The organism is Clostridium celatum, assembly GCF_021412605.1.
GTDB classification, from domain to species: domain Bacteria; phylum Bacillota; class Clostridia; order Clostridiales; family Clostridiaceae; genus Clostridium; species Clostridium celatum.
This window is the reverse complement of the sequence record NZ_JAJKGM010000017.1, coordinates 1-57,671: the sequence shown is the minus strand read 5'-3', so window position 1 is coordinate 57,671 and position 57,671 is coordinate 1. Positions and strand designations below refer to the sequence as shown.

General features: G+C 28.1%; 56 protein-coding genes and 1 pseudogene. 9 read left to right on the top strand and 48 right to left on the bottom strand.

The genetic code is table 11. The annotated features are described in order from the left end of the window. Positions 1-17: 17 nt before the first annotated feature. Positions 18-509, bottom strand: coding sequence for a DUF4358 domain-containing protein (locus LPC13_RS08950; RefSeq protein WP_005210204.1), 492 nt, complete (start codon positions 507-509; stop codon positions 18-20). Positions 510-725: 216 nt separating this feature from the next. Between LPC13_RS08950 and LPC13_RS08945 the strand changes: the two genes are divergently transcribed. Continuing rightward, positions 726-1,538: an N-acetylmuramoyl-L-alanine amidase family protein gene (locus LPC13_RS08945; RefSeq protein ID WP_005210202.1), complete on the top strand. Its 813-nt coding sequence runs from the start codon at positions 726-728 to the stop codon at positions 1,536-1,538. 64 nt (positions 1,539-1,602) lie between these two features. On the opposite strand, the gene LPC13_RS08940 is transcribed toward LPC13_RS08945, so the two are convergent. Together LPC13_RS08940 and LPC13_RS08935 are read right to left on the bottom strand one after the other, a co-directional pair. Further along, positions 1,603-1,854 carry a phage holin family protein gene (locus LPC13_RS08940; RefSeq protein WP_005210194.1) on the bottom strand — a complete coding sequence of 84 codons (252 nt, stop codon included), beginning with the start codon at positions 1,852-1,854 and terminating at the stop codon, positions 1,603-1,605. A gap of 214 nt (positions 1,855-2,068) precedes the next feature. Further along, positions 2,069-2,944, bottom strand: a complete 876-nt coding sequence (locus LPC13_RS08935; protein WP_005210192.1) for an aldose 1-epimerase family protein — start codon at positions 2,942-2,944, stop codon at positions 2,069-2,071. Positions 2,945-3,287: 343 nt separating this feature from the next. Here LPC13_RS08935 and LPC13_RS08930 point away from each other — a divergent pair, with 343 nt between their 5' ends. Further along, complete coding sequence (locus LPC13_RS08930; RefSeq protein ID WP_005210190.1) at positions 3,288-3,590, top strand: hypothetical protein; 303 nt, start codon at positions 3,288-3,290, stop codon at positions 3,588-3,590. 112 nt (positions 3,591-3,702) lie between these two features. On the opposite strand, the gene LPC13_RS08925 is transcribed toward LPC13_RS08930, so the two are convergent. From LPC13_RS08925 to LPC13_RS08855, 15 genes are read right to left on the bottom strand one after another with little or no spacing between them, the layout of a single operon-like run. Continuing rightward, a complete protein-coding gene (locus LPC13_RS08925) occupies positions 3,703-4,179 on the bottom strand; it encodes a 4Fe-4S binding protein (protein WP_005210188.1) in 477 nt (158 codons plus the stop codon). After that, positions 4,166-4,609 carry an NADH-quinone oxidoreductase subunit B family protein gene (locus LPC13_RS08920; protein ID WP_005210187.1) on the bottom strand — a complete coding sequence of 148 codons (444 nt, stop codon included), beginning with the start codon at positions 4,607-4,609 and terminating at the stop codon, positions 4,166-4,168. Before LPC13_RS08920 ends, LPC13_RS08925 begins: the two co-directional genes overlap by 14 nt. A gap of 14 nt (positions 4,610-4,623) precedes the next feature. After that, on the bottom strand, positions 4,624-5,601 hold the full coding sequence (locus LPC13_RS08915) for a respiratory chain complex I subunit 1 family protein (RefSeq protein WP_005210185.1): 978 nt from the start codon (positions 5,599-5,601) through the stop codon (positions 4,624-4,626). Positions 5,602-5,613: 12 nt separating this feature from the next. Continuing rightward, positions 5,614-7,623: a proton-conducting transporter transmembrane domain-containing protein gene (locus LPC13_RS08910; protein WP_005210182.1), complete on the bottom strand. Its 2,010-nt coding sequence runs from the start codon at positions 7,621-7,623 to the stop codon at positions 5,614-5,616. After that, positions 7,620-7,955, bottom strand: coding sequence for a sodium:proton antiporter (locus tag LPC13_RS08905; protein ID WP_005210180.1), 336 nt, complete (start codon positions 7,953-7,955; stop codon positions 7,620-7,622). Before LPC13_RS08905 ends, LPC13_RS08910 begins: the two co-directional genes overlap by 4 nt. Next, complete coding sequence (locus LPC13_RS08900) at positions 7,956-8,396, bottom strand: MnhB domain-containing protein (RefSeq protein WP_005210178.1); 441 nt, start codon at positions 8,394-8,396, stop codon at positions 7,956-7,958. Between the two features lies 1 nt (position 8,397). After that, on the bottom strand, positions 8,398-8,676 hold the full coding sequence (gene mbhE, locus LPC13_RS08895) for a hydrogen gas-evolving membrane-bound hydrogenase subunit E (protein ID WP_005210175.1): 279 nt from the start codon (positions 8,674-8,676) through the stop codon (positions 8,398-8,400). Continuing rightward, positions 8,673-8,936, bottom strand: coding sequence for a hydrogenase subunit MbhD domain-containing protein (locus LPC13_RS08890; RefSeq protein ID WP_005210172.1), 264 nt, complete (start codon positions 8,934-8,936; stop codon positions 8,673-8,675). The genes mbhE and LPC13_RS08890 overlap by 4 nt, the downstream gene beginning before the upstream one ends. Beyond that, the gene (gene mnhG, locus LPC13_RS08885) at positions 8,929-9,273 is read right to left on the bottom strand and encodes a monovalent cation/H(+) antiporter subunit G (protein ID WP_005210170.1); all 345 of its coding nucleotides are present in this window, start codon (positions 9,271-9,273) and stop codon (positions 8,929-8,931) included. The genes LPC13_RS08890 and mnhG overlap by 8 nt, the downstream gene beginning before the upstream one ends. Beyond that, a complete protein-coding gene (locus LPC13_RS08880) occupies positions 9,273-9,536 on the bottom strand; it encodes a monovalent cation/H+ antiporter complex subunit F (protein WP_005210169.1) in 264 nt (87 codons plus the stop codon). Before LPC13_RS08880 ends, mnhG begins: the two co-directional genes overlap by 1 nt. Beyond that, a complete protein-coding gene (locus tag LPC13_RS08875; protein ID WP_195244891.1) occupies positions 9,536-10,066 on the bottom strand; it encodes a Na+/H+ antiporter subunit E in 531 nt (176 codons plus the stop codon). Before LPC13_RS08875 ends, LPC13_RS08880 begins: the two co-directional genes overlap by 1 nt. Positions 10,067-10,085: 19 nt before the next feature. After that, complete coding sequence (hypB, locus tag LPC13_RS08870) at positions 10,086-10,730, bottom strand: hydrogenase nickel incorporation protein HypB (RefSeq protein ID WP_234088756.1); 645 nt, start codon at positions 10,728-10,730, stop codon at positions 10,086-10,088. A 1-nt stretch (position 10,731) separates the two neighbouring features. Continuing rightward, positions 10,732-11,073 carry a hydrogenase maturation nickel metallochaperone HypA gene (hypA, locus tag LPC13_RS08865; protein WP_005210164.1) on the bottom strand — a complete coding sequence of 114 codons (342 nt, stop codon included), beginning with the start codon at positions 11,071-11,073 and terminating at the stop codon, positions 10,732-10,734. A 6-nt stretch (positions 11,074-11,079) separates the two neighbouring features. Further along, a complete protein-coding gene (locus LPC13_RS08860; RefSeq protein ID WP_005210163.1) occupies positions 11,080-12,162 on the bottom strand; it encodes a hydrogenase large subunit in 1,083 nt (360 codons plus the stop codon). 13 nt (positions 12,163-12,175) lie between these two features. Continuing rightward, positions 12,176-12,553: an NADH-quinone oxidoreductase subunit C gene (locus LPC13_RS08855; protein ID WP_005210161.1), complete on the bottom strand. Its 378-nt coding sequence runs from the start codon at positions 12,551-12,553 to the stop codon at positions 12,176-12,178. Between the two features lie 234 nt (positions 12,554-12,787). On the opposite strand from LPC13_RS08855, the gene LPC13_RS08850 reads away from it, so the two are divergent. Beyond that, positions 12,788-13,204 carry a hypothetical protein gene (locus LPC13_RS08850; protein WP_005210159.1) on the top strand — a complete coding sequence of 139 codons (417 nt, stop codon included), beginning with the start codon at positions 12,788-12,790 and terminating at the stop codon, positions 13,202-13,204. Positions 13,205-13,510: 306 nt separating this feature from the next. After that, entirely contained in the window at positions 13,511-15,553 is a 2,043-nt protein-coding gene (locus LPC13_RS08845) for a tetratricopeptide repeat protein (RefSeq protein ID WP_005210157.1), read from the top strand. 216 nt (positions 15,554-15,769) lie between these two features. Here the strand turns inward: LPC13_RS08845 and LPC13_RS08840 are convergent, their stop codons facing one another. The 8 genes from LPC13_RS08840 to LPC13_RS08805 form a co-directional block, all read right to left on the bottom strand. Next, a complete protein-coding gene (locus tag LPC13_RS08840) occupies positions 15,770-16,408 on the bottom strand; it encodes a hypothetical protein (protein ID WP_005210152.1) in 639 nt (212 codons plus the stop codon). A gap of 358 nt (positions 16,409-16,766) precedes the next feature. Further along, positions 16,767-17,924, bottom strand: a complete 1,158-nt coding sequence (thiI, locus tag LPC13_RS08835) for a tRNA uracil 4-sulfurtransferase ThiI (protein ID WP_005210150.1) — start codon at positions 17,922-17,924, stop codon at positions 16,767-16,769. After that, complete coding sequence (locus LPC13_RS08830; protein ID WP_005210148.1) at positions 17,921-19,063, bottom strand: cysteine desulfurase family protein; 1,143 nt, start codon at positions 19,061-19,063, stop codon at positions 17,921-17,923. Before LPC13_RS08830 ends, thiI begins: the two co-directional genes overlap by 4 nt. A gap of 179 nt (positions 19,064-19,242) precedes the next feature. Next, entirely contained in the window at positions 19,243-19,737 is a 495-nt protein-coding gene (locus LPC13_RS08825) for a hypothetical protein (RefSeq protein ID WP_234088755.1), read from the bottom strand. Positions 19,738-19,961: 224 nt separating this feature from the next. Beyond that, positions 19,962-20,399, bottom strand: a complete 438-nt coding sequence (locus LPC13_RS08820; protein WP_040418440.1) for an ACT domain-containing protein — start codon at positions 20,397-20,399, stop codon at positions 19,962-19,964. Position 20,400: 1 nt separating this feature from the next. Then, the gene (gene thrB, locus LPC13_RS08815) at positions 20,401-21,294 is read right to left on the bottom strand and encodes a homoserine kinase (protein WP_195244893.1); all 894 of its coding nucleotides are present in this window, start codon (positions 21,292-21,294) and stop codon (positions 20,401-20,403) included. Next, positions 21,287-22,756, bottom strand: a complete 1,470-nt coding sequence (gene thrC, locus LPC13_RS08810) for a threonine synthase (RefSeq protein ID WP_005210141.1) — start codon at positions 22,754-22,756, stop codon at positions 21,287-21,289. Before thrC ends, thrB begins: the two co-directional genes overlap by 8 nt. Positions 22,757-23,094: 338 nt before the next feature. Beyond that, positions 23,095-25,644, bottom strand: a complete 2,550-nt coding sequence (locus LPC13_RS08805) for a calcium-translocating P-type ATPase, PMCA-type (RefSeq protein ID WP_005210139.1) — start codon at positions 25,642-25,644, stop codon at positions 23,095-23,097. Between the two features lie 192 nt (positions 25,645-25,836). Between LPC13_RS08805 and LPC13_RS08800 the strand changes: the two genes are divergently transcribed. Further along, positions 25,837-27,474 (top strand): putative manganese-dependent inorganic diphosphatase, encoded by a 1,638-nt coding sequence (locus tag LPC13_RS08800; protein ID WP_005210137.1) that lies wholly within the window; start codon positions 25,837-25,839, stop codon positions 27,472-27,474. A gap of 197 nt (positions 27,475-27,671) precedes the next feature. Here the strand turns inward: LPC13_RS08800 and LPC13_RS08795 are convergent, their stop codons facing one another. The 4 genes from LPC13_RS08795 to LPC13_RS08780 all read right to left on the bottom strand — a co-directional run bounded on the left by LPC13_RS08795 (position 27,672) and on the right by LPC13_RS08780 (position 31,304). Then, positions 27,672-28,475, bottom strand: a complete 804-nt coding sequence (locus LPC13_RS08795) for an aminotransferase class IV (protein WP_005210132.1) — start codon at positions 28,473-28,475, stop codon at positions 27,672-27,674. 28 nt (positions 28,476-28,503) lie between these two features. Continuing rightward, positions 28,504-29,142, bottom strand: a complete 639-nt coding sequence (locus LPC13_RS08790) for an HAD-IB family hydrolase (protein WP_040418449.1) — start codon at positions 29,140-29,142, stop codon at positions 28,504-28,506. Positions 29,143-29,229: 87 nt separating this feature from the next. Further along, positions 29,230-30,423: a pyridoxal phosphate-dependent aminotransferase gene (locus LPC13_RS08785; protein WP_195244894.1), complete on the bottom strand. Its 1,194-nt coding sequence runs from the start codon at positions 30,421-30,423 to the stop codon at positions 29,230-29,232. 14 nt (positions 30,424-30,437) lie between these two features. Further along, positions 30,438-31,304 carry a PHP domain-containing protein gene (locus tag LPC13_RS08780; RefSeq protein WP_005210122.1) on the bottom strand — a complete coding sequence of 289 codons (867 nt, stop codon included), beginning with the start codon at positions 31,302-31,304 and terminating at the stop codon, positions 30,438-30,440. Between the two features lie 326 nt (positions 31,305-31,630). On the opposite strand from LPC13_RS08780, the pseudogene LPC13_RS08775 reads away from it, so the two are divergent. Both LPC13_RS08775 and LPC13_RS08770 read left to right on the top strand, forming a co-directional pair. Further along, positions 31,631-32,665, top strand: a pseudogene (locus LPC13_RS08775) (IS1595 family transposase). Between the two features lie 74 nt (positions 32,666-32,739). Beyond that, positions 32,740-33,153: a hypothetical protein gene (locus LPC13_RS08770; protein ID WP_005210118.1), complete on the top strand. Its 414-nt coding sequence runs from the start codon at positions 32,740-32,742 to the stop codon at positions 33,151-33,153. A gap of 114 nt (positions 33,154-33,267) precedes the next feature. On the opposite strand, the gene LPC13_RS08765 is transcribed toward LPC13_RS08770, so the two are convergent. The 4 genes from LPC13_RS08765 to LPC13_RS08750 all read right to left on the bottom strand — a co-directional run bounded on the left by LPC13_RS08765 (position 33,268) and on the right by LPC13_RS08750 (position 39,168). Next, the gene (locus LPC13_RS08765; protein ID WP_195245453.1) at positions 33,268-33,597 is read right to left on the bottom strand and encodes a DUF1292 domain-containing protein; all 330 of its coding nucleotides are present in this window, start codon (positions 33,595-33,597) and stop codon (positions 33,268-33,270) included. 281 nt (positions 33,598-33,878) lie between these two features. Continuing rightward, a complete protein-coding gene (nifJ, locus tag LPC13_RS08760) occupies positions 33,879-37,397 on the bottom strand; it encodes a pyruvate:ferredoxin (flavodoxin) oxidoreductase (RefSeq protein ID WP_234088754.1) in 3,519 nt (1,172 codons plus the stop codon). Positions 37,398-37,531: 134 nt separating this feature from the next. Beyond that, positions 37,532-37,960, bottom strand: coding sequence for a flavodoxin (locus LPC13_RS08755; RefSeq protein ID WP_005210105.1), 429 nt, complete (start codon positions 37,958-37,960; stop codon positions 37,532-37,534). 128 nt (positions 37,961-38,088) lie between these two features. Next, positions 38,089-39,168, bottom strand: a complete 1,080-nt coding sequence (locus LPC13_RS08750; RefSeq protein ID WP_005210104.1) for an undecaprenyldiphospho-muramoylpentapeptide beta-N-acetylglucosaminyltransferase — start codon at positions 39,166-39,168, stop codon at positions 38,089-38,091. 223 nt (positions 39,169-39,391) lie between these two features. On the opposite strand from LPC13_RS08750, the gene LPC13_RS08745 reads away from it, so the two are divergent. Further along, positions 39,392-39,571: an alpha/beta-type small acid-soluble spore protein gene (locus tag LPC13_RS08745; RefSeq protein WP_005210103.1), complete on the top strand. Its 180-nt coding sequence runs from the start codon at positions 39,392-39,394 to the stop codon at positions 39,569-39,571. A 125-nt stretch (positions 39,572-39,696) separates the two neighbouring features. Here LPC13_RS08745 and recJ read toward each other — a convergent pair whose 3' ends face one another. The 11 genes from recJ to LPC13_RS08690 all read right to left on the bottom strand — a co-directional run bounded on the left by recJ (position 39,697) and on the right by LPC13_RS08690 (position 55,004). Next, positions 39,697-41,445 (bottom strand): single-stranded-DNA-specific exonuclease RecJ, encoded by a 1,749-nt coding sequence (recJ, locus tag LPC13_RS08740; RefSeq protein ID WP_195245463.1) that lies wholly within the window; start codon positions 41,443-41,445, stop codon positions 39,697-39,699. A gap of 124 nt (positions 41,446-41,569) precedes the next feature. Further along, entirely contained in the window at positions 41,570-42,106 is a 537-nt protein-coding gene (locus LPC13_RS08735; protein ID WP_005210101.1) for a DJ-1 family glyoxalase III, read from the bottom strand. 42 nt (positions 42,107-42,148) lie between these two features. Beyond that, entirely contained in the window at positions 42,149-45,064 is a 2,916-nt protein-coding gene (locus LPC13_RS08730) for a DNA topoisomerase IV subunit A (protein WP_234088753.1), read from the bottom strand. 19 nt (positions 45,065-45,083) lie between these two features. After that, positions 45,084-47,033 (bottom strand): DNA gyrase/topoisomerase IV subunit B, encoded by a 1,950-nt coding sequence (locus LPC13_RS08725; protein ID WP_005210093.1) that lies wholly within the window; start codon positions 47,031-47,033, stop codon positions 45,084-45,086. Between the two features lie 553 nt (positions 47,034-47,586). Continuing rightward, positions 47,587-48,933, bottom strand: coding sequence for an NADP-specific glutamate dehydrogenase (gdhA, locus tag LPC13_RS08720; protein ID WP_005210092.1), 1,347 nt, complete (start codon positions 48,931-48,933; stop codon positions 47,587-47,589). Positions 48,934-49,285: 352 nt separating this feature from the next. Next, positions 49,286-50,401, bottom strand: a complete 1,116-nt coding sequence (locus tag LPC13_RS08715; protein ID WP_005210090.1) for an MGDG synthase family glycosyltransferase — start codon at positions 50,399-50,401, stop codon at positions 49,286-49,288. A 65-nt stretch (positions 50,402-50,466) separates the two neighbouring features. Further along, the gene (locus LPC13_RS08710) at positions 50,467-50,985 is read right to left on the bottom strand and encodes a phosphatase PAP2 family protein (RefSeq protein WP_005210089.1); all 519 of its coding nucleotides are present in this window, start codon (positions 50,983-50,985) and stop codon (positions 50,467-50,469) included. 180 nt (positions 50,986-51,165) lie between these two features. Next, a complete protein-coding gene (locus tag LPC13_RS08705; RefSeq protein WP_005210087.1) occupies positions 51,166-51,780 on the bottom strand; it encodes a hypothetical protein in 615 nt (204 codons plus the stop codon). Between the two features lie 12 nt (positions 51,781-51,792). Then, a complete protein-coding gene (locus tag LPC13_RS08700; RefSeq protein ID WP_005210085.1) occupies positions 51,793-52,767 on the bottom strand; it encodes a rhomboid family intramembrane serine protease in 975 nt (324 codons plus the stop codon). Positions 52,768-52,770: 3 nt separating this feature from the next. Beyond that, positions 52,771-54,567, bottom strand: coding sequence for an oligoendopeptidase F (gene pepF / locus LPC13_RS08695; protein ID WP_005210083.1), 1,797 nt, complete (start codon positions 54,565-54,567; stop codon positions 52,771-52,773). Positions 54,568-54,605: 38 nt separating this feature from the next. Beyond that, positions 54,606-55,004, bottom strand: coding sequence for a DUF6762 family protein (locus LPC13_RS08690; protein WP_040418433.1), 399 nt, complete (start codon positions 55,002-55,004; stop codon positions 54,606-54,608). Between the two features lie 198 nt (positions 55,005-55,202). Between LPC13_RS08690 and LPC13_RS08685 the strand changes: the two genes are divergently transcribed. Beyond that, complete coding sequence (locus LPC13_RS08685) at positions 55,203-55,589, top strand: hypothetical protein (RefSeq protein WP_005210077.1); 387 nt, start codon at positions 55,203-55,205, stop codon at positions 55,587-55,589. Positions 55,590-55,647: 58 nt separating this feature from the next. On the opposite strand, the gene LPC13_RS08680 is transcribed toward LPC13_RS08685, so the two are convergent. From LPC13_RS08680 to LPC13_RS08670, 3 genes are all read right to left on the bottom strand, one after another. Then, positions 55,648-56,496 (bottom strand): N-acetylmuramoyl-L-alanine amidase, encoded by an 849-nt coding sequence (locus tag LPC13_RS08680; protein ID WP_005210075.1) that lies wholly within the window; start codon positions 56,494-56,496, stop codon positions 55,648-55,650. Positions 56,497-56,662: 166 nt separating this feature from the next. Further along, positions 56,663-56,929: a hypothetical protein gene (locus tag LPC13_RS08675; protein WP_005210072.1), complete on the bottom strand. Its 267-nt coding sequence runs from the start codon at positions 56,927-56,929 to the stop codon at positions 56,663-56,665. Positions 56,930-57,050: 121 nt separating this feature from the next. Further along, positions 57,051-57,545, bottom strand: a complete 495-nt coding sequence (locus tag LPC13_RS08670; protein ID WP_005210070.1) for a DUF1648 domain-containing protein — start codon at positions 57,543-57,545, stop codon at positions 57,051-57,053. Between the last annotated feature and the right edge of the window lie 126 nt (positions 57,546-57,671).

Below are 57,671 nucleotides of genomic sequence, written 5' to 3'. Positions count from 1 at the left end.
AATTTTTTATTTTAGTATTATTTAATTAATTCTGCATATTTAGCTTCAGCATCAGAAGAAACTTGACTATTAACTATAAATAATGAAACTAAATTTCCATTTACTTCAACTTTAGCATTTTCAGCAACTTCCTGTTCCTCTGGATAGAACGCACTTCCTATTTTATCTTGTAAAACTTGTTCAACTGAAGCTTTTACAGCATCAACTTTTCCATCCTTTGCTTTAACAACCATAATAAATCCTGGCCCTGGTGAAATTTGAGTTTCTAATATTCCATAGTCTTCTACATCATCTAAATTTAAATGATAAATTTCATTTGCCATAGTATCATCTATTTCTGCTGGCATTCTTACGTATCCCTCTTCACCTAACTTTTCAACAACTTCTTTTGCTGATACTGAAGATGCTTGTTCAACTGAAGAACCATTTCCTACATTTTTATTTCCACAACCAGTTAATGTTGCACCTACCATTATTGCAATTAAAGCACTAACTAATAATTTCTTCATTTTTATAACCTCACTTTATATATTTTGCTTATGTTATTTTTTGTTTCATTCCATTAGACTATACTAAACATAAAAATGTTCCTTAAAAATAAAAAATTTTTTAAAAAAATTTTTATAATAATTCCACTTCGACAATTTCCATTTATTTACATTTACTCTTATTTTGTTTATACTTTATATAGATAGTATCTCAAAATAAATACTTAAGGAAATGGGGTGTTATTCATAGAAAAAAAAGGATTTGATTTAAATTACAAAAGACAATTGCTTTATAGAAAAAAAAGAAAACGTAAGTTTATTTTACTTATAAGTACAATATCTCTTACTTTATTTTTCTTTTCACTACTACCTATAATAACTATTATGTCTAACAGCAAAAAACCAACTGTAAATTTCAACTTAGCAATACCAAAAGCTGTAGAAGAACCACGTTATACTATTTGTATAGATCCTGGTCATGGTGATTGGGATTATGGTGCAATTGGTGTTAATGGAACTGCTGAGAAGGATATTGTTTTATCTGTTGCCTTAGAGCTTGGTAAATTATTAGAAAATGAGGGTAGTTTCAATGTAGTTTATACTCGTGTAACAGATTCTATTCCTTGGATTGACTCTGCCAACGATAGTCTAAAAGAAAGAATTAATATTTCTAAAGTATCTAAAGCTGATTTGTTTATCTCTATACATTGTAACTATAGTTCTGATTCTAGTGATACCAAAGGAATAGAAACATGGTATAACCCCAATGATGAAAAAAGCTTATTACTCTCTCAATATCTTCAACAATCACTTGTGGATTTAGGATATTCAAGTAATAGAAATGTTAAAGCTTATGTTGATGGAGAAGAATTAGCTGTATTAGAAAAAAATACTGCTACCTCTTCACTTGTAGAACTAGGTTTCTTAACAAATATTTCTGATGAACACTATTTATCATCTAAATCAGGACAAGCTAATTGTGCAAATGCATTATTTTCTGCAATTGTTGAATATAAAAATAACTTAAATATAGACAAAGGTACGGAGTAGTAATTTTTCTTCTCCTTACCTAATTTTTGCTTATAACTTAATTTTTAATAGTAATTTCTATATACTATTTTTCCTCGTTAGTATCTTGTTCCTTATCCACAGTCTCTTGTTTCTTATCACCTAAATACCATTTAGCTACTGTTGTAGGATTACTTACTATTCCTGCTGCAACTAAAACAGCTAAAATTGCATTAGTTAATTCGCTATATTCTTCTGGAACAACTTTTACTCCAAATGCATTTAATACAAGAGGAATTAGAGCAAAAATAGATACCCATAAGCCATAATTTTTAAAACGACTCCAATCTATCTTCATCTTTATCACTCCCTTATACTATCAATATATAATTTTATTTTTATCCTGCTATACATTACTTCTTAATTTTTAAAATTAACTTATTTTTTAACCACTAATACTAAACTTATATTTTATAATCTTAATTTCTTCCTTTAATATTAATTATTAAATCTTTATATAAAAATAAAGCCATCTTAAAATAACTTCGTTACTTTAAAATGGCTCTTAATAACTATTTTATCGTTAGTGTATATGATGAGTTAAACTTTTCTCCAACTGCTAACTTTTGAATTCCTTCTTTATCTTTTAATTCACCATTAAAATCTTCATAATCAGCATGTCCATACCATGGTTCTATACAAACAAAAGGTGCTCCCGTTACCTTTGTCCATAATCCCATATATGGAAAACCAGTAAAGTCCATAGTTATATATTTATCATGATTTCTCGACTTTATGCTTATTTTGTTAGATTTTAAATTTTCAAATACTAATGCATCATCTTTGAATAAATCAAAACTTAAAGGTATAATATTTTCATTTTTTAAACCTGGTTTTTTTTCACGTTTAATATAACCTTCAGGACCTACTACCTTTTGTTGTAAATCCTCTTTTTCATTAAACTCAAAATAATAATCTTGTATTATCTCTCCCGGAAGAATAGGACACATAAATGCTGGATGTGCTCCTATCTGGAAATATATATCTTTATCATCTTTATTTTCTACTATATAAGATGTTACAACACTCTTCTCTAAAAGTGTATACTCTATTTTTAATGAAAATTTATATGGATAAATATCTAATGTTTCTTCCGAATATGTTAATTCAAAAACCAATTTATTATCAGTTTTTTCTATTAATTCAAATTCCCTAACTCTTGCAAGACCATGTTGTGGCAATTTATACTCCCTGCCATCTACTCTGTAAACTCCATCCTTTACTTTACCTACTATTGGAAATAAAACTGGGGCATGATAACTCCAGTAATTAGAATTACCATTCCAAAGATATTCTATATTACTTTCTTTTTCTGTAATATTATGAAGTTCAGCTCCGTGAGAACTTGCACTTATTCTTATGTTATTATTCTCCAATGTATATATCATAACTTCTTCCCCCTATACTTTTCTACTAGCTAGTTATTATTCTAATAACCTCATATACTAACTAATAAATTCTTATCTTCATTTTATAGTATAAATTATACTTATTAATTTAACAATATTTTTTGTTAACAATTACATAAAATTTAAATATCTTTTTTATTTTAGTGATAAATTGCTAATATATAACTTTAATATTATTAAATTAAGGTTAATTATCTTGTTATATTATAAATTTGGAATTGATTCCAATTTAAAAATACAAAATCCTCTGAAATCTATTGTAAATTTTTACTAAGTAACATATAATAATAATACATATGGAAAATGTTAGGAGGGTTTTGGTGTGGAAAATAACATTAAAAATACAAAAGAATCATTTCAAATATTTTTAGAGGAGCGTAATATTCCCGATCCAGATGAATTGCTGGGAAAAGCTCTTAGATATCTTAAGAACAAAGGTCAAATAGTTGAATTTAAAGGTTTTAATAAAAATAATGATGCAATCGTTGAAATAGATAACACACTATATAAATTTGATAAATGTTTCGGTCTTTGGCAATCAGCTAAATTCACAAAAATAGAAGATAACTATGTAAGTACTAATAGCACTACTAGAAAAACTAAAATAGAAAGTTTTTATTTATAATCTCTCTATACACATATGTAAAACTTTATCTATAAGCCTTAATTTATTTATAATTTCTAAATCTAATCCAAGAAATAAAGAGTTTGTATTTTCATATACAAACTCTTTATTTCTATTTCTTTACTCTCTCTTCATTTTCAGTTTTTTTAACTACTTCCTTATTATTTTCCTTTTTATCCATCACAGTCTTTTGCTTTGCTTGCGGCTTTGGTGGAAGTTTTTTTATAAATTTACCACCTATACTCAATTCTTCTTTCTCATTAGCTACCATTATAATTTCATCAGTTAAATCAATTGCTTTCTTTGAACAAAAATCTTTACATAACCCACAAAAAGTACATGATGTTAAATCAAATGACATTGTTATTTCTTGTCCACCCTCTATCTTTTCTACTGTTCTAGTTATAGCATTAGCTGCACATACTCGCATACAAATTCCACACCCAATACAAACATCTGCATTAAACTTTAATTTACCTCTATAATTTTCAACTCCTTTCATATCATCCAATGATTCTTCATTAGTTAATACCGGTTTAAAAATATTACTAATTCCCTCTAAAAAGTATGGAAGTTTAAACATATTCATATTCCTCTCTCTTCTTATTTAGTAATTCTATCGCTTCTAATATTCCCTTTGCTATTGCTTCTGGCTTAGGAGCACACCCTGCAACTGTAATATCTACATTAGTCCATTTATCTAATGGTCCATCAACAGAATAACTTCCTTTAAATACATTACATGATGCTGGACAAGAACCAATAGATACTATAACTTTTGGTTCTGGTACTTGCGCTAAAACTCTAAGCATTCTATCCCTTGATTGTGAAGTTACTGGACCTGTCACTACAACAATATCTGCATGCCTTGGAGAACCTGCAAGTTTAACTCCAAATCTTTCAATATCATATCTTGGTCCAAGTAATGCAACTAATTCAATATCACATCCATTACATGAACCTGTATTTACATGATATATCCAAGGAGATTTTTTTCTTCCATTTTCAATTATTGACATATGCTCTTGCCTCCCTATAGATTAAAACTTACTAATACATAACTTAATAAAGCTAGTATAGTTGGAACAGTCCAATAAAACTTAAACATTTGATGTGTTTTATATCTTCCCATAAGCCCTCTTACTATTGATAAACACAGTAATGAAATTATCGTAACAAGCACTAATAATATTAAAGTGTTAATAAGTAAATCTAATTCTAGTGAATTTGTTTTTACACCAATTCCCCCCAAAAATAGTACTACAAATAATGCACTCATTACATAAAACTTAATATTATGAGTAAGCTTGAATAAACCTAAATGTAATCCACTATATTCTGCAAGTGGTCCCTCACAAATTTCTGTTTCAGCCTCTGCTACATCAAAGGGAGCTACTCCTACTTTTGCCGGTAAAATCATTAAAAAAGCTATTGCTGCAGGAAATAATGATATAGTAAACATAAAACTATTAGTACTTTGTTGTGCATTTGCTATAGCTGATAATGAGTATGTTGTTCCTTGTCCTAATATTATTCCAGCTTTTTTACAAACAGCAAGCATGCAAGTTATAAGTGGCAATTCATAAGAAACCATTGTAACCACTTCTCTTGATACTCCAATAGATGCAAAAGGTGAACCTGAAGCCATTCCCCCTATAATCATCGCTACAACTGGAATTATTAATAAATATATTATTACAACTATATCTGCTGTACCACCAATAAATGTCCAATTATAAATAGGTAGTAATACTGGAATTATACAAATGCTCACCAATGCTATTATTGGTGCTATTTTAAATACTATTTTATTTGCATTTCTTGGAATAATAGTATCTTTCCCCATAAGTTTCACAAAATCATAAAAAGGTTGAGTAAGTTTAGGTCCTCTTCTTCTCTGCATCCTAGCCACAATTTTTCTATCTAGTCCTGCTAAAAATAATCCTACAATAACTGTAAAAATGAAGCCTGGAAATACAAGTAAATATATTAATTTATTTAAATATTCCATATTTCCCACCTCCTATAAAACTATAAACGTAACTACTATTACTACTACCAAAGTAGCTACTATCCATAAAGAATACTCATTTACACTACCATTATGCGCCTGCCTAATACTATTAAAGTATCCCTTTAACTGATGCTTCATTGCCCAAAACAAATCATTGCTTTGAATTTTAACATCCTCTCCCTTTTCTCCTCCAACGTAAATATCATATTTACATCCCTCAGTAAAAGGTGCTTTGCTATAGTTTGTACCATCTTTAGCAATTTCTCTGTACTTTTTAAATATACTCATATCAAAATTATTATTTTTAAATTCATCAATTTCCTTTCCTGAATTTTCGCCCTTAAAAGTAACAAATACTAAAACACCTAAAGTTAGTATTATAAATAGAACTAAAAAATTAGTTGGCTCATATATACCATTAGTTGAAAAGTTTATATCCTTAATAACTTCATTGCTAAATAATTCATCATATCTATTTCCTAGTGCTGAATTAACATATCCTCCTATATTAAAAATACTCTTAATAACAGGTGTTATTAAATTATTTATAATAAACTTAGGGAAAACTCCAAACACTACTGTTCCTAATGCTAATATTCCCATTGGAATTCTCATTGAAAGCGGAACTTCATTAATTTCAGTATGTTCTTCTCTTGATGGTCCAAAAAATGCACTAATTCCAACCTTTATAAAAGATGCCAAAGTAAGAGCTGAAACTACTACTGCTATTATTGAAACTATTCCTAAATTCCCACTAAATCCTGCTTCATAAATCATCCACTTTGATGCAAAGCCGCTAAATAACGGTATGCCACTGATTGCTGCTGCACCAAACATAAACATAGTCATAGTAAAAGGCATTCTTTTTCCTAGCCCTGACACCGAATCTAAGTCTGTAGTTCCTGTAGTATATAGTATTGCTCCTGCAATTAAAAATAATAATCCTTTAAATATTGCATGGTTTATCATATGATAAACTCCACCAGTCATTGCTAATACTGCAATTTCACCACTTTCTATAATTGCTATTCCAAAGGCTGTTATTATATATCCAATTTGTGAAACTGAATGGAATGCTAAAAGCCTCTTAAAATCATGTTGCAATAAGGCCATTGAGACACCTATTACCATAGTTATAATTCCCCATGCTAATATTAGATAGCCAATAGGTTCATTACTTGCTAATCCAAATACCATAAATACAAGCCTTATTATTGCATATACACCTGTTTTACTCATTACACCTGAAAGTATCATTGAAACTGATGATGGAGCCGCCATATGCGCATCTGCTGGCCAAGTATGACATGGTACCATAAATGCCTTTACAGCATATCCAACTATCATAAGTGAAAATGCCACTATCATTATAGGAGTTATTTCACCTTCCATTTTTATTAAAACTGCTATTTCTGCTAAATTTAATGTTTTAGTTTCACTATATATTAAGCAAGTTCCAAGTAAAATTAATGATGATCCCAGTGATCCTGTTACAATATACTTAAAAGCAGCTTCTACAGACTTATATTTATAATTTCTAAATGCAGTCAATGCTATTGCTGCAAATGTCATTATTTCAAGCATTACGTACATATTAAATAAATCACCAGTAAATACAAATCCTATCATACTTGAAGTTAATAATAAAAATAATACATAATATTTTTCTAGACCGTTATCCTTGCTCATATATTTTAAAGAAAATATTGAAGACAACAAACACGCTCCAGTGATTATAAGTCCTAAAAATATACCTAGAGAATCTATTTCAAGGGCTATACCATAAGCCTTTCCATTTATAGGTCTCCAATTTCCCATCCAGGTTACTATATTATTCCCATCAACTAGTACAGGTTTAACTAAAAGTAATACACATATAAAAGATATAAAAATAGCTGATACTGCTAAAATTTTTTTAAGTCTTAAATACTTATCTTTAAAAATTCCTAATACAAAAGCTAGTATAAAGGGCGTCATTATTGCTATTATTGGAAGATTATTAATAAACTCTTTACTCATCCTCTAATCCTCCTTATATCATCACTTTCTATACTTCCATAATGCTCTTTTATTTTTATTACTATAGATAGTGCTAATGCTGTAACGCAGGCCCCTATTACTATGGAGGTAAGAGTTAATGCTTGTGGAATAGGATCAACAAAAAATGTACTATTATCACTAAATATTGGTGCAGTCCCATTTGTTCTATATCCAATTGAAATTAACAACAAATTAATCCCTGAATCTACTATTCCCATTCCAATTACAATTTTTATTAAGTTTTTCTTTAATACAATTATGGCAATACCAATTGATATTAAAAGAAAAGCTCCTATATAGTTAATTGTCATTTACTCGCCCTCCTTTTTCTTTAAATTTGCCAACATAATTAGTATTAAAAAAGAAACACCAGCAAAAACCTTAAAGCCTACTGCAAAATTCATTAAGAATATACTTCCTGATGAAAACAAATTTCCCGGAATACCCTTTTCCAATATATTTCCAAAGAAAACTCCAGAACTTAATAATCCTATAAAAGCTAAAATTATGAATCCTAATGCTCCTATATCTTCAGCGACTTTAAATGTATTCTCCTTTATTCCTTTATTTATACCTTTAGATCCATATCCAATATAAATAGTGGAAATTGCACCTGCTATTAACACACCACCTTGGAATCCGCCTCCTGGTGATAAATGTCCATGTATTATTATATAAAGTCCTAATGTAAGCAAAATTGGTAATACCAAATTTGTACAAGACATAAGAATTGAATCTCTTCTTTTTCTCATATTATCTTTCCTCCTCTGCCTTTTTAGAAACTCTTAATACTGCAGCAACACCACAAATCGCTGTAAATAAAACTATTGATTCTCCTAATGTATCATATCCCCTAAAATCAAATACTGTTGCTGTTACTGTGTTTATAGCACCAGTCTCTGTCATAGTTTCATTTATTATTATTTGAGATGCATCACCAAAATGTTCTGGCTCTGATCCCATCTTAAAGGCCGTATAGGAAAATATTGCAAAAACCAGAAAAAGTATTAAATAAGTTATTTTCTTTTTCATTTCTTTTCCTCCTTTACCTTCTTATCTTTAACTTTATTCATTGTTACAATGAATATTACTGGTGTTAATATTGCACCAACTGCTGCTTCTGCCAATGCAACATCAGGAGCTTTTAGAATTAAAAACTCTAATGCTAAAAAACTACCTAAAACAACCATAGCTATTATGCAATGCAATATATCATCTAAAAAAAATATACAAAGAGCGGATATAACTAAGCCAATTACTATAAGTGTATTTAAAATACTTAAACTATTCATTTATATCCCTCCCATAATGATCAACCTTTGTTTTATCACATAATGGGACTTTTATTTTGTAGGCTGCTCTTGACATAGCATGTGCTGCAACTGGATTGCTTATAAGCAAAAATATCATGATAATTAATGCTTTTATCCCCAAAGATATATTAGAATTACCAAAACCATAAATGCTACAAGCTAAAGCTATTGGCATAGCTCCCATAGTCGCTATATTAGTTGCTGATTGAAGTCTACAAAAAGTATCAGGCATTCTAATTACACCAATAACTCCTGCTAAAGTGAAGAATAGCCCAATTATTATTAATATACAAACTATTACTTCTAACACAGACATCACAATTCCCCCTCTAAATATTTAGAAATTAAAACTGTACCTATAAACCCTAAAAGAGTAATTATTAATCCAAGGTCTAAAAACATTGCCCTTCCTTCAGTTGTTCCAAATAAAATCATTATTACTCCTAAAATTATATCTATAGAATCTGCTGCTAATACTCTATCTATTACTGTGGGCCCTTTAAATACCCTATATATTAGAACTAACGCTAGGATGGCCAAAATTATGGATACTACTGTAAATATAAGATTCATATTCATTATTTAAAAAGCCTCCTTACAAAATATTCAAACCTACCCTTTATAATCTCTGATGCTCTTTCTGTATCTTCAGTTTCAACATCAATCCAATGAATATACATTGCATTTTTATCTTCTTCTTCATATATATCCATAGTTATAGTTCCAGGAGTTAAAGTTATACAATTTGATAACATTGCAAGACCATAATCTGACTTTAAATCAGTTGTTATTTTTACTATTCCTGGATTAATATTTAACTTTGGAGATAAAGCTTTTATTGCAACTACGAAATTTGCTTTTATTAATTCCCATGTGTATACTGGAATGAATATTATTAAATTAATTATTCTTAAATTTTTAAATAACCAAAATCCATCTTGTGGTGCAAAAAATGAACTTGTAAAACAACTAACTACTATGGCTACAATAGCACCTACTATAAGTTCTTGATGACCTAATTTAAATATATTAAAATCTTGCATTAAAAATAAAATCCAAAATAAATATGACAAAATAAAGGTCGAGATAAATGCTGTACCTTTTTTCATTAAATATCCACCTTCTCTTTTATATTTTTTTTAATAGCCAATTTATAAATTTTTTAGTTCCCCCTTCTTTTAATGAGTCCACTTTAAATATTTTAGAATATGGATTTCTAAGAAGTGTTTGCTTTTCAACTTCATTGTCATCAAATTTAAAATATTTAATCATATCATATTTTGTAATTACTACTGCATCAGCTTTTGAAAACATTAAAGGATATTTAACAACCTTATCATCGCCCTCTGGAACACTTAATAACGCTATTTTTAAAACTTCTCCAATATCAAATTCAGCCGGACACACTAAATTTCCTATATTCTCCACTATAACCAAATCTAAATCATCTAAGTCAAATTCACCAATAATATGCTTAATAGACATAGCTTCAATATGACAAGCACCTTGAGTATTAAGCTGAACTACAGGAATTCCCTCCCCTTTTATTCTTTTAGCATCTATAGTCCCCTCAATATCCCCTTCAATTACACCTACTTTTTTATCATATTTTTTTAATTCATTTATCAAATTTAATATAAATGTTGTCTTTCCTGCACCTGGCGATCCCATTATATTTATCATTGATACTGATTTTTCTCTTAGTTCTTCTTGTACTTCTTTATGACAATCTTCATTCCACTCTAATATTTGTCTCACAACTTTTATTTCCATCTTAATCAACCTCCATGGTATCTAAATAAAACTCTCTTCCTTTAATTATTTTATAGTTATTACCTTTACATTTAGGACATACATAATTATTTTCTCCAAGTTCACCTTTGTATCCACATTTATTACAAGTTATAGCAACCTTTATTTTCTCTATATTAATTTCCGCTTCTTCTGCAATTGTATCTTTTGCAACTATTTTAAAATAGTATGATATACAACTTGGAACTAAATCAGTTAATTCTCCAACCTTTATATTTAACTTTTTTATTCTTTTAACATTATACTTTTCGCCTTCATCTATACATATCTTTAGTATAGATTGTGTTACAGCTAATTCATGCATGATTTATTACCTATCCAAACATGAAAAACATGGATCTATACTAGCAACTATAAGTCCAGCATCTGCAATTGTATTATTTTTGAGCATAACAGGAACAGTCATTGCATTCTTAAAGGTTGGTACATGAATATTAACTCTTCCATTGGTTTGTCCACCATTGGATACTACATAATAAGTTACTTCTCCTCTTGGTGCTTCTGTAACTGCTATATACTCCCCTGCTGGAACTTTAGGTATTTTATTGCCTAAATTAATAGGACCTTCTGGCATATTCTTAAGTGCTTGCTCAATAATCTTGCAGCTTTCTTCTATTTCAATTAATCTAATCACAGCCCTAGAGAAAACATCTCCATCATTTGCTAAAGCTACATTAAAATCAAAATCTTCATAACAGTTATATGGCATACTTTTCCTTACATCAAAATTTACTCCTGATGCTCTTCCATGTGGTCCACAAGCCCCATAATTTAATGCATCATCAGTTGTTAAGATTCCAACTCCCTTTGTTCTTGCTGCTATACTTGAATCTTTAGCATATACATTATAAATATTTTTATATTCTCTTCTTAATTCTTCTATCATTTTTAATACCGTATCTTTTTGTTCTTTGGTAATATCTCTTCTAGCTCCCCCTACTATATTCATAGCATAATTTACTCTATTACCTGATATAACTTCTAACATATCCATTATCTTTTCCCTTGATGCAAAACACATCATAAATAATGAATCAAAAGCAATTATATGAGCAGCTAATCCTAACCATAAATAATGTGAATGTAATCTCTCCAATTCACTTATTATTACTCTTATATAACTTCCTCTTTTGGGAACTTCCATTCCTGCAATATTTTCTACAGCTAAACAATATGTCATGGCATGAGAGTGTGAACAAATTCCACATACTCTCTCTACTAAAGTTATTGTTTGAATATAATTTCTAGACTCTGTTAATTTCTCTATTCCTCTATGGTTATATCCTATAAATACTTCAGAATCTTTTATAATCTCTCCCTCTGTAAGTAGTTTTACATGAACCGGTTCTTCCAATGCAGGATGATAAGGTCCTAACGGTAAAATATAACTCACTTTTTTACCCCCTTTATTTATCTTTCAATTTCTTTAATTCTTCTAACGTCATAATAAGTATTTGTCCTTCTCCATTCTTAAACTCTTCCGGCAAAAATAATCTTCCACTAAATTCAAGTCCATCAAATTTTACTGGCATCATCTCTTGTATTTCTTCTTCAAACCATTGTGCACCCTTATATATATTAGTTAATGTTGGTATTCTATCTTCTCCGATTATTCGATACTGCCCTCGAACATCATCATATTCTAATGTATACACTACAATATTAGTTTTTTCTTTATTTACATATCCATTTATAGCGACTAATCTTCCACCTTTATCCCTAATATTTTTAACTATAGTTAAAAGATTTTCCTTAGAAATCTCATTAATAATATTATTACCCATGATTTTTCCCTCCTCTCTTTCTATTTTACTTTTTTTACCATTTCCATAATCTAATTATACTTCATTTCTATTTACAATTTAATATATTATGGTCATTTTAAAAAAATATCTTTTTATTCTTACTTATCACATTACTTATATTTTTTTGTTTTATATATACATTTTTTATGATATAATACATAATATATGATTGTTGTTTACATAGTATAATTTATAATTAAAGGAGTTTTTGCAATGGGTTTCAAAGATAAAATGACGAAATATTACTCTGATGCATACATGGAAAAATACGGAGATAGAATGACAAGTGTTTCTGGTACAGTCTTATCAGTAAAAAGTGAAACTAAAAGTTTTCTAGGTATTTTTAATAGATTACATGTTTGGTTAGTTGTTAAATCTGATGCAGGTAAGCAAATAGCTAAATGTGAATATAAGAGAAATAGATGGTTTAAAAAGCCTGAATTTATAGATATTAATCAAGGTCACAAAGTAATTATCATGGGTATTAAAGGTGAAAAAGGTAAAGCTAATTCAGAAGTTATTATGGCTTCTAACATCGCAAACTTAAGCACTAGAAAAGACCTTCATCCATTCGATCACAGCCAAATAAAGAAGGCTAGACAACAAGCTACAAAAATGAGATCAAGATAATAAAAAGAGTCGCAAAATAGCGACTTTTTTTATTATAAATATTTATCTATCAATATATTTCTATTTTTATATTTCTATTTTTCTTAAAATTATCTTTTTTAAGTATATTTTTTATTAATTATTTTAACATTTTATTCTATTTTTTTTCATTTTACCTCATCTTTAAACACACTTTAAGTATGCTTTTTGTAAAATACCACACTTTTATATTCATTATATGTACAAAATGTCTAATCTTTTTTATTCCTTATTTATACAAAAATGTTATAATATATCATATAAATTACAAAAAGAGAGGTGTTAAATATGAATTGTTGGTCAATACTTGGAATAGCTCCTACAAAAGATGTAAAAAGAATAAATGAAACATATGATAATCTGTTGAAAAATAAACCTTCAAAAAAACAAATGCTTAAAGTTGCATATGATAAAGCTGTAACATTAGCTAATTCATCTATTCAAGATATCGCTGGTGGTATAACTAAAACTAACAATTCTAATATATTAAATTACATAACTAACTATTGTAATGATAATACTCACATAGATAATATCTCTGATATTTTTTCTAGACTTAATTATATTTATTCTGATAGTTCTCTTAGATTTAATGAAAAGAATTGGATGTTAATATTAAATAACATCAGTTTTGATGATGAAAATACATTTGCTATTTTAGAAAATAAGTTTATTAACTTTTTAATAACTCACAGATATATACCAAATAAAATATATGTTTTTCTCAACAAAAAATTTAATTGGACTGAAAGGAAAAATTATCTTTATTCTCTATATAATAAAAATTCTATAGACTTACTTTTAAATACAATTTCAAATCCATTACCTATATCTTATAAATATCTTTCAAATATTAATCCAGAAATTGTAGAAGAGTATTTATCATTAAGAGAAAAAGCATATATCTATTTTAAAGATTCAAACATAAAAGAAAGTTATAAAAATCTAATTGCAGCCTATTCTCTTTATAAATTTGATTTTGATTTATTAAAATTATTAGGAAGTTATTATTATGAAAAAAAGGATTTTATAAGTGCATTACGTTATTTTAAAGAAGCACTTGATATCAATAAAAATGATTTATACTGTCTTTCAAAGTATGGTCATATTCTTTATAGCTGTAAACAATATTCTAATGCCGTTATTTACTTAGAGAAATACTTAGCTAATATTAGAAACGACTTAGATATATCGTCATTATACGACTTAGCCTATAGCTATTATTATTCTTTTGATTACGATAAATCTGAAAGGTTATTTAAAATTTTATTAAAACTAAACCCTAAAGATACATCATTAAATAACTATATAAAAAATATAAAAGAAAATAATTCAAACACTAAAGTCGCGCCAATTGTAAGACCTTCATATGAAAAATATATCGATAGTCAAATTGCACTATTTATTAATAATCTAGAGGAAATATACAGTAATTTTAATCTTAGAACTTCATTAAATATTTGGGAAAACTTTATTAACAACCATATGAATGACTCTAAATTATTTTATATTTTGGAAAATGAATTACTATTATTTTTAGAAAAACATAAATATATTCCTACCGAAGTTTTAAAGTTACTTCAAAAGCAATTTAATTGGAACGAACGCTATAATGAACTTATCACACTCTATCCTAAAATAAACATTAATTTTATATTTACAGAATCAAAAAAGATTAATGCACCTAGCTATAAATATTTAGCTAATGTACCTAATGATCTCTTAGAAATATATCTTGAAAATCGTACTTTAGCATCAAATTTAATTGATTCCAAATCTAAAGATGCATTAAAGTATTTAGATTTAGCTCATAATATTTATACAGAAGACTGTGAATTATTTAGATTATATGGTGATTACTTTTCTTATATGAATTTAACTTATGATGCTATAAACTATTATAAAAAAGGACTAGCACTAGATTCTAATAATTTTTTATGTTCTATTAATTTAGCTATTTTATTAGTTGATGTAAAACAATATAAAGAAGCTCTTTATTATTTAGAAAAAGAAGCTAATTCTATATCTGGTTGCCTTTTTACTAATAACGAAAATTTCTTATATAGATATGCACTTTGCTACTACTATACTAATGACTTAAACAATGCAAAGATTAACTTTAAAAAGCTACTTAAACTTGCTCCTAACCTTCACTATCCAAAAATATACTTACGCAATATTAATAATAGGTTAGCTGGCAGAACAAAGAAAATAGTTAATATAGAAGTTATAAATAACCCTAACTATAAAGAAAAAGAATTTATTCCTAATACACTTAAAACTATCTCAAATATTTTCAGCAATATGAAATATCTCTACAAACACTCTTAACTTTATTCTTGTCTAAAGTTAATAAAAAAATTATTATATAACATTCTTAAAGTTAATGTTCTTGCTACAAACACTATATAAAATATAGCAAGGACATTAACTTTTATACTAATATCCTTAATTATTGCTAAAATAGCCATATAGAAAAATTTATTATAATATTGTAGTGAAAATATTTGTAATTAATTTTTTAACTTCACTATAGTTTGCAATAGTCTATTTACAATGCTCACAGGCATATTGACGATCACACTCCTGTAGAGTACCACTATTTATTACTTTACTTCTTGAAAGTGTTCTACATGTACTACTCATATGATAACTCTTTCCTTTTGGAGTCCAGTATACTGTTATTAGAGTTTCTTCCGTTAATATATCTGTATCTTCATCTATTTCTTCGGCATTTATATAACTTTCAATATTTTCTTCTTTTTTTTCATCAATATCTATTTTAATTTCACCTATATATGTACTTTTCTCATTAATATTATTTTGATTTTCATCTATTATATCTATACTTATTAAATCTTCAATCTTATTATCATACTCACTAATCTCTACTTCTTCTGAAATATCTTCATCTTCTATTTGAACAGTATTTTCATATACTTTTTCTTCTTCATTATAAGAATCTTCTACTTTTACAGTTTCTATTTCTTTATTATTTTTTGATTCTTTACTATTTTCATCCTTATATTCTTTAACTTCTTTATTCTTATTTTTATCCTTCTTCTTAAATATATCTAATGGTAAATTTTCAACAACTGTAACAACTGCTTTTCGTCTAAAAAATTCTCCTTTAAATAGATATATAATACAACATACTACTATTATTGATACTATTATTTCAAACATTATTAATTTATCTTCCTTATTACATATTTACAAAATTTTAATCTAATAGCTATCAGTTGTAATACTATAATTTCTATAAATAAATTATATGAAACTATATAACAACTTCTAACCTTCTGTTAAATCTAAATTTTCTTATAATTAAAAATTCCGTGTATTTATAGTATTTAACTCTTTTGATTATACTATTACCATCAATGTAAATAAAGTGCTATTTATCAATATCATTAACTTATTTAAATAAAATTTTAATATTCTCTCTTTTTAAATTAAAATAAAATCCACAATGTATAATTTTAGGTATTTATACATATCTAAAATCGCATTGTGGATAATTTTATTATTACATTTTAAACCCTTAGTAAACTACTAATTCTGTATCATTAATAGCCTTTTCAACCATTGCATCTATATCTAAAACTGATTCAGCTTTTCTCATTGCTTCTAATTGTGGTTTTGTTTTAGGGTGCTTTGGTACGAATATTGTACAACAATCTTCATATGGTAATATTGAAGTTTCAAATGTTCCAATTTCCTTAGCTATATCCATAATTTCTTCTTTATCCATAATTATTAATGGTCTAAATACTGGTCTATCTGCACAATCTGTACTTACTATTAAACCTTCCATTGTTTGACTTGCAACTTGACCTATACTTTCACCACTTGAAATTGATTGTACTCCATACTTTTCTGCTAAAGCACAAGCACATCTCATCATAAATCTTCTCATTAATATAGTTAATTCATCTGGTCTGCACTTTTCCATTATATCTAATTGAATTTCTGTAAACGGAACAATATATAAGTTAACTCTTTCTGTATATTTTGCAAGTATTTTTGCTAATTCTTTAACCTTATCCTTAGCTCTTTCAGAAGTATATGGATGACTGTGATAATAAACACAGTTAAGTTCAACACCTCTTCTTGCCATTAAATAACCTGCAACTGGTGAATCTATACCACCTGATAACATAAGCATTGTACTACCATTCATTCCATAAGGTAATCCTCTTACCCCTTTTATTTTATCGTTACTTGTACATATATATGCCTTTTCTCTTATCTCTACTTTAACTAAACATTCTGGATTTTTAACATCAACATCTAAATCGCCTTCAAAATGATGTAGAATATATCCTCCAACATCCCTAGATGTTTCTATTGAATTTAAAGCAAACTTTTTATTTGCTCTATTTGTTTCTATTTTAAAAGTCTTAGGATTAGCTTCTTTAATTCTCTTTAAACACTCTTCCTTAATTGCAGTTAAATCTCTTTCAACTTCTGTTACTATCCAAACTTCAGCAACTCCAAAAACCTTTCTTACTCTTTCTGTAGCTTCTTTTATATTTTCTGCCTTAATAAAATATCTACCTTGATCAGTAATAAACTCATAGTTTAATCCTTCAAGCTTTTTCTTTATATTATCTCTTAATTTCTTTTCAAATTTCCCTCTATTTTGCCCCTTTAAAAATATTTCTGGCGCATACTTAACTAATATTAATTCATTACTCATCTTTTTACTCTCCTTAAAAACACTAACGACTTCTTTAGTACGTCAATTGTATAATCTACATCATCTTTTGTATTTTCATATGAGAAAGAAAATCGTATCGCTGATTCAATTTCTCTATTATTTAATCCTAAAGCTTTTATTACATAACTTCCATGAGCTGCACTAGATTTTGATGTACACGCAGAACCAGTTGCAACATAAATTCCTTGATCTTCTAATAAGTGTAATAATACTTCTGCTCTAACACCTAAAAATGATACATTTAAAATATAAGGTGAAAAACCATCTAAAGGACTATTAATTCTAATATTGTCTATTTCTTTTAATCTTTCTATAAAATAAGCTTTAACTTCTAATACTTTATTATAATTTAAATCCATATTTTCAAAAGTAATTTTAGCAGCTTTTTCAAATCCAATTACTCCAGGTAAATTTTCAGTACCTGCTCTAAATCCTTTTTCCTGTTCACCACCAGAAATAAGAGAATTTAATACAATCCCCTTTTTTATGTATACAAAACCTACACCTTTAGGTCCATGTATTTTATGCCCTGCTACTGTTAAAAAGTCTATTTTTGATTTATTAACATCAATAGGAAGTTTTCCATATCCTTGAACTGCATCTATATGTAATTTAGCTCTATTACTTTTTTCTTTTATTAGATTTCCTATAGCTTCAATATCTTGTATAGCTCCCATTTCATTATTTACATACATTATTGAAACTAAAACAGTATCTTTACATATTGCTTCTTCCAAATCTTCTAATGAAATTTTACCTTCACTATCAACATCTAAATATGTAACCTTAATGCCTCTATCTTCTAATTCTTTACAAGTATTAATTATAGAATGATGTTCAAAAGTTGTTGTAATTAAATGATGTCCTGGCTTTAATAGCCCTTTTAAAATTAAGTTATTTCCTTCACTTCCTCCAGAAGTAAAGTATATTTCATCTTTATTACACTTAATAGTTGATGCAAAATATTCTCTTGCTTCATTTAATCTCTTTTCACATTTCATTCCTATCTTATGTAAAGATGATGGATTGCCAAAATACTCCTTCATACCTTTACTAACTTCTTCTATTACTTCATCGTAAGGCACAGTAGTTGCACTATTATCAAAATAAATTTCCATTGACAATCACTCCTTTCCTTTAGTATTTGCATCACATTATTTTAAAATTCTATCATTTACTTTAACATAAGTAAATAATTTATAAAAGAAAAATCTAGTATTCCTATATATTTTGTATGAAATCTAATAATAAATAAAAAATCTTTTAATACGCTTTATTCTATTTAAATTAAAGAACTTTAAAATACTAAATCATTTAGTGTATCATGATTAATTGTAGTTGCTAAAAGTATAAGTAATATTGCAATTAAACTTCTATAATTGCTTTTTATTGTTTTCTCATTTCTTGCTTCACCAGTTTGTGCAGCTGATGTCATATAACTATCCCATATAATAAAAGTAAAAATTGATGTTGATAATAAATATAACTCATTAGTTATTTTAGGGCTTTCACTTAAATCTGCTAAATTTTCAGAGTAATTTGTACCATTTATTTGATCTGAAACCTGCATTCTTTGCCAATTAATATATTCAGCACTTAATAAAATCCCATAAATAGTTATAAATATTCCGATTAAAGATAAATTTAATATTGACTGTTGTTTTAGTAATGCTTCCTTTTCCTCCTCAGTCAAAGTGCTTTGTTCCTCAGTAGTAGTATTATTTTCTGTATTATTTATAGTTTCTTTATTCTTACTTCTTTTGGCAGTACTATTTTTATTATTTTTCTTCATATCATATAGCCCTAAATTAGTTTTCATTATAATATATTCCTAATATTAATTGTTGATACCTTATAGTCATCTTCTATTGTTTTAAAGTTCTTTCATCTTAATTTAATTCACATATGATATTTGCTTAAAATTTTTTTATAGAAAAATAACCAATGCTTCTTAATTGAAACATCGGTTATTGTTGCTTTTCATTAATTTTTAGCTTCTAAAACTAAATGTTACTTTTATTCCATTGCTATAAATTCTACTTTATCAACAAACTCTAATTTACTTAAGTCTTCAAGTACTTTACTTAATTCAAGCTTTATTGTAGAAATATCTATTGTTAAACTTAAATTTGCTAAATTATTTATTGGAATACCTTGATCTATGGTTAAAATATTTCCACCTTGCTCTGAAATAAAATTTAATATATTTGAAAGCACTCCCTTCTCATGTCTAATTATCATATTAAAAGTAGCTTTTCTACCATTAGACATTTGTGAAAATTCAAATACATAATCTTTATATTTATAGTAAACACTTCTACTTATTCCTACAAGCTTAGTAGCTTCTGTAATTTCTTTAACCTTTCCTTCTTGCAATATTTTTTTAGTTTTCATTACCTTTTCAAAAACCTCAGGCAAAACTTTTTTATCAATAACTAAATAATCACCATTCATTTTAATCACCTTTCAAAATTTTTGCCCCAACTTTATCTATTGCTAATTCTTTAATATTCCAATTTAATTTTTCTTCTTTAATAAACTTTTTAATATCATCTACAAAATCCAAATCATTTTCATCTATAATTGCCATAATAGTCGGTCCAGCACCACTTAAAAAGCATCCATATGCCCCTATATTTAATACTTTTTCATAAACTTCATCAAAACCTTCAATAAGCTTGCTTCTATATTGTTGATGTAGTCTATCCTTAGTTGCTTCTCTTAATAACTTATAATTACCATTCATAAAGCATGAGATTAGAAGTGCTGCTCTTCCTATATTATAAACTGAATCCTTAAACGAAACTTCACTTGGCAAAATTGCTCTTGCTTTTTCAGTAGAAAGTTTAAAGTTTGGAATTAATGCTATAAATTTAACACCATTTTTAATTTCTATTTTATTATATAAAGTTTCTCCATTTGCCATAACTGTTGAAACTAAGCCACCAAATATAGCTGGACATACATTATCCGGATGCCCTTCTATATCAATCGCTAATTTAAAAACTTCTTCTTTTTCAAGTTCTTTATTCATCAAGGCAAATGCCCCTATAAGCCCTGCTACTATGCAACTTGAGCTTGATCCTAAGCCTCTTGAAATCGGAATATCTTGTTTTATAATTTTAATTTTAAGCCCTTTAAATTTAAAATTATATTTATTAAATACCTTTTTCATTGCCATGAAAATTATATTATCTTCATTTTTAAATTCTTGTTCAAATCCTTCAAAAGATATACCTTCATCTTGCAAAGAAAATCCATACTCATTATAAATACTTAAAGCAATTCCCAAAGAATCAAAACCTGGCCCCAAGTTAGCTGATGTTGCTGGTACTCTTACTCTAATCATTATAATTCACCTTTAAAAATTTTAATAGTGCTTGTTTCATTTCTTTCTTTTCATATACATCTTTATGCAGAACTTTCTTTTTATCTAACTCTTTAAGATTTTTAGGAATTTTAATCTTAGTATACTCTTCTAATAAATTTAATAATTCAAAATCATTTTTTCCTTCAATATCTAATTCTAATGCTCTACAGATACTTCTTGGAAACTTATACGGACTTGCTGTAGATACAACTAATGCTTCTGTATAATCTGAGGTTTCTTTTCTATATTTTTCAAGAACAACATATCCTACTGCAGTGTGTGTATCTATTAAATATTTTTTCTCATTATATACCTTATTTATAGCATTATAAACCTCTTCTGTATTTGCATAGTTTCCATAAAAGTCATTTAACAACTTTTTGCTTAATTCTGAAATTTTATAAGCCCCATTTTTATTTAACTTCTCCATAAGCTTTGCTGTTTCTTCACTATTTCTATTAGTAATTTCAAATATTAATCTTTCTAAATTAGAAGAAACTAAAATATCCATTGATGGTGATTCTGTTAATATCAACTCTCTACGCTTATCATAAATTCCCGTTTGCATAAAATCAGTTAATACATTGTTTTCATTTGATGAACATATTAGCTTTTCTATAGGTAGCCCCATTTTTTTGCTATAGTACGCTGCTAATATATTTCCAAAATTCCCCGTTGGAACTACTATATTTATCTTATCGCCCTCTTTTATTTTTTGCTTATTTACCAACTCAAAGTATCCATAAAAATAATAAACTATTTGTGGTATTAATCTTCCAATATTAATTGAGTTTGCAGATGATAATAAAAATCCATTAGATTTTAAAAATTCCTTTAACTCAACATCCCCAAATATTTCTTTAACACCACTTTGAGCATTGTCAAAATTTCCTTCAATCCCTATTACTTTTACATTATTCCCATCTTGTGTTGTCATTTGCTTTTGCTGAATTGCACTAACCCCATTTTTCGGATAATATACTATAACTTTAAATCCATTCACATTACTAAACCCCTGTAATGCAGCTTTTCCTGTATCTCCTGAAGTTGCAGTTAGTATAACTATCTCTTCTTTTATATTTTTATCTTCTTTTGCAGCCTTCATAATTTGTGGTAAAAATAAAAGTGCTGCATCTTTAAAAGCTGATGTAGGTCCATGATATAATTCTAAAAAACCTTTTTCTTCCTTAACATAGAATTTATTGCTATATGCATTATTAATTGCTTCTTTTAATTTATCTTTACCTATATCATCAAAAAAATTACTTATTATTTCATATGCAAGTTTTTCATAAGAAAGCCCCTTTTTTTCTTTTAAAACTTCATATAAACTTGGAAAACTTATTGGAACATATAATCCTCCATCATCAGCAATCCCCTTTATAATTGCTGTAGAAGATGAAATAACGTCCCATTTTCCTCTAGTACTTATAAACTTCATTTTACACCCCCTATTTATTACTTATATTATTCATCTTCTATTTACTAATATACTTTTTTGCAATAATTACCATAGATAAATTTTATCATGTTTCCCTATAAAACACAACTGTTTTTTATTTGTATACATATCACCTTTCTACATTCATTTACTCCTATTAATTTATAAAAAATAAAAGACAGCTATATCAAGGCTTTAATATAAATGCAATGATACATTTATATTATGATATAACTGCCTTTACATGTTATTTCATGTTGCTTATCCTTTTAGTCATCTTCTTGATTTTAATAGTGTATGCTTTATCTAATTGATGTTTTAAAAGTTAAATTTTTTTCTTATTTCTTTGATTTTATAAGTAAATACACACTATTTATTAAGAATATTATTCCTGAGAAGAATATTACTAATAGCCATTGTCCTAGATTTAATGCAACAGTATTAAATATTCCCCTTAAAAAAGGTACATATAATATACAACAAATCATTGTGATTGATACTAATACAGCACCTAATAAATATATATTAGTAAATATATTTATCTCAAATATTGAATGTCTTTCAGACCTACATTCAAATACATGAAGTAATTGTGACATAACTAATGTACATAATGCTATAGTTCTACAAGTTGCTAAATTCATTCCGTAATATCTACCTACCATAAATGAAAGTAATGTACATACACCTATTAAACATCCTCTTACTATTATTTTTTCCCAAAGTCCTCTTGCAAAAATTCCTTCATTTTTTTGCCTTGGTTGTTGCCTCATTATATCTTTATCTGGTGGATCAACACCTAAAGCTATAGCTGGTAGTCCATCTGTTGCTAAATTAACAAATAAAATCTGAATTGGAGTAAGTGGATTTGGCATATAAAATAATGATGCTAAAAACATAGTTAATACTTCACCTAAGTTACAAGATAATAAATATCTAATAAATTTTCTTATATTATCATATATAACTCTTCCTTCTTCAACAGCAGATACAATAGTTGCAAAATTATCATCCATTAAAACCATAGCTGCTGCTTCTTTAGTAACATCTGTTCCTGATATACCCATTGCAACGCCAATATCTGCTTCTTTAATAGCTGGTGCATCATTAACTCCATCACCTGTCATAGCAACTATATTATTTTTTTTCTTAAATGCCTTAACTATTCTTAACTTATGATTAGGAGATACTCTAGCAAATACCCTTATCTTATCAACTCTTTTACTTAATTCTTCATCAGACATTTTTTCTAACTCTTCTCCAGTTATAGCTTGATCATCTGTTGTACATATATTTAATCCTTTAGCTATTGCAAGAGCTGTATTCTTATGGTCTCCTGTAATCATTACTGGTTTAATACCAGCTAATTTACATTTCATTACCGCATCTTTAACTTCTGGTCTTGCTGGGTCAATACTACCTGCTACCCCTAAAAATATTAAGTTATTTTCAACACTTTCATTTTTTACAAGCTTTTCTTCCTTATATGCTGCTGCAATACATCTTAATGCCCTATTGGACATACTTTCTATATAATTATATAATTGCTTTTTCTTTTGAGGTGTAAGTATTTTTATCTTTCCGTTTTCTAAAACAGCACTACATTTTTCTAAAACTCTTTCTGGTGCACCCTTCATATAAAGGGTTTCCTTACCACTTTCATTCATTATTACAGTCATCATTTTTCTAGTAGAATCAAATGGTATTTCATACACTCTATTGGCTTTATCTACAAAATTTTGAATACTATTAACATCCTTAAAAAAAGCTTTTACTAAAGCTGTTTCTGTTGGATCACCCATAAGAGCTTTTTCTATATTTTTAACTTCATAATTGTAATTTGTATCATTACAATATATAAATGCCTCTTTAAGTTTTTCACAATTATTAAGTGATTCTTTATCTAATTCATATATTTTACCATTTAGTAAAACTTCTTTTACTGTCATCTTATTTTGAGTTAATGTTCCTGTTTTATCAGAGCAAATCACCGATGTACACCCTAATGTTTCAACTGCAGGCAACTTTCTAATAAGAGCATTTCTCTTAAGCATTCTACCTACACCTAGTGCTAATGCAACAGTTACTATAGCTGCTAATCCTTCTGGTATAGCTGCAACAGCTAATGATACTCCAAGTAAAAACATCTCTGTAATATCATTTCCTCTTATTATTCCCAATACTGTTACTATTACACAAACAACTATACAAACAACTACCAATATTTTTCCTAAAGAATCTAATCTTTCTCTAAGTGGTGACTTTTCTTCCTCTATGTTATCTAAAAGATTTGCTATTTTACCCATTTCAGTATCCATACCTATAGCATCAACTAATAACAAACCTCTTCCCTTTAAAACTATAGTTCCCATAAACCCACTATTTTTTCCCTTGCTTGTATCTTTCGATATTCCTACTGATTCTCCTGTTAACAGTGATTCATCTACTACTATATTAGCCGTATCAATAAATGTTCCATCTGCTGGAATCCTATCTCCTGATTCCAGTACTACTAAATCACCAATTGTTAAATACTTAGAATTTACAACTTTTACATTTCCATCTCTTATTACCTTACAAGTTGGCGCTGCTAGCTCCTGAAGAGCTTCTAATGATTTTTCTGTTCTAAACTCTTGTACGAATCCTAGTATTGCGTTTACAACTACAATAATAAGTATTGTTACAGCATCTGCTTTATCTCCAATAATACCTGATACAATAGTTGCTCCAATAAGTACCCAAACTAAAAAGTCATTAAATTGAGATAAAAAAATTAAAATTGGTGATTTCTTTTTATTATGTTTAAGCTCATTTAAGCCATGGTCAGCTATTCTTTTTTCAGCTTCCCTAGTGCTTAATCCCCTATTAAATCCTTTTTCCTGTATCACCCTTTTTCCTCCTTCTTAAGAACTCTTGTATATATATATTAATGTTTATGTAATACTATGATTGATTAATGAAAAATTCTGTAACCATCAATAATAATTTTTATTTACAAATTAGCTTTACAAATATAGAATAATACTATGTGAAATTTGCATTAGTTTCATTAAATAACTTACTTTAGGAGGCTTAATTGCATGAAAGATATAATTTATGTAACTGGGCATAAAAACCCAGACTCTGATTCAATTTGTGCGGCTTACGCATATGCTGAGTTAAAAAATAAAATAGGTGATATGAACGCTATCCCTGTTAGACTTGGTAATGTAAATCAAGAAACTCAATATATATTAGATTATTTTGGCGCTGAAGCACCAAAATTCTTAAGCACAGTTAAACTTAAAGTTGAAGATTTAGAATTTGATGTTATAAATCCTATAACTCCAGAAATATCTTTAAAGACAGCTTGGAATATAATGAGAGATAAGAATATCAAAACTTTACCTGTTGCTGATGAAAATCAACACTTACTTGGTGTTCTTGCAGTATCTAACCTTACTTCTTGCTATATGGATATTTGGGACAACAGAATTTTAGCAAAAAGTAATACAACTTTAGATAATATCATTGATACTTTATCAGCTAAAGCTTCTTATATAAATGAAGAAGTAACTCACTTCCCTGGTAAAATAGTTGTTACTGCTATGCAACCTGATACAATGTCTGGTCATATAGAAGAAGGAGACATTGCTATAATTGGGGATAGAGAAGAAGCTCAAGAAGCATTAATCAAACTTAACGTTTCATTAATGATAGTAACTGGTGGATATGCTCCATCCGAAAGAATAGTAAACTTAGCTAAAGAACATGGAGTAACTATTATTGTAACTCAACATGATTCATTTACAGCTTCAAGACTTATTGTTCAAAGTATCCCTGTTGGATATGTAATGATAAAAGAAAATCTAGTTACTTTCTCAACTGATGATTTAGTTGATGATATTAAAGGAATTATGACTGAAACTAGATTTAGAAGCTATCCTGTAATAGACCTAAATGGTAAAGTTGTAGGAACAGTATCTAGATATCATTTAATATCTGATCATAAGAAAAAAGTTATTCAAGTTGACCATAATGAAAGAGGTCAATCTGTTGATGGACTAGAAGATGCTGAAGTTTTAGAAATCATCGACCACCACAGAGTTGCTGATATTCAAACAAACAATCCGATTTTCTTCAGAAACGAGCCAGTTGGAAGTACTTCAACAATAGTTGCTAAGTGCTTCTTTGAATCTGGAATTAGACCATCAAGAAAAGCTGCAGGTCTTTTATGTGGTGCAATAATTTCTGATACTTTATTATTCAGAAGCCCAACTTGTACTCAACAAGACATATATAACTGCAAAAAGCTTGCTGAAATTGCTGGTATAAACATAGAAGAATTTGCAAAAGAAATGTTTAAAGCTGGTACATCTTTAAAAGGCAAGACAGTTGAACAAATCTTCAACTCTGACTTCAAACCATTCACAATTGAAGATATAAAAGTAGGTATCGCTCAAGTTAACACAATGGATATTGAAGGATTTATGCCTTTAAAAGAAGAAATGTTACAATATATGGACCAAAAAGCTAAAGAAGCTAGCTTAGATATGGTTATGTTATTATTAACTGACATATTAAATGAAGGTTCTGAAATATTAGTAACAGGTGCTAAACCTGAAATAGTTGAAAAAGCATTTAAAGTTACATTAGAAAACAATGGTGCATTCCTTCCTGGAGTTCTTTCAAGAAAGAAACAAGTTGTGCCACCAATAACTAATGCTATAACATCTTAATTTAAACTATAACTATAAATAGCACATAACTTTTATAATGTAATTTGTTATTTAATTATAAGTAAATTCTAAAATAAAACTGTATCAAAAAATATTTTCATGTTGATAAATATTTTTGATACAGTTCTTTTATTTATATTATAATTAGGTTTTTACAGTATTAAAAATTACTTTTAAACTTTCAACCACCCTAAATTTTATATTTCCCTTTTACCTTCTAAAAGTTCTTCATATATATTCATAATTTTTCTTAAGACTTCATTATTAACATCAAATTTAATATTATCAATTTTTTCAATTGGTAATATAGCAACAGAAGTTCCTGAAATAAATACTGCATCTAACTCCCCTACTTCTGATGCTTTTACCTCTTTTTCTTCTATTTTTATTCCCAATTCATTTGCTATTTTAAATATTTTATCTCTTGTAATTCCCTTAAGAACATGCTCTGCTTTTGCTGTTATAAGTTTTCCATCCTTTATTCCAAAGAAATTTGATTTACTTCCCTCTGTTATAAATCCATTTCTATCTACTAAAAGTGCTTCATGCGCATTAGCCTCTTTCATTTTCTCTGCAATTTTAGCCCTAAAATCAGTGCTAACTATCTTTAAGTTTGGATTTTCTCTTTCTCCATAGTAAAGTATAGTCTTTATTCCTTTTTTATAATATTCTGCACTTGGATAGGAATGCATTATATAATATATTTTAAAATTACCACTTGTAGTATTATAAGTAATTTTTATATTTCCAATAACATCATCATTAGCTTTAATAACTTTATCTATTAATTCTTTTATTTTTTCATCATTGAACGGAAATTCTTTATGTATAAGCTTAAATGATTTCTTCATTCTTTCTAAATGATCTTTTAAGAATGCTGGTTTTCCATTAACCACTCTCAATACTTCATATATTATTTTTTCTTTATAATCTTCGTCAGTAAATTTTTCAATAGGAAATATATCTCCATTATTTAAATAAAATTTATTTATAGCTTCCATAATATTAACTCCATTTAATCTTTAAATTTTATTTCCAATTTAATATTTCTATTTCATGTTTCTTTTTATAATTAATTAAGTATGGTTTACCTACTAAATCTAATAATGGCTTATCTGAAAGCGAATCTGAGAACATATATGAATTTTTAAAATCTGCATTTATATTCTTCTCTTTTAAAACTTCATTTAATCTTCTAACTTTTTCTTCTCCTTTGCAGTTATTACCATGCATTTCTCTTATAAATTTACCATTTTCAAATTTGAATTTAGTTCCTATTATCAAATCAACTTCTTTAATTGCATAAAACTCTTTAATATAAAATTCCGGTGATGCAGATATTAAAATTACCATATATCCTTCTCTTTTAAGTTTTTTTATCATATCAACAGCATCTTTATAAAGAATTGTACTTAATCTTTCATCATAAAATTGCTTTGTTAAAATAGCTAAATCTTTTTCTTCTATATTTTCAATAAACTTTAAAAAACACTCTTTAACTCTTTTTTCATCATATACTTTTATGCTATACATCAATCCTGAATATAAAGCCCTTGGTAAAAATCTTATATTTTTTATATCCTTTAATACGATATATTTAAAAAACTCCATTAATGTTTCTTTTCTTGTTATAGTATAATCTATATCAAATATTGCTAATTTCTCCACGTCTAATCCTCCATTTTTAACTTTTTCTTTTAATATAGTACATATTAAAGGCTGCGCATTAAATAGCAACAGCCTCTTAAATATTTATTAGTCTAACTTTTCAATAAACTTATTAATTCTAACTAACCCTTCTTTAATTGCATCTAATGAAGTTGCATATGACACTCTTAAATAATTATCAAGGCCAAATGCTCTTCCTGGAATAACTGCAACTTGCTCTTCTTCCAATAATTTAGCAGCAAAATCCATAGAGTTATTAATTATATCCCTATTAAGTTTCTTTCCTAAATATTTTTCAATATTTATCATAATATAAAATGCACCTTTTGGTTTTATTATACTTATATTTTTCATTTTCTCAAGTTCAGAAACCATATAATTTCTTCTTTTTTCAAACTCTTTAATCATGTGTTGTATTTCGTCTTGTGGTCCATTTAACGCTTCTACCGCTGCATATTGAGTTATTGAACATACATTAGATGTCATATGACTTTGTATATTAGTCATAAGCTTTGCTATTTTTTCACTAGATGCTGAATATCCCATTCTCCATCCAGTCATTGCATAAGATTTAGATAATCCATTTATAACTACAGTTCTTTCATATGCATCTTTTGATAAACTAGCAATACTTACATGCTTTTCTCCATCATATACAAGCTTTTCATACATTTCATCTGAAATAATAATTAAATCATGCTTTTTTGCAAATTCCGCAATTATATTTAATTCATCTTCTGAATAAATTGTTCCTGTTGGATTATTAGGAGTATTTAATACAATAGCTTTTGTTTTTTCAGTAACTACTTCTTCTAAATTTTCCTTTGTAAATTTATACTCACTACTTTCATCACTTTTTACAAAAACAGCTTTTCCGTCTGCTAAAGCTATAAGTTCAGGATAACTTACCCAATAAGGATTTGGAACAATAACCTCATCACCTGGATTTAATATAGCTAAAAATGTATTAGCAAGACTTTGCTTTGCTCCAGTAGAAGCTACTATTTGTGAAGGATTATAATCTAAATTATTATCTTCCTTAAGCTTTTTACATATTGCTTCTCTTAATGAAATTATTCCATTAACATTTGTATATTTAGTATTTCCATCTTCCATAGCCTTTATAGCTGCATTAATTATATTCTTAGGTGTATTAAAATCTGGCTCACCTGCACTAAAGCTAATTACATTTATTCCATTTGCTTTCATTTCTTTAGCTTTTGCTGTTATAGCTAAAGTTACCGATGGTTCTATTCTTTCTGCTTTATTTGAAAAATTCATGCCTTTTGCCCCCATTACTTTCTATTAAAATTAATAAATTTATTTAATAATTCTTCATTTAAACCGTAACTACCAATTCTTGCTGCTTTACATTCTTTAACTCTACCATGATAATCACTTCCTCCAGTAACATATAATTTATGTTTTCTAGAAATATTGAAGAACTTATTAATATCACTTTGCGAATGGCTTGGATGATAAACTTCAATTCCTTTAAGCCCAAAACATTTTAATTCTTTAACAATATTTTCAACTTCTATCTTTCTATATATTTGTCCAGGATGTGCTAATATAGCAACACCACCTGCAGAATTTATAGTTTCTATACACTCTTTATAGTTTAATCTAAACCCTTTAACATATCCTGGCTTTCCTTTAATTAAAAAACTTCTAAAAGCACTTTTGTAATCTTCGAAATATCCCTTTTTAACCATAGCATTTGCTACATGACTTCTCCCCACAGTACAATCAATATCTATAGCTAAATCTTCTATATCTAAATTTATATCATGATTTTTTAAATTAATTAATATTTCCTCTACTCTTTTTATTCTTTGAAAATTTAATTTATCAACCATTTCTTTTAATGAACTATTATTTATATCAATAAAATAGCCTAAAATATGCAATTCCATCTCTTGATACTCTGTACTAAGTTCTATTCCAGGAATTATATTTATTCCTTCATACTTATTATTAATTACATATTGTGATGCAATAGAATCATGATCCGTTATGGATATATATTTAATATTTTTTTTCATTGCTATATTTATTATTTCTTCTGGGCTTTTAATTCCATCAGAATAATTAGAATGAATATGTAAATCCGCATACTTCATCTTATTCACCTTTTCTTTAAGTGAAGCTTTAATCTCCAATTAATATAAAAACTTATCTATATTTTTAATATAAATTTACTTCAACTTTTTCTTTATCTTAGTTTAATTCATCAACTTATTTGTTATTCCATTAAACCTTAAAATATAAGATTAAATTTTAAGAATTTAAGTAATATTTCCCATAATAAAAATATATCATTTAACTATTAAAAAGTAAATTAAAACACCTTCTTACGTATAAATAATTAACTCTAAACATTTAAATTATTTTATAAAAGGCTCTGTTAGACAATAATGTTGATATGTGCATATAAGTCTTAAATAGTGTTATAATATAGATAATAACACTATCGGAGGTAAGATTTATGGCAACTCTTTCAAATATAAAGTCAGATATAACATCACTTAGTGAATACCAGTTAAGAGAATTATTTAACTATATAGGTGAGATGCTTACTCTTGGCTCATCTAATGTAAGTCTTAATAAAGAGTTTAGAGAATCAAGATTTAGCAAGGGGCAATGTTGCCCCCATTGCTAATCTACTTCTGTAGTAAAGAATGGTAAATTGAATGGTAAGCAACGTTATGTATGTCGTTCTTGTAGTAAATCCTTTAATGATTTAACTAAATCTGCGTTATCCTGTACTAAGTTACCTCTACAAACGTGGATTGAATATGTTAAAGGAATGGTTATAGGACTTTCTATAAGAAAGAACGCTGAAAATGTAGGTGTAGGTGTTAAAACATCATTTTATATGAGACATAAAATTCTTGATTGTATAAGAGCATTTATAGGTGTTGGTGATGTAGACGGTATAGTAGAAATGGACGAAACATTTGTTGCCGAATCTTTCAAGGGGAATCATAAAAAGAGTGGTTTTAAAATGCCGAGACCTGCTCGAAAAAGAGGCAAACAAGTTAAGAAACGTGGTATAAGTAATGAACAGGTTTGTATAGCAACAGCAATTGATAGAAATGGAAATATAATATTAGAACCCTTATGTAAAGGAAGGGTTACTTACAATGCTCTTGAAAGGCTTTATGAAGGAAGGATAGACTCTAACTCAATAATCTGTACAGATAGCCATAAATCGTATATACAATTTGCCAAAGACCTTGAATTAGACCATAAAAAAATAGCAAGAGGTCATTATAAAAATGATATATACCATATAAATCATGTTAATTCGTTGCATAGTAACCTGAAAATTTGGATGTATAGATTTAAAGGAGTGTCTACTAAATTTCTATCTAATTATATGAGTTGGTATAAGTGGCTACAAAGTTTTAGCACTGATAAAGAAGTTATAAAAACAAAGAATATGCTTATCCATAGTGTAATTCCATTTGTTGACACTAAGATAGAAGGATACAAGGAAATAAAATATAATTTCTTTTAGGTATTGCTTGATAAGTGTATGTTTGTTAGTATTATATGTAAAAATTATACTGAAAGATTACGAGGTGGGGGATTATGAATGAACTTATAAAAATTCTAAGAGATTATGATAATGATGATATTATAAAGGATTTTTTATTAGATAAAGAATTAGAATTTTATAATAACGACATGAAAGATATAATTATTTCTTTGGGTTTTTATATTCCTAATTATAACATATTAACATCATTACTTGAAATTCATGACAGTGTAGACCCAACTGAAACTGAAATGTTTGCGAATGGACCAATAACCAATGTTATAAATATATATCATACTAACATAAGTTATTTGTATTTAGTTAGAAGAGAGCAATTTGGATTAAGAGACGAAGATGCTATAATAACAGAATTAGTGTTTAGTAATAATACTAAAGAATTGATGAATAAATTGAAGATAGACCTTTGCAATAGAAATATTGTTAGGGAATCTAAACAGAGTTTATAGTTAGATAGGGTTGTAATTTGTACAACCCTATTTTGAGTACAATATCAACAATTTAATCTAACAGAGCCTTATAAAAAAAAGTTGCAACAATTAAATTGTTACAACTTTTTATTATTATTCGTCAGCTAATACGTTAGTGTAGTATTCAGTAACTTTATCAAATTCAGCTTCTTCTGGAACTATAAGTTCTCCTTCTTCAGTTGATCTGAAAAGATATACTGACTCATCTTCTGGATTTTGAGCTAAAACATATTCGTTTTCTTCAAATTCAAAAGCATCAACTATTGGACATGAAATTACATTTCCATTGTCATCTTCTAAATCTACAACGAAGTGTTCATGTTCGTGTTCTCCACATCCACAGTTATCTCCACATCCGTGATCGTGATTATGTTCGTGTCCGCATCCGCAGCCTTCACCGCATTTATTTAATTCTTTTTCCATGTTTACATTCCTCCTTAATAATAAGTTAAACAATTTATCTTGAAAATAAACATTTAAAAGATAAAATTATAAATTTTTATTTAACTTAAGTAGTCTTTATAATTGTACCCCTATTTTGAGGAAAATAAAAGAAAAATATATTATTTTCACTAAAATTTTATTTTCACTTCAAATTCAATCAAGTAAAGTGGAATTTTAAGGAAATAAAAAGTCATTTACTTACTCTATTTCTAACTAACTATTAACTAAAAAGAGGCTATGCTATGCATAGCCCCTAATATTTATTCTTGATTTGCAAGTTTTCTATAATTTTCAAGTCTTTCCATTGCATCAGCTTGTGTCTTTTCAAATAAAGCATCTGCAGCTTCTGGAAAAGCTTTAGCTAATGAAGCATATCTAACTTCACCCATTAAGAATTCTCTGAAGTCACCCTTTGGTTCTTTTGAATCTAAAGTGAATGGATTTTTAGTTCCCTTTAATGTTGGATTATATCTATATAATGCCCAATATCCACAATCAACAGCTTTTTTAGCTTCAGCTTGTGAATTAGTCATACCAGCTTTAATACCATGATTTATACATGGAGCATAAGCAATAATTAATGATGGTCCATCATAAGCTTCTGCTTCAGCTATTGCTTTAAGAACTTGGTTCTTATCTGCACCCATAGAAACTTGAGCCACATATACATAACCATAGCTCATAGCCATCATTCCTAAATCTTTCTTCTTAGTTCTCTTACCAGAAGCAGCAAACTTAGCTATTGCAGCTGTTGGTGTAGCTTTAGAAGATTGACCACCTGTATTTGAATAAACTTCTGTATCAAATACTAATACATTTACGTTTTCTCCTGATGCAAGAACATGGTCAAGTCCACCGTATCCGATGTCATATGCCCAACCATCTCCACCAAAGATCCATTGTGATCTCTTAACGAAGAATTCTTTATCAGCTAATATAGTCTTAGCTATTTCAGCATCACTATTTTCAAGTGCAGCTACTAAAGCATCTGCTCTTTCTCTAGTTCCAGCACTTTCTTCTTTATTATCTAACCAATCCTTTAATATAACCTTAGTATCATCAGCTAAATCACTTTCTAATGCTAACTTAACATTTTCAGCAACTCTATCTCTTATAGCTTTAACACCTAAGAACATTCCTAATCCATATTCAGCATTATCTTCAAATAATGAATTTGCCCATGCTGGACCATGTCCATTATGGTTAACTGTATATGGAGTTGCAGGAGCTGATCCTCCCCAAATTGAAGAACATCCTGTAGCATTTGCTACCATCATTCTATCACCAAATAATTGAGTTACAAGTTTAGCATATGGAGTTTCTCCACATCCTGCACAAGCACCTGAGAATTCAAGAAGTGGTTGTTCAAATTGGCTACCTTTAAGTGTAGTCTTGTTCATTGGATTTTTCTTAGGAGTTACTTCAGTAGTTGCATAATCCCAAGCTTCAATTTGAGCATGTTCTTTATCTTGTGGTACCATAACTAATGCTTTATTCTTAGCTGGACATACCTCAGCACAGTTTCCACATCCTGTACAATCAAGAGGTGTAACACCAATTGAGAACTTATATGGAGTTTCTGTCTTAAGTGCCTTAGCATCTGTTAATCTCATTGATTCTGGAGCTTTTTCTGCTTCTTCTCCATCTAATAAGAATGGTCTAATTGCAGCATGTGGACATACTACTGAACATTGATTACATTGAATACAATTTTCTGGAATCCATTGTGGTACATTAATTGCAATTCCTCTCTTTTCATAAGCTGCAGTACCAGCCATGAATGTACCATCTTCCATACCATGCTTAACAAATGTTGAAACTGGTAATCCAAAACCTTCTTGTCTGTTCATCGGTGTAACTATATCATTAATAAATGCTGGAGCTTCTTTAGTAGTAGCTAACTCTGACTCTACTGCATTTGCCCATGTTGCTGGAACTTCTATCTTAACAACAGCATCAACACCTGCATCTATAGCAGCATTATTCATATTAACAACTTTTTCACCCTTTTTACCATATGAAGTAACAACAGCTTGTTTTAAATATGCTACTGCTTCATCAACTGGAATAATATTAGCTAATTTAAAGAATGCAGCTTGCATTATCATATTAATTCTTCCACCAAGACCAATTTCTTGAGCTATTTTTACAGCATTTAAAGTATAGAATTGAATGTTTTTCTTAGCTAAAGTTCTCTTCATTTCTGCTGGTAATTTTTCTTCTAATTCTTCTGGACTCCAAATTGTATTTAATAGGAATTTACCATTATCTTTAATTCCTTCTAATACATTATATTTATAAACATATGATTGGTTGTGACAAGCTATAAAATCAGCTTTATCAATTAGATATGGTGATTTAATTGGTTTTTTACCAAATCTTAAGTGAGAAACTGTTATACCACCTGACTTTTTAGAATCATATGAGAAATATCCTTGAGCATACATATCTGTATGGTCTCCGATAATTTTAATAGCACTCTTGTTAGCACCAACAGTACCATCTGAACCTAATCCCCAGAATTTACATGCTTTAGTTCCTTCTGGTGTAGCATCTATATCTTCAACTGTTTCTAATGAAGTAAATGTTACATCATCAACTATACCAATTGTAAATCCATTTTTAGGTTCATCCTTAGAAAGATTAGCATATACTGCAGCTATATCTGAAGGGTTTGGATCCTTTGAACCTAATCCATATCTACCACCAACTATAACTGGAGCATTTTTCTTACCAGCAAATGCACTTACTACATCTAAGTATAATGGTTCACCTATTGACCCTGGTTCCTTAGTTCTATCTAAAACTGCAATTTTCTTAACTGTGCTTGGAATTGCAGCTAATAATTTCTCTATTGAGAATGGTCTATAAAGTCTTACTTTTACAACACCAACCTTTTCTCCTCTTCCATTTAAGTAATCTACAGTTTCTTCAGCAACATCTGTTCCTGAACCCATTGCAATAATTATTCTATCAGCATCTTCTGCTCCATAGTAATCAAAACAATGATATTCTCTTCCTGTTAATTTAGTTATTTCGGCCATATAACTTTCAACTACTTCTGGAATATCTTCATAGAATCTATTTACAGCCTCTCTAGTTTGGAAATATATATCTGGATTTTGTGCTGTTCCTCTAGTAACTGGATGATCTGGATTTAGTGCACTTCTTCTAAATTCATTAACAGCTTCCCAATCAACTAAATTAGCTAACTCATCATATTCTAAAACTTCTATTTTTTGAATTTCGTGAGATGTTCTAAATCCATCAAAGAAATTCATAAATGGAATTCTAGTTTTAATTGCTGCTAAGTGTGCAACAGCAGATAAATCCATAACTTCTTGAACTGATCCTTCTGCAAGCATAGCAAAACCTGTTTGTCTAGCCGCCATAACATCTTGATGATCTCCAAATATATTTAATGAAGATGTTGCTAGTGCTCTGGCTGATACATGTATAACTCCTGGAAGTCTTTCACCAGATATTTTATACATATTAGGAATCATTAATAATAACCCTTGTGAAGCTGTATATGTAGTAGTATACGCTCCAGCTTGTAATGATCCATGAACAGCACCTGCTGCTCCTCCCTCTGATTGCATTTCCATAACCTTTACAGGTTGTCCAAAAATATTCTTTCTTCCTTGTGCAACCCATTCATCAACATGCTCTGCCATTGGTGATGATGGAGTTATTGGATAGATAGCAGTAACTTCTGTAAACGCATATGATATGTGTGCAGCAGCTGTGTTACCATCCATAGTTTTCATTTTTCTCATCATGTATACCTCTCTTCTCCACTTCAATTTAAGCATATATATGAATGGTATATTATAAAATTTAAATTTACGACTTTATTTATAATATACCATTTTTGCTTACACCATAAACACTTATTCACTTTTAATGATAATTATACTTGAGCTAATAGCTTTCCTAATTCTTTAGATCTTTGTATATCTTTCTTTTCTACAGAATCTCTAACAACTATTTTCCCAATTACATTAAAACCGAATTCCTTCATTTGTTCTTGCCATTTATCTATAAATGTTGTTTCTCTCCATCCACATGAACCAAATAAAACTAAAGGTTTATTATTTATATCTATCCCCTTTAGGCTTTCAATAAATGGCTTCATATCTATTTCTTCTATCTCATCGTTTATCATAGCTGGACTTCCAAATGCAACTGCATCTGAATTTAATACATCCTCTAAAGATGAATCTGCAACATTTTTTGTTTCAACTTCTACATCTCCTATGCTAGCACCTTCTGCTATAGCATTTGCCATAATTTCTACATTTCCACCATTACTCCAATATATTATTGAAACTTTTTTCATCTTCGCACCTCTTATACTTTTGTTTTATTGTATTTTTTACCATTAATTCCATTATATAATACTATGGTTTTTTTTCAAGTTTTTTACCTTAATATTCCAAAATATTTTCCTGTAAACTTTACCATACCTTATTTTTTATCAATACTATTCATTATAACTGTAATTATTGCTTCTACGCCATTTTTTGCATCACTTTTTGACATATTTTTAATAAGCTCATCTTTTCTATTTTTTAAATCATTTAGCTTATTGATTAAATTATGTTTTTCCATCATTTCATCTTCATCTAAAACTAATGAATATCCTTCTTTTTCAAAAGAATTAGCATTTAAGACCTGATCTCCTCTACTAATTTTCTTTGATAGTGGAATTAGAAGCGTTGGTTTCTTTAATGCTAATAATTCAAAAATAACATTTGCTCCAGCTCTAGATATTACAAAATCAGCAGCCTTAAGAAAATGTGGTAAATCTTCTTTAACATATTCAAACTGTCTATATCCTTCTAAATTTTCTAATTCTTTATCTAAATTTCCTTTTCCACAAATATGAATAACATTAAAGCTTTTTAATATTTCTTTAATATGATATCTTACTTCATCATTTATACTTTTAGCTCCTAAACTTCCGCCTATGACTAGTATGATTTCTTTATTATTTTTAAATTTACATATATCTAAAGCTCTTTGTTTATTTCCTTTTAGTATTTCTTCTCTTATTGGAGTTCCTGTTAAAACTCCTTTTCCATCCTTTATATAATTTAAACTTTCTCTAAATGTAACACATAATTTATTACAGAATGGTGCAGATAATTTATTTGCAAGTCCTGGAGTTAAATCAGATTCATGTGATACAACTGGAATCTTTTTCATCGAAGCTGCTATTACAACAGGAACTGCAACAAATCCACCTTTTGAAAATATTACATCTGGTTTTTCCTTAGATAAAATTCTACTGGCTTGATATACTCCCTTCATTACCTTAAATGGATCTGAAAAATTCTTCATGTCAAAATATCTTCTTAATTTTCCTGATGAAATTGAATAATATGGAATATTGGCATCTCCTATTATTTCTTTTTCAATCCCCTCATAACTGCCTATATATTTTATTTCAAATCCCTTCTCCTTAAGCTTTGGTACTAAAGCCAAATTAGGAGTTACATGTCCTGCCGTTCCTCCACCAGTCATAATAATTTTGTATTTACTCATTAAAACACCTCATATAATTGATTTATGTATTTATAGCCCCATATCAAAATACCTTATTTAACTAATAATATTATTTTGATATAAATTATTTTTTGACTTCCTTAGTTGTCATTATTATTCTACCACTAAACCAGTAAATTTCCACCTTTTCCTCTAATTAAATATTATACAAGCTCAATAATTGGATAAGCTATAAACATAAAGTTAAAGGAGGTGAAATTTAATGGCACAAAGTTTAGTACCTGAAGCTAAAGATAAATTAGCTAAATTCAAAAACCAAGTTTCTTCTGAAATGGGAGTTCCTTTTACAGATTACAACGGTAACCTAACTTCAAAACAATGCGGTAGCGTTGGTGGTGAAATGGTTAAACGTATGGTTGAACAATATGAAAAAGGAATCTAATTTATTTTAGTAGTTTATTTTAAGTAAATATTTAAATATAAAATTTGAATATTTAACTTCTTGTTCGTTTATACCAAAAGGGGTATCTCTTAATTGAGATACCCAATATTATTTATTATATAAATTTAAACTCTAATACTTTGAATTACTAATTGTACTGTCTTATTGCCTCTAAATTCATTAATATCTGGATAATAAATAATATCGATACTTACACTATTATTCTCTCCATTTATCATTTTATTATATTCAACTTCCCCATACTTCTCTTTAATTAATTGTAAATTTTTTTCTATATCTCCAAAATATATACCATCTATTTTTAAATACCCATCAGTTAAATTAAATTTTAATACATTTTTATCTTTTCCTAATATCATTGCTTTCAAAACTTTCAATCCTTTTACACCAAAGTTTGGTTTAGGATTAGCTTTTCCATATGGTTCTAACAATGATATCTCATCAATTAAATTATAGTTAATGTTATTTATAGCTAAAGGCATATCAATTGATATTTTAGGTATTACATCCTCATCTGTTAATACCGTTTCTTTATTTAATCTTTCTCTAAACAAATCTATATTTTCTATAGGTATAGACATACCTGCAGCCATTGGATGCCCCCCAAACTTTCCAAGCAAATCTTTACACTTTAAAAGCTCTTCAAACATATTATATTCTTCTATAGATCTTCCTGATCCTTTTGCTCCATCATGAGCTTTTGTTAAAATTATTGTTGGAAGATTATACTTTTCTCTTACTCTTCCAGCTATTATTCCAGCTATACTTTCATGAACATCTTCCAAATATACAACTAAAACTTTATCTTTAGCCATGTTATTATTTTCTATAATTTCTATAGCTTGCTCTAATCCTATTCTTGTTAATTCTTGTCTTTCCTTATTTAACTCATTAAGCTTTTGTGCTAATTCTTTAGCTTCTGCTTCATCCTGAGTTATTAACATCTTCAATGCCCATTCAGCTTGTTCAAGTCTTCCAGATGCATTTATTGAAGGCCCAATAACAAATCCTAATGAATATGCTGTTACTTCTTTTCCCTCTAATCCTGTTTCTTTAAATAACGCTTTTAAACCAATATTGCTTGTATTATTAATTCTCTTTAATCCTTCTTTAACAATTATTCTATTTTCCGAAACTAAATCTACAACATCACATACAGTGGCAATTGCAACATATTGTATTAAATCATATAGTTCTTCTTTATTAATATTAAATTCTTCATAAAGACACTCAATAAATTTATATGCAACACCTGCTCCACATATTTTGTCAAATTCATATTTGCATTCTTCTTGCTTAGGATTTATTACATAATTAGCATTAGGTACTATATAAGTTCTAATTCCCTCTTCTTCAATAAAAGGAACATCATGATGATCTGTTATTATAACCTTTATCCCCAATTCCCTAGCTAATTTTACTTGTTCTATAGCCGCAATTCCATTATCACAAGTAATTATAATATCAACCTTATCTTCACTAGCTTTTCTTATTATACTTTCATTTATTCCATATCCTTCTTTAATTCTGTCTGGAATATGAAAGTTAACATTTCCCCCACACCTTTTAATTGCTGTATAAAGTATATAGGTACTAATAACTCCATCGACATCATAATCACCAACAATTAATATTTTTTCATTGTTTTTTATGCTGTTTTTCATTAATTGAACAGCTCCATCCATTCCATACATCCCTTTCGGGCTATAAAAATCTCTTATAGATGATGTTAAAAACTCTTTTGCTGATTTTATATTATATATTTCCCTATTAACTAAAAGCTTAGCTACAGTCTGGCTAATTCCCAATTGCTTTGCAAAGCCTTCTGTATCAAACTTAACATTTCTAACCATCCATTTTTCCAAAAAATCACCCCACTAATTTAATTAATAATAATAAATGGCAAATGCCAAATTATATTTTAAGAAACTAAAAAGTAGCTTCTCTCTTAACTTGTCATTTGCCATTTTAAACTTCCTATTCGAATAACATTGCTTTTTTAATTTGCTCAACTTTTTCTGGTAAAATATTATTTAATATTTCAAAAGCAAATGGAATGGCTGAAGCTGGTCCTCTACCAGTTATAACATTTCCATCTACTACTACAAGTTCTTCTTTATAGTTACATCCTATAAGTTGATCTTCAAATCCTGGATAACATGTAGCATTTTTACCATTAACAATTCCTAACTTTCCTAAAGTAATAGGTCCTGCACAAATTGCAGCTACAATTTTACCTTCTTGATAAAACTTACCTACTACTTCATTTACTTTTTCATCATCTCTTAAATTAACAGCTCCTGGCATTCCACCTGGCAATACTACTACATCATAACTATTAATTTCTTCACTTAAAATCTTATCTGCCTTAATAGTTATTGAATGAGAACTAGTTACTTCAATTCCTTTAGTACCAAATGTACTACATTCAACTCCAGCTCTTCTCATAATATCAACTGTTGTTAAGGCTTCAATTGTTTCAAACCCCTCTGCTAATAAAACTGCAACCTTCATTTTATACACTCCCTTTTTTTATATGTTAAACTTTATTTTTAATTAAGCAAATCTTATTTCAGTAATTTCATCATCAAAGTTAACTAACATAATATTAGTTCCTCTTCCAGCTCTGTTTTGTACTCTTATATCTCTTATTAAAACTACCTTTTCTTCTCTATTTTTTGTTGATAAAACAAACCCTTCACTATTGTCTACATCAATAGCTATTTCACTACTTTCACTTGAAACTCTTTTTATGATTTTTCCTGAAATAACTTCATCATCTTCTTTTAAGCTTATTCCTGTAACTCCTGAAGCAACTCTTCCCATAGTGTTAACACTTTCGCCTTGGAATCTTATAGCCATACCTTTTTTACTTATTAATAATATTTCATTTAAATTGTCTACTTCTATGTTTACAGATATTACTTCATCATTTTCATATTTAAACTTATATGCTTGCCACATTGAATAATTTCCATCATATTCTTTAAGTGACGTCTTTTTTATCATACCCTTTTTAGTGAAGAAATACACTAAATTATTTTCATCAAAATTCTTAATAGAATATACATCTACTATTTTTTCTTTCTTAGAATATCCTTCTATTATATTTTGTAAGCTTACTTCTTCTTTCATTACATTTGTAATTAAGAATGTAGGAACCTTATATACATTTCCTCTATTAGTAAATAATAATAATGTACTTGCAGAATCAGTATTTACCTTTAATCTATCACTTGATTTTGCTCTTGAAAAACCTTTTAAAGTTCCTTTTGATGTTACTCCAACGCTAAAAGTAACAAATTCATATTCATCAATATATTTAACATTTATTACTTCATCATTTTCTATTAAGTTAAATAGTTGAGTTCCCATTATATTTCTTGGAGTATCTTCTAATATAGGTAGCTCTAAGCTAAACTTTAATCCTAGCTTAGTTTCTACTTTTAAGAAATCCTTCTTTTCTTCATCTTCTAATAATATTACATCAATTACAGCTTCATCTTCTTTTAATTTTAATGCTTGAATCTTGCTATAATTAGTTTGGAATTTATCTAAAGAGCTTTTCTTAATTATACCCTTATTAGTTATAAATTGAATACTCTTTCTTCCATCTAAAATTTGAACTGATATAGCCTCTACTATATTTTCTTCTTCTAAATTTAAAGTTTTAATTATAGAGTCTATTCTTTCCCCTTTTTCTTTCCACTTTCCTTCTGGAATATTTATACCTTTAGTTTGATACATATTTCCCTTGTCAGTGAATAAAAGAATATTTTCTGTAGTATTAGACTTAATTAAATATTTAAGCTCATCGCCTTCTCTATAATCTATATCCTCAGCCTTAGCATTAGATCTTTGATAAGTTCTAACTGGAATTCTTTTGATAAATCCATCCTTAGAAAGAGTTATCATAACCTCTTCAACTACTATAAGCTCTTCTAAATCAATTTTAGCTTCACTATCATCTTCAACTATCATAGTTCTTCTTGGATTTCTATACTTATCAGTTATTTCTTTTAATTCATTTTTTACTACCTTTAAAAGTTCACTTTCATGGGATAATATTTTCTTTAATCTCTTTATAGTCTTTTCAAGTTCTGCATACTCTTTTTGGAATACCTTAATTTCAAGGCCTGTTAATCTATACAGCATAAGTTCTAATATTGCTTCTGCTTGAATTTCAGTAAATCCAAACTTTTCAATTAAGTTTAATCCTGCATCTTTTTTAGATTTTGACTCTCTAATAGTTTTAATAACTTCATCTAAAACATCTATTGCTTTTATAAACCCTTCAACTATATGGAATCTCTTCTCTGCAATTGCAAGCTCTTTAATACTTCTTCTTGTAACTATATCTTTTTGATGATTAACATAATGAGTAATTATAGTCTTAAGTCCCATAGTTTGTGGCTTACCATTCGCAAGTGCCACCATATTAAATCCTATGTTACATTGTAAGTCTGTTTTCTTGAAAAGATATTTTAAAATTTTATCTGCAGTATCTCTATCAGCTGCTTTTTTAAGCTCAACAACTGCTCTAATACCAGTTCTATCTGATTCATCTCTAATATCTGTAATTGCTTCTAATGCCTTTTGATGTCTTTTGTCACCAGTCATCTCAGATATAGTTTGAAGAATTTTAGATTTATTTCTTCTATACGGGAATTCTGTAATTACAATTCCCCATCTTCCATTCTCAAGCTTTTCTATATTAGTTTTTGCTCTTAATGTAACTTTACCCTCTCCAGTTTCATAAGCTGATAATAAAGAGTTTTTTCCTATTAAAACTCCACCTGTAGGTAAGTCTGGAGCCTTGATATATTCCATTAATTCTTTAGTTGTTATTTCTGGATTATCTATATATGCAAGTACACCATCAGTAACTTCTCCTAAATTATGTGGCGGAATATTAGTAGCAAGTCCAACAGCAATTCCGAATGTTCCATTAACTAAAAGATTTGGATATCTTGCCGGTAGTACTTTTGGCTCCATTTCACTATCAGAGTAGTTTGGAACCATTTCTACTGTTTCTTTATCTATATCTCTAAGCATTTCCATAGCAATTTTAGAAAGTCTTGCTTCGGTATAACGCATTGCTGCTGCTCCATCACCATCCATAGAACCAAAATTTCCATGTCCATCAAAAAGTGGTTCTCTGGTTGAGAAATCTTGAGCCATAAGTACCATTGCATCATAAACCGATGAATCTCCATGTGGATGGAACTTACCTAGTACATCCCCAACTATTCTTGCTGATTTATAATATGGTCTATCTGGAAAAGCTTTTAATAGATATGCACCATAAAGTATTCTTCTATGAACAGGCTTTAAACCATCTCTTACATCAGGAAGAGCTCTATCCTTTGCAACTTCTACTGCATATGGAAGATAGTTGTCTGGCATAGCCTCTTCAAGAGGTATTCTTAAAATATTATTGTCTCTTGGAATGTCATGTCCCTTCTTAGCCATAATTTAGCTCCTTTCCTAATTAAAACTCTGCATATTTGTACATATAATTTTTTCTTGGTTCAACTACATCACCCATTAAAAGTGATACCATCTTTTCAGCTTTAGCTGCATCTTCTATAGTAACTTGGAAAAGAGTTCTTGTTTCTGGATTTAAAGTTGTATCCCAAAGTTGGTCTGGATTCATTTCACCAAGACCCTTGTATCTTTGAATTAAAGCACCCTTACCTATTTCTTTCTTAACATTTTCTAATTCTTCATCACTATATGCATATTTTGATACTTCTTTACCCTTAACTACTTTATAAACTTTATATAAAGGTGGTTGTGCTAAATAAAGATGCCCATTTGCAATTAATGGTCTCATATATCTATAAATATACGTCATCCATAAAGTTCTAATGTGGTATCCATCAACATCAGCATCACTCATAATAATTATTTTGTTATATTTTAAATCTTCTTCTTTGTAATTATCTAAAGTTCCTGTACCTATTGCTGTATTAAATATTTTTAATTCTTCAGATGCTAGTACATTTTCAAGTTTTTGCTTTTCTGTATTCATTATCTTACCCTTTGAAGGCATTATCGTTTGGAATCTTCTATCTCTAGCTTGCTTCGCAGAACCTCCAGCAGAATCTCCCTCAACTACGATAAATTCATTGACAGTATTGTCTTTTAATGTACATACTGCAACCTTACCAGCAAGTGGTGCAGTTCCTTTACCTATTTTTTTCTTTTCAGCTTCATTTATCTTTTTAATTTTTTCTCTTCTTTGAGCTGCTGCTAGTGCATTATTTATAAGGCTTGTTGCAACTTCTTTATTATCTTCTATCCATTCACAAAGCTTTGTATATGCTAAGTCATTCATAATAGTGTATGCTTCTGAACTACCTAACTTAGTTTTAGTTTGACCTTCAAATACAGCATTAGTAATTTTAATTCTAACTATTGCTGTCATACCTTCTCTTAAGTCATCACCTTCAAACTCTTTATCTTTTTCTTTAACAAGGCCTAGTTTTTTTGCCCATTCTTTAAATGCTCTTGTCATACCAGTTTTAAATCCTGATTCATGAGTTCCGGCTTCTGTAGTTGGAATATTATTAACATAACTTGCAATATATTCAGTAGTTGAATCTGTAAATTGCATACAAACTTCACCATACATTGAAATATTATTTATTGATCTTTCCCCTTCAAATAAAATAGGACTTTGATGAATAGTAGTTTTACTTTCATTTAAATAATCTATAAAGTCAAGTAAACCTCTTTCTGAATAATATTCTTTACGTACTTCTTCATCTTTTCTTCTATCTATAAGTTCAAGACGTATTCCTTTATTTTGGAATGCAAGCTCTTGTAATCTCTCATCTATTATGTCAAATTTAAAATCAGTTGTTGAAAAAATTTCTCCATCTGGTTTAAATGTAACTTTAGTTCCTGTATCCTTACAATCACCTATAACTTCTAATGCCGTAACTGCCGTTCCTGGCATATCCTTTTTAAGTTCTTTGTCAAAAGCAAACTCGAATCTTTGCTTGTAAATTTTCCCATTTTGATGAACTTCAACTTCTAACCACTTAGAAAGAGCATTAACTACAGCTGCACCAACTCCGTGAAGTCCACCTGATGTCTTATAATTTTTATTATCAAATTTACCACCTGTATGTAATTCAGTAAATACCATTTCCACCCCGGACTTCTTTTTCACCGGATGTATCCCTGTAGGTATTCCTCTTCCATTATCAATTACAGTAACACTTTTATCTTTATTTATAATTATAGTTGCTTTATCCCCAAATCCATTAGATATCTCATCTATAGAATTATCCAATATTTCCCATATACAGTGATGTAAGCCTTTTGTTCCTGTAGACCCAATATACATTCCCGGTCTAACTCTAACTGGCTCAAGCTTCTCTAACGATGTCAAATCCGTTACATCATATCTATTATTAATTTCTTTGTTCATATAAACCTCCAAAATTATAACCTATTCACATTTAAGTAATAATTTAGATATATTATATATTCTTATAATATCAAAATCAAACTAATGTTCTAAATTTATTAACTTTTTAATTCTATCATAAAATTTTGTTTATTTACAATTTTGTTTTACACTAATATTTAAATCTCTTATTTTTTATGACATTTATTCTATAATCTATTCTTTATTAAGAAGTCATCATTTCAAAACAATTTGTTTCATAGCTATTTATATTGTATTAAAACTATACTTTATTTTAATCCTATTAATATCTTATCCCTATTATTTAAATTTACAAAGTATTTTGCTTGAACAATTTCATTTTATTTCAATATTTCCGATATATTAGCTAATTAATATGTGCTGAATATTCCTTAATTAACAAAATAAAAAATCAAATTATTTTGTATCTCTATAAACTACAAAACAATTTGATTTTTATAATAAAAATCTTATTTTTAATACCTTTATATAATGGCAACTAGTTATTAAATTTAATTTATAACTATATTGTCTGTTTATGAATTATAAATTATTAAACAATTCCTTGTGCCATCATTGCTTGTGCAACTTTATTAAATCCTGCAATATTTGCTCCCATTAATATATTTCCTTCATGTCCATATTCTTTTGCTGCAGCTGCTGAATTATTATAAATATTAATCATAATATTTTTTAGTTTAGCATCTACTTCTTCAAAAGTCCAAGACATTCTCATACTATTTTGAGACATTTCTAATGCTGAACAAGCAACTCCACCAGCATTTGCAGCTTTAGCTGGTCCAAATAATACTCCATTACTTTGAAATACTTCAATTGCTTCTAAAGTACTTGGCATATTAGCACCTTCAGCAACTACTTTAGTTCCATTTTGAACTAAAATCTTAGCTGAATTTTCATCTATTTCACCTTGAGTTGCACATGGAAGAGCAACATCACACTTAATATTCCATATTCCCCTGCATCCATCAAAATATTTAGCAGTCGGTACGTAATCTAAGTACTCCTTTATTCTTCCTCTTTTTACTTCTTTAATTTCTTTTACTGCCTCAAGATTAATTCCATTCTCATCATAAATATATCCATTTGAATCACTTAAAGCAACTACCTTTGCTCCTAATTCTACTGCTTTTTGAGTTGCATATATAGCAACATTTCCTGAACCAGATATTACTACAGTTTTTTCTTCTAAAGTTAAGTTATTAGCCTTCATCATTTCTTCTGTGAAATAAACTAACCCATACCCAGTAGCTTCTGTTCTAGTTAAGCTACCACCATAAGTTAATCCCTTTCCTGTTAAAACACCTTGGTCATTTGCATTCCTAATTTTTTTATAATATCCATACATATAACCAATTTCTTTACCACCAACACCAATATCTCCTGCTGGTATATCTGTATCTAAACCTATATGTTTACATAATTCAGCCATAAAACTTTGACAGAATCTCATTATTTCTCTATTTGATTTTCCTTTAGGATCAAAATCTGATCCACCCTTACCTCCTCCAATTGGAAGACCAGTTAAAGAATTTTTAAAAATTTGTTCAAATCCTAAAAATTTCACAATACTTGCATTAACTGTTGGATGGAATCTAAGCCCCCCCTTATAAGGCCCTATAGCACTATTAAATTGAATTCTATAACCTCTATTTACTTGAACTCTTCCTTTATCATCAACCCATGGAACCCTAAACATTATTTGTCTTTCTGGTTCAACTATTCTTTCTAGAATTCCTTCTTCAATATATTCTGGATGCTTATCAAAGACTGGTATTAAAGAAAGTGCTACTTCCTTTACTGCATCTAAAAACTCTATTTCATTTGTGTTTCTTTTTTCAACTTGCTCTAATACGCTTAAAACATATTCTTTTCCTGTCATATTTCTGCCCCCTTTATTTTCAAAAAACTTTGATTATATTACCAATTATTATATTACCCTATTTATAAATTCTTTTCCATATAAAGATATAATTTATTTTTAAGTTACGTTATAATTTAATACAATCTATAAATAATGGAAATGTTTCAAAACTATAATTCACTAATTGTTCTTGAGATTTCCCAAGCAAAAAATCACATAGCAAAATTAAAGTAAAATCAATTAAATGACCACTTAATTATTACCATGTGATTTTATCATATCTGCTTGTATAAATTAATTTTCTTAAAGTATACACTATATTTTTAAACTTAGATATATTAAAGACATCCTATTTTATTTCATATTACTTTTATTTTTGTATTAATTCATTTATTAAAAGACATACATTTTTTGTTGAATCATTCTTATCAAAAGATTTACAAGCTTCTTTCATATTTTCAAGTTTATTTTTATCATCTAATAATTCTATAATTGCTTTTCTACAGCTATCTCCATCTTTAATTTTAACAGCCATATTATGTTTTAATAAAAATTCTGCATTTTCCTCTTCTTGACCTGGAATTGCATCAAATATTGCCATTGGTATATTACAAGCTAATGCTTCTGTTACAGTTAATCCACCTGGTTTAGTTATTATTATATCTGAAGCTTGCATAAATTTATTAATTTCATTAGTAAAATATATAAGTTTTGTTTTTTTAGGACTATCGCATACTATTTCTTCGAAATGATCATATAACTTTTGATTTTTTCCTGTAATTAATATTATTTGAAATTCTTTATCTATATCTATAATATTCTTATAAACATCAAAAACATTGTTCACACCAAAACTACCAGCCATCATTAAAATAGTTGGTAAGTTTTTATCTAAATTTATTTCTTCAAGAACTGATTGCTTTTCCTTTTCTTCAAAAAATACCTCATCTACTGGAATACCATATGGATATATAATATCCTTTTTAACACCTTGAGTAACCATTTTTCCAACCATATCATCATTAGCAACTATATAAGCATCAACTTTATCATTTATCCAAGTTTTATGTGGAGCATAATCTGTCATTATACAAATAAGAGGAATACTAATTTTCTCTTTTTCTTTTAATCTTGATACCATTTCTGTTGGAAATGGATGTGTAGTAATGATTACATCTGGTTTAAATTCGTCAATTAGTGGTAATAATTTTTTTGAAAAAATATTATTTAACCTAGTTACAAAATTAGTTAATTTATGTTCCTTATTTGTTAAGTCATATATTTTCCCATATAATCTCGGTGTTTTTGTAGCTAAATAAACATAACCATTTGTAATTGTTTTGTTTAATATAGGATTTATATATAATAAGCTATCTACTATTTTTACGTTTATTTCTTTATCTTGTTGTTTCATATACCCTTCAATTGCCCTAGACGCCCTCATATGTCCGCCACCAGTAGAAGCTGACAAAATAAGTATGTTCATTAATAAAACCCCCTGCCTTTTTTCCTACAAATTATTTTCACTAATTATCAAATTTTTTATTAAGTTTAACGCACTATAAAATAAACAGTACTAAATCCACAAGTTAATCCAAGTATTCCACCAAATAAAACATCTGATGGATAATGAACCTTTAAATATAATCTTGAAAATGCTATTAAAGTTGCTATAGGACTTATTATCAATCCTATTTTACTATTCATTTGCATAAATACAGCTAATGCTGCAAAAGATGATGCCGTATGCCCTGATGGAAAAGAATATGTTATTGGCTTTGTTATCAAAAGTTCCTGATCTGTATAAAAAAAAGGTCTTTTCCTCTTAACTATGTTTTTAATAATACCCTCGCCAATTATTGTAGTTATAATTAATGAGACTATAACCTCAACTCCCATTATTCTATAATCAATTTTACAAATAAGCAATATAGAAATTATAATCCATATCACTCCTAAATTACCCAACGATGTTATAATAGGCATAATTTTATCAAACATTTTATTTTTTAAGTGATTTTCTATATAATTTAATAATTTTATATCAATATGTTTTAAATATCCTATCATCCATTCCTCCTATAGGTTAGCTATTTAAATATTACCCCTTATAACCTTTATTATATTACATTATACATATAAATAATTAATTTTTTATTAATTTAAAACTAAAACATTTCTTAAGATTTTCTTATTATAAAAAAAAAGCAAAAATAATTATAAAATTTATTTTTGCCTTTTTCTTCTTATTTAATTCTTCATATCATCTACTATTTTTTCGATAAATTTAATTTTTTTGCCTTTTATATATAGATATAAAGGTATATTGGCGATAATCCCCATCAAACTTCCACATATAATATCCCACATTGTATCATCTAAGCTATTATTTTGTGAAGTAAAGCCAAACAATTTATCTGTACTAAACTCCCATATTTCCCATACTGCTGCACTAGCAATTGCAAATATAATAGAAAATACTATAGGCATATATTTTCTATAATTATTTTTATCTGTACCATTGACCATATGTAAAAATAATATATATCCGATAAGCCCTATAATTAATCCTGATAATAAATGCAATATTTTATCATAAAATGGTATTATCAAATAAAAATCTAATATACTACCTAAATACATTGCTGCTACTACAAATGAATAGATTAAATAAAAACTTATTCTTGATTTTCTCAAAAATGTCTTCTTGTATACAAAATACACAACCCATAAAGTAACAGCCATTAATATTATTCTAAAAGCTTTCTCCCCATTTGAAAATACATAATTGCATATTAAAGAGATAAGTAAAATACCCATAGAGATTAAATTTATAAATAATGCTTTATCTTTTTTTAAATTCATAATAAGCTCCTCTTAATTATTTAATTTTTTATTTTTCACTAAAAGCGCTATTATTCCCCCTGCTACTAGTCCACCTATATGACCAGCATTGTCTATATTACTTATTGTTACCCCTATAAATATATTTATGATAACTACTTTAAATAAATTTATAACATAATTCTTTCCTATCCTATGTCTATTTTTAACTCCAAATACAAGCATTGCCCCAAAAAGACCAAATATAGCTCCTGAAGCACCAACAGAAATTGAATTTGGACTAAATATATAGCTAAAAATACTTCCACCTAATGCTGAAAATAAATATATTAATATATATTTTATCTTCCCATAAGCAAATTCAACTTCTGAACCTATTATTTTTAAAGCGTACATATTAAATGCTATATGTGCAAGTCCTCCATGTAAGAATGTACAAGTAATCAATCTCCAAACTTGTCCATGATTGATTAATTCATTAACTTTAGCTCCCATTATAACTAACGTATAAATATCGATATCATATATATTTTTAGATACAATAATTGTAATTATAAAGATCAATATATTTATAATTATTAATGAGTATGTCACTATATTATCTTTAAAAGAGTTCCTTTTTACTTCATTTTTCTTTTTAATATGCTCTGCTATATTAGCAAGTGGTTTACAGCTTTCATCACTGTAAACTACTTGCATTTTATTTGATAAATATATGGCTTTATTATATGGTCTTACTGTAAAGCCATAATAGTTTTCTTTATCTGTGCATATAAGCACATTAACTGTAGCTGTTTTCGAAAAATTTTCATTTAAATAGTTATTTGCCTCACTATATGCATAATCACAATATGTGTCATCTGATACTACAACTGCATAAATAAAAGTTTCTTTTTCTAATATAGCTACCCAACTTTTCTTTCCTAAAAAATCACTATAATAATCTTTAATATAAAACCCTAATTGGCTTGTAAGCACATTAAATATTTCTTTTTCAAAGCTTTTCATTTTTTATATTTCTTTCTCTAGCATATCTAATAACTCATTAAACCTATCAATAGTTGCTTCTAGAGGTTTAGATGTAGTCATATCTACTCCGGCTTTCTTTAAAATTTCTATTGGATAATCACTTCCACCACTCTTTAAGAATCCAACATATTTTTCTACAGCATTTGGTTCCTTTTCTAAGATACTCTTTGCAAAAGCAGATGCAGCTGCATATCCAGTTGCATATTGATATACATAGAAATCGCTATAGAAATGTGGTATTCTTGCCCATTCAACATCTATCTCTGAATCTACTACCATTTCTGGTCCAAAGTATTTAACATTTAATTCATGCCATTTAGCATTATAATCTTCTGCAGTTAATGGAATACCTTTTTCAAAGCTTTCATGAGTATAAAGTTCAAATTCTGCAAACATTAATTGCCTAAATACTGTAGTTCTTATTTGCTCTAATTCTTGGTTTATTAAATAAAGCTTCTTCTTTTTATCAGTTTCTTTATTTATTAAATGATGAATAAGTAGTGCTTCATTTGTAGTTGATGCTACTTCTGCACAGAATAAAGTATATCCAGCATAGTAATAGCTTTGTTCTTTTCTTGAATAATAAGAATGAATTGAGTGACCCATTTCATGTACTAAAGTTGATACATCATTAAGCTCATAGTTATAATTTAATAAAACGTATGGCTTAGTATCATATCCACCCCATGAATATGCTCCACCTCTCTTACCTTTATTTATATACTTATCTATCCATCCATCATTTATTCCTTCTTGGAATATATTTAAATATTCTTCACCTAACGGATTTAATCCTTCTATTGACATCTTTACTGCTTCATCAAACTCTACACGTTCCTTAGGTATTTCAATAACTGGAACATATAAATCATACATGTGCATTTCATCTAATCCCAATAATTTCTTTTTTAATGCTACATATCTATGAAGTGAATTTAAATTATCATCAATAGTTTTTACAGCATTAGTATAAACTTCTACTGGAATATCATTTGGTTTTAATGATGCTTCTAAAGCACTATTATAGTTTCTAACTTTAGCACCAAAATTAAATACTTTTATTGAACTTGAAAGTGTTGTTGCTAAAGTATTTTCAAAAGATTTGTATTCCCCAAATAATCTTTCAAAGGCAGCTTTTCTAACATTTCTGTCCTTAGATTTTATAAATGCAGAATAATTACCTTCAGTTAATTCAACTTCTTCTCCATCTTCATCTTTAATATTTCCAAATTTCATATCAGCATTTGTCATAATGTTGTGTATAGATGATGGTGCATCTAAGCAATCTGAAGCTGCTGCAAGTAATTCCTCTTCCTTTTTGCTTAATACATGTGGCTTTTCCTTTAAAATATTTTCAAGTAAGAACTTATAAGGTTTAAGTCCTTCTAATTCCTCCATTTGTTTTTCTATAGTTCCATCTGGAAGTGCTAATATTTCTGGTACAACATATGCAGTATAAGTTGCATATTCTGCCATATAAGCATCTATCTTATTCATCATTGCTTGATATTTAGTATTTGATGTATCTTCATCACTTCTTAAGTGAGCATAAACATAAATTTTTTCAGCTTTTCTAGATACTTTTTCATTAAATTCAAAGTATTTTATTAGGTCTTCACCATTACCTAACTTACCTTCAAATTCTTTAAGCTTTGGAGCCTCTTCTTTCAACTCTTTATATTCTTTTTCCCAAACTTCATCATTAGAATAAATTTCATTAACAGCCCATTTATCTAATGTATTAATTTCCTCTCTTTTCTTTAAAACCTTACTTTCCATAGTAACATATATGGTCTATCTATATAGACCTCTCCTTTCTATTTATATTCTTCTTCTTTTTCTTTAATATCATTAAAAGCTTTTTCCATAGCCTCTTCTATTAATTCAATACAAAGACTTAACTTTTCATTTATATATTCGTAATCATCTTCATATTTAAATTTAACTAAAAACGTTGGATTATATTCATCTTCTACTTCTTCAATAGAAAATCCTTCGTTTTCAAATAGTTCTAAATTAAAAACATCATATATTGCATTGTATTCCCATTCTTCCACATCTTTATTTGTATCAAATTGTATATGAACAGTATCTCCTTTAACATAAAAGTTTTTAATATATTCTGCTCCCTCTGAAACTTTATAGCTACCTATCTCTTTAGTTATAAATCCCGTTTCCTTGTCCCTCTCCATTAATATTAAGCTTGAAAAATCCATAATAATATTCTCCTTTGTTTATAAAATTTATCCATATACACCTTTTTATTGGTAAAAGATGTTTACTTCTTAATTATAAGTTTACTCTTTAAAATATACAATATACACTTTAGTTATTTACATATTATGTAAATAAAAGTTATAATATTGTTATAGTTAAAAAATGGATAATAAATTGATTAATACGGAGGTTAAAATATGCCAACTAATAAGAAAAACACTTATAGAGTTAATAAAAAAAGATTTATTCCATTTATCTTAATTTTATTTTTTTGCTTATTTTTTTTAATTATGGCAGGGAAAAATATTTATGTGGCTACCAAATGTAAAAATGCTTTATATGCTATCGATTATTATATAACTAATTGCAAAGATACATCACTACGTCTTGTTAAAGTTGAAAGTTTATCAGTTGTAGAAAGTACTGATGGTGAACTTATAATTGATGCCTATGGTATTAGTTATTCAAAACCATATTTAAAAATTAATGTACTTGGAACATTTAAAAAGGATTCTAATGGAAGATGGGAAATGACTGATATTAATCTTAAAGCTGATGATGAAGAAATCACTAATATAAATTAAAAAGCTACTCTGAAACTAGCAAAAGCTATTTCATAGTAGCATTTTTTATTTTATTGTTCTATTTAGTATAGACTTCAAGAAAAGGGTCAAATCCAACTTTTTTTAATTCATCAACTCTTACTTGTGCATTAACCTTATTTCCAAAACTACCACAAACAACTCTATAATAAGTTTTAGAATTTATAATTTTAGTTGTAATAAAAGAATCAAACCCTGCCTTTTTAACTTCTACAAGCCTATTTTCAGCATTTACTTCCTCTATAAAGCTTCCAACAATAACTCTATAATATTGATTTATTATTGGCGCGGTATTAATAGAAGTTCCTGATATACTTGCTATATATTTAGCTACCAAAAGACCTATACCATCAATGTTAGAATTTATTTTACTTTCATCAGAACTATCTATAAATCCAACCTCTAAAATTGCTAAAGAAATTCCCCTCGACCAAGCATCTCTTATTTCTTTATAATAATCTGTATATACTAACAGTTGACCATTCGTTCTTTTATATGAATTACCAGTATTATAATCTCTAGATTTTACGCCTCTATTTGGTATACCTAATAATTGTGATATGTCATTTATAATTGTAAAATCATCAGTTAGAACCTTCTCATTACAAGGAACCCAAATTTCTGTACCTGTACCACCACCTGCATTTATATGAACTGTCATACCCGCCTTTACACTATAAGTATTTCCTGCTAAATCTAAGTCATTAAAATTACTTTCATCATAATGAATAACTAAATTTGTTCTTTCTAAATACTTTTTAGCAGCTGTAGTTATTGCTTTTGCTAAATCATACTCTCTTAATCCTCCACTAATTGCTCCTGGATCAAAAGCTCCTGTAACTTCACTAGTTCCATGACCTGTAAATAGAAATGTATCATAGGTTGTCATAAAATCCCCTCCTAATATATTATATTATGTTAAAGTTCCATACTAGTTACTTAATGTTTTTAAATACTGTATAAACCTTTTATCACCTATAATATATGTATCTTTCTAATTCTTTAAGGATTTTACGCTTTTATTATTTTATCTAATGATTTAACTAAAACTGTTATTAGTTTAAGTTAGAATCAAATTCTCTACTCAAATTCCACGTATGATAATTATTGCCTTCTTTTGAGTGATTTTCTTCAAAATCTTCAATTTCCACCTTGAAACTCTCACTATTATCTAACTCTATATTAACAGTATCATCTTCATTAAAAATAATATCTGTTACTTCGCCAATAGCTATGCTTTCACTTCCATAATAAAAAGTTACACCTAATTCTAATAACGTATCATAAATTTCTCTTAATTTTTCACTTTTTTCTTTAGTCATATTATTCTCCTTATACTATTAGCTTAAAAAATATTATATTGAAAGCCGTTCCTTTTCCAATATCATTCCTTACATTGTAAAACTTCTTTGTCTTTAGTAATAACTATTCTTATACATCTATTTACTTATATTTTACTGATTTATAAATATAAAATCCAATACTAAAAAATAAAATTAACATGGATATAGGTAAAAATGCTATTGATAATTCCTTACCACTATTATTCATTGAAGCTCCTATATTCATTTGAATATAAAAAAATATACTTACTATCTCAATATTCATAACTCTAATGAAGGTTGTTGCCATTGAATATTGCCTTTCCTTATTTCTTGGAGTTATTTCAATAGCATAATTATAAATTTCAGGATATTTAGCTAATATCGCCAAACCTATATACATTATCACTGTTATAGGTAATGATATAAATAATGTATTTTTAGAACCATATCCATCTACTTCACCATTAAAATCAAAATGAGTTGGTACAATATCTGGAGCTTTTCCCCAATATATAAATGTCATAATTATTAATGCAGCAATTATTAATATTCCGATAACATCTAAAATTTTATTAACTTTTGCATATATTCCTGTACTTTTCCATCTGTCCATAACCTTTCACCTCATAATCCTTATATTTATATTATATTAGTTGTTCATAAATCGAGTAGGAGGAAAATAATTATTTTATTTTCCGTCCTCTCACACCACCGTGCGTACCGGTCTGGTACACGGCGG

Coding starts and splice junctions, on each gene's coding strand:
- LPC13_RS08855 (WP_005210161.1), bottom strand. CDS start 12,553: ATGGGTAATAATATTATTAATGAGATTTCTAAGGAAAATCTTTTAACT.
- LPC13_RS08795 (WP_005210132.1), bottom strand. CDS start 28,475: ATGGAAGCTATAAATAAATTTTATTTAAATAATGGAGATATATTTCCT.
- LPC13_RS08925 (WP_005210188.1), bottom strand. CDS start 4,179: ATGAATATGTTTAAACTTCCATACTTTTTAGAGGGAATTAGTAATATT.
- LPC13_RS08890 (WP_005210172.1), bottom strand. CDS start 8,936: ATGAATAGTTTAAGTATTTTAAATACACTTATAGTAATTGGCTTAGTT.
- LPC13_RS08725 (WP_005210093.1), bottom strand. CDS start 47,033: ATGAACAAAGAAATTAATAATAGATATGATGTAACGGATTTGACATCG.
- LPC13_RS08850 (WP_005210159.1), top strand. CDS start 12,788: ATGGGTTTCAAAGATAAAATGACGAAATATTACTCTGATGCATACATG.
- nifJ (WP_234088754.1), bottom strand. CDS start 37,397: ATGAGAAAAATGAAAACTATGGATGGTAACACAGCTGCTGCACACATA.
- LPC13_RS08940 (WP_005210194.1), bottom strand. CDS start 1,854: ATGAAGATAGATTGGAGTCGTTTTAAAAATTATGGCTTATGGGTATCT.
- LPC13_RS08680 (WP_005210075.1), bottom strand. CDS start 56,496: ATGACAACCTATGATACATTTCTATTTACAGGTCATGGAACTAGTGAA.
- LPC13_RS08785 (WP_195244894.1), bottom strand. CDS start 30,423: ATGAATTTTTCAAATAAAGCAGAAAGAATAGAACCATCGGTAACTTTA.
- LPC13_RS08710 (WP_005210089.1), bottom strand. CDS start 50,985: ATGATAGGATATTTAAAACATATTGATATAAAATTATTAAATTATATA.
- LPC13_RS08950 (WP_005210204.1), bottom strand. CDS start 509: ATGAAGAAATTATTAGTTAGTGCTTTAATTGCAATAATGGTAGGTGCA.
- LPC13_RS08670 (WP_005210070.1), bottom strand. CDS start 57,545: ATGGACAGATGGAAAAGTACAGGAATATATGCAAAAGTTAATAAAATT.
- LPC13_RS08935 (WP_005210192.1), bottom strand. CDS start 2,944: ATGATATATACATTGGAGAATAATAACATAAGAATAAGTGCAAGTTCT.
- recJ (WP_195245463.1), bottom strand. CDS start 41,445: ATGGTTAGAAATGTTAAGTTTGATACAGAAGGCTTTGCAAAGCAATTG.
- LPC13_RS08825 (WP_234088755.1), bottom strand. CDS start 19,737: ATGAAGAAAAATAATAAAAATAGTACTGCCAAAAGAAGTAAGAATAAA.
- LPC13_RS08915 (WP_005210185.1), bottom strand. CDS start 5,601: ATGGAATATTTAAATAAATTAATATATTTACTTGTATTTCCAGGCTTC.
- LPC13_RS08830 (WP_005210148.1), bottom strand. CDS start 19,063: ATGGAAATTTATTTTGATAATAGTGCAACTACTGTGCCTTACGATGAA.
- thrC (WP_005210141.1), bottom strand. CDS start 22,756: ATGAAGTTTATAAGTACTAGAGGAAAATGGGACGTTATTTCATCTTCT.
- LPC13_RS08910 (WP_005210182.1), bottom strand. CDS start 7,623: ATGAGTAAAGAGTTTATTAATAATCTTCCAATAATAGCAATAATGACG.
- LPC13_RS08840 (WP_005210152.1), bottom strand. CDS start 16,408: ATGTTTGAAATAATAGTATCAATAATAGTAGTATGTTGTATTATATAT.
- LPC13_RS08820 (WP_040418440.1), bottom strand. CDS start 20,399: ATGAATGGTGATTATTTAGTTATTGATAAAAAAGTTTTGCCTGAGGTT.
- LPC13_RS08715 (WP_005210090.1), bottom strand. CDS start 50,401: ATGAACATACTTATTTTGTCAGCTTCTACTGGTGGCGGACATATGAGG.
- gdhA (WP_005210092.1), bottom strand. CDS start 48,933: ATGACAGGAAAAGAATATGTTTTAAGCGTATTAGAGCAAGTTGAAAAA.
- LPC13_RS08875 (WP_195244891.1), bottom strand. CDS start 10,066: ATGAAAAAAGGTACAGCATTTATCTCGACCTTTATTTTGTCATATTTA.
- LPC13_RS08675 (WP_005210072.1), bottom strand. CDS start 56,929: ATGACTAAAGAAAAAAGTGAAAAATTAAGAGAAATTTATGATACGTTA.
- LPC13_RS08730 (WP_234088753.1), bottom strand. CDS start 45,064: ATGGCTAAGAAGGGACATGACATTCCAAGAGACAATAATATTTTAAGA.
- LPC13_RS08845 (WP_005210157.1), top strand. CDS start 13,511: ATGAATTGTTGGTCAATACTTGGAATAGCTCCTACAAAAGATGTAAAA.
- LPC13_RS08745 (WP_005210103.1), top strand. CDS start 39,392: ATGGCACAAAGTTTAGTACCTGAAGCTAAAGATAAATTAGCTAAATTC.
- LPC13_RS08765 (WP_195245453.1), bottom strand. CDS start 33,597: ATGGAAAAAGAATTAAATAAATGCGGTGAAGGCTGCGGATGCGGACAC.
- LPC13_RS08700 (WP_005210085.1), bottom strand. CDS start 52,767: ATGAAAAGCTTTGAAAAAGAAATATTTAATGTGCTTACAAGCCAATTA.
- LPC13_RS08770 (WP_005210118.1), top strand. CDS start 32,740: ATGAATGAACTTATAAAAATTCTAAGAGATTATGATAATGATGATATT.
- LPC13_RS08905 (WP_005210180.1), bottom strand. CDS start 7,955: ATGACAATTAACTATATAGGAGCTTTTCTTTTAATATCAATTGGTATT.
- LPC13_RS08750 (WP_005210104.1), bottom strand. CDS start 39,168: ATGAGTAAATACAAAATTATTATGACTGGTGGAGGAACGGCAGGACAT.
- thiI (WP_005210150.1), bottom strand. CDS start 17,924: ATGAGTAATGAATTAATATTAGTTAAGTATGCGCCAGAAATATTTTTA.
- LPC13_RS08755 (WP_005210105.1), bottom strand. CDS start 37,960: ATGAAAAAAGTTTCAATAATATATTGGAGTAATGGTGGAAATGTAGAA.
- mnhG (WP_005210170.1), bottom strand. CDS start 9,273: ATGTCTGTGTTAGAAGTAATAGTTTGTATATTAATAATAATTGGGCTA.
- hypA (WP_005210164.1), bottom strand. CDS start 11,073: ATGCATGAATTAGCTGTAACACAATCTATACTAAAGATATGTATAGAT.
- LPC13_RS08880 (WP_005210169.1), bottom strand. CDS start 9,536: ATGAATATGAATCTTATATTTACAGTAGTATCCATAATTTTGGCCATC.
- LPC13_RS08705 (WP_005210087.1), bottom strand. CDS start 51,780: ATGAATTTAAAAAAAGATAAAGCATTATTTATAAATTTAATCTCTATG.
- LPC13_RS08685 (WP_005210077.1), top strand. CDS start 55,203: ATGCCAACTAATAAGAAAAACACTTATAGAGTTAATAAAAAAAGATTT.
- mbhE (WP_005210175.1), bottom strand. CDS start 8,676: ATGAAAAAGAAAATAACTTATTTAATACTTTTTCTGGTTTTTGCAATA.
- LPC13_RS08690 (WP_040418433.1), bottom strand. CDS start 55,004: ATGGATTTTTCAAGCTTAATATTAATGGAGAGGGACAAGGAAACGGGA.
- LPC13_RS08735 (WP_005210101.1), bottom strand. CDS start 42,106: ATGAAGGTTGCAGTTTTATTAGCAGAGGGGTTTGAAACAATTGAAGCC.
- pepF (WP_005210083.1), bottom strand. CDS start 54,567: ATGGAAAGTAAGGTTTTAAAGAAAAGAGAGGAAATTAATACATTAGAT.
- LPC13_RS08900 (WP_005210178.1), bottom strand. CDS start 8,396: ATGAGAAAAAGAAGAGATTCAATTCTTATGTCTTGTACAAATTTGGTA.
- LPC13_RS08920 (WP_005210187.1), bottom strand. CDS start 4,609: ATGTCAATAATTGAAAATGGAAGAAAAAAATCTCCTTGGATATATCAT.
- thrB (WP_195244893.1), bottom strand. CDS start 21,294: ATGATTAGAGTAAGAGTACCAGCAACATCAGCTAACTTGGGGCCAGGT.
- hypB (WP_234088756.1), bottom strand. CDS start 10,730: ATGGAAATAAAAGTTGTGAGACAAATATTAGAGTGGAATGAAGATTGT.
- LPC13_RS08800 (WP_005210137.1), top strand. CDS start 25,837: ATGAAAGATATAATTTATGTAACTGGGCATAAAAACCCAGACTCTGAT.